Source organism: Variovorax sp. GW821-FHT09B01 (assembly GCF_059418345.1).
In genome coordinates this window covers 111174-152078 of the sequence record NZ_JBWKPQ010000020.1, presented here as the reverse complement: position 1 = coordinate 152078, position 40905 = coordinate 111174, and the positions used below count along the sequence as shown (strand labels likewise).

The 40905-nt window shown below is 70.3% G+C and carries 38 protein-coding genes and 1 tRNA gene; 17 read left to right on the top strand and 22 right to left on the bottom strand.

Annotation, left to right across the window (positions count from 1 at the left end):
- Window positions 1–233: 233 nt before the first annotated feature.
- From AC07RV_RS35625 to AC07RV_RS35610, 4 genes are read left to right on the top strand one after another with little or no spacing between them, the layout of a single operon-like run.
- Window positions 234–1415, top strand: a complete 1182-nt coding sequence (locus tag AC07RV_RS35625; RefSeq protein ID WP_208513193.1) for a porin — start codon at window positions 234–236, stop codon at window positions 1413–1415.
- Between the two features lie 14 nt (window positions 1416–1429).
- Window positions 1430–2863, top strand: a complete 1434-nt coding sequence (locus AC07RV_RS35620) for a D-arabinono-1,4-lactone oxidase (protein WP_296784164.1) — start codon at window positions 1430–1432, stop codon at window positions 2861–2863.
- Window positions 2860–4155 carry a DSD1 family PLP-dependent enzyme gene (locus tag AC07RV_RS35615; RefSeq protein WP_296784161.1) on the top strand — a complete coding sequence of 432 codons (1296 nt, stop codon included), beginning with the start codon at window positions 2860–2862 and terminating at the stop codon, window positions 4153–4155. Before AC07RV_RS35620 ends, AC07RV_RS35615 begins: the two co-directional genes overlap by 4 nt.
- A gap of 52 nt (window positions 4156–4207) precedes the next feature.
- Window positions 4208–5605, top strand: coding sequence for a coniferyl aldehyde dehydrogenase (locus AC07RV_RS35610; RefSeq protein WP_296784158.1), 1398 nt, complete (start codon window positions 4208–4210; stop codon window positions 5603–5605).
- On the opposite strand, the gene AC07RV_RS35605 is transcribed toward AC07RV_RS35610, so the two are convergent.
- The gene (locus AC07RV_RS35605; protein ID WP_093348459.1) at window positions 5606–6301 is read right to left on the bottom strand and encodes a TetR/AcrR family transcriptional regulator; all 696 of its coding nucleotides are present in this window, start codon (window positions 6299–6301) and stop codon (window positions 5606–5608) included.
- Between the two features lie 368 nt (window positions 6302–6669).
- On the opposite strand from AC07RV_RS35605, the gene AC07RV_RS35600 reads away from it, so the two are divergent.
- Window positions 6670–7452, top strand: a complete 783-nt coding sequence (locus AC07RV_RS35600) for an SDR family oxidoreductase (protein WP_093348456.1) — start codon at window positions 6670–6672, stop codon at window positions 7450–7452.
- A gap of 1 nt (window position 7453) precedes the next feature.
- Here AC07RV_RS35600 and cynS read toward each other — a convergent pair whose 3' ends face one another.
- Complete coding sequence (gene cynS, locus AC07RV_RS35595; protein ID WP_093348453.1) at window positions 7454–7897, bottom strand: cyanase; 444 nt, start codon at window positions 7895–7897, stop codon at window positions 7454–7456.
- Window positions 7898–7964: 67 nt separating this feature from the next.
- On the bottom strand, window positions 7965–8396 hold the full coding sequence (locus tag AC07RV_RS35590; RefSeq protein ID WP_057595284.1) for a nuclear transport factor 2 family protein: 432 nt from the start codon (window positions 8394–8396) through the stop codon (window positions 7965–7967).
- Between the two features lie 135 nt (window positions 8397–8531).
- Here AC07RV_RS35590 and AC07RV_RS35585 point away from each other — a divergent pair, with 135 nt between their 5' ends.
- A complete protein-coding gene (locus AC07RV_RS35585) occupies window positions 8532–9140 on the top strand; it encodes a TetR/AcrR family transcriptional regulator (protein WP_093349248.1) in 609 nt (202 codons plus the stop codon).
- Here AC07RV_RS35585 and AC07RV_RS35580 read toward each other — a convergent pair.
- Entirely contained in the window at window positions 9118–10779 is a 1662-nt protein-coding gene (locus AC07RV_RS35580; RefSeq protein WP_296784153.1) for an L-lactate permease, read from the bottom strand. The genes AC07RV_RS35585 and AC07RV_RS35580 overlap by 23 nt on opposite strands.
- 262 nt (window positions 10780–11041) lie before the next feature.
- Here AC07RV_RS35580 and AC07RV_RS35575 point away from each other — a divergent pair, with 262 nt between their 5' ends.
- The 3 genes from AC07RV_RS35575 (at window position 11042) to AC07RV_RS35565 (ending at window position 14776) form a co-directional block, all read left to right on the top strand.
- Window positions 11042–11926, top strand: a complete 885-nt coding sequence (locus AC07RV_RS35575) for a LysR substrate-binding domain-containing protein (protein WP_296784151.1) — start codon at window positions 11042–11044, stop codon at window positions 11924–11926.
- 190 nt (window positions 11927–12116) lie between these two features.
- The gene (locus AC07RV_RS35570; protein WP_208513188.1) at window positions 12117–13274 is read left to right on the top strand and encodes an alpha-hydroxy acid oxidase; all 1158 of its coding nucleotides are present in this window, start codon (window positions 12117–12119) and stop codon (window positions 13272–13274) included.
- A 161-nt stretch (window positions 13275–13435) separates the two neighbouring features.
- Entirely contained in the window at window positions 13436–14776 is a 1341-nt protein-coding gene (locus AC07RV_RS35565) for an MFS family transporter (protein WP_296784146.1), read from the top strand.
- 204 nt (window positions 14777–14980) lie between these two features.
- On the opposite strand, the gene AC07RV_RS35560 is transcribed toward AC07RV_RS35565, so the two are convergent.
- The 3 genes from AC07RV_RS35560 to AC07RV_RS35550 are packed head-to-tail and all read right to left on the bottom strand — an operon-like array spanning window position 14981 to window position 20068.
- The gene (locus tag AC07RV_RS35560) at window positions 14981–15973 is read right to left on the bottom strand and encodes a tripartite tricarboxylate transporter substrate-binding protein (protein ID WP_296784143.1); all 993 of its coding nucleotides are present in this window, start codon (window positions 15971–15973) and stop codon (window positions 14981–14983) included.
- Window positions 15974–16013: 40 nt separating this feature from the next.
- Complete coding sequence (locus tag AC07RV_RS35555) at window positions 16014–17384, bottom strand: alpha/beta hydrolase family protein (protein ID WP_296784199.1); 1371 nt, start codon at window positions 17382–17384, stop codon at window positions 16014–16016.
- A 2-nt stretch (window positions 17385–17386) separates the two neighbouring features.
- A complete protein-coding gene (locus AC07RV_RS35550) occupies window positions 17387–20068 on the bottom strand; it encodes a tannase/feruloyl esterase family alpha/beta hydrolase (RefSeq protein ID WP_296784196.1) in 2682 nt (893 codons plus the stop codon).
- Between the two features lie 176 nt (window positions 20069–20244).
- On the opposite strand from AC07RV_RS35550, the gene AC07RV_RS35545 reads away from it, so the two are divergent.
- Together AC07RV_RS35545 and AC07RV_RS35540 are read left to right on the top strand one after the other, a co-directional pair.
- On the top strand, window positions 20245–21177 hold the full coding sequence (locus AC07RV_RS35545) for a LysR substrate-binding domain-containing protein (protein WP_296784139.1): 933 nt from the start codon (window positions 20245–20247) through the stop codon (window positions 21175–21177).
- Complete coding sequence (locus AC07RV_RS35540) at window positions 21174–22169, top strand: Bug family tripartite tricarboxylate transporter substrate binding protein (protein WP_296784137.1); 996 nt, start codon at window positions 21174–21176, stop codon at window positions 22167–22169. Before AC07RV_RS35545 ends, AC07RV_RS35540 begins: the two co-directional genes overlap by 4 nt.
- Before the next feature lie 27 nt (window positions 22170–22196).
- Here the strand turns inward: AC07RV_RS35540 and AC07RV_RS35535 are convergent, their stop codons facing one another.
- Complete coding sequence (locus AC07RV_RS35535) at window positions 22197–22757, bottom strand: putative glycolipid-binding domain-containing protein (protein WP_093356120.1); 561 nt, start codon at window positions 22755–22757, stop codon at window positions 22197–22199.
- 93 nt (window positions 22758–22850) lie between these two features.
- Here AC07RV_RS35535 and AC07RV_RS35530 point away from each other — a divergent pair, with 93 nt between their 5' ends.
- Both AC07RV_RS35530 and AC07RV_RS35525 read left to right on the top strand, forming a co-directional pair.
- Window positions 22851–23345, top strand: coding sequence for a C4-dicarboxylate ABC transporter substrate-binding protein (locus AC07RV_RS35530; protein WP_093356123.1), 495 nt, complete (start codon window positions 22851–22853; stop codon window positions 23343–23345).
- The gene (locus AC07RV_RS35525; RefSeq protein WP_296784128.1) at window positions 23342–24844 is read left to right on the top strand and encodes a TRAP transporter large permease subunit; all 1503 of its coding nucleotides are present in this window, start codon (window positions 23342–23344) and stop codon (window positions 24842–24844) included. The genes AC07RV_RS35530 and AC07RV_RS35525 overlap by 4 nt, the downstream gene beginning before the upstream one ends.
- 15 nt (window positions 24845–24859) lie before the next feature.
- Here AC07RV_RS35525 and AC07RV_RS35520 read toward each other — a convergent pair whose 3' ends face one another.
- Both AC07RV_RS35520 and AC07RV_RS35515 read right to left on the bottom strand, forming a co-directional pair.
- Entirely contained in the window at window positions 24860–25138 is a 279-nt protein-coding gene (locus tag AC07RV_RS35520) for a contact-dependent growth inhibition system immunity protein (protein ID WP_093356126.1), read from the bottom strand.
- A 22-nt stretch (window positions 25139–25160) separates the two neighbouring features.
- Entirely contained in the window at window positions 25161–26009 is an 849-nt protein-coding gene (locus AC07RV_RS35515) for an RNase A-like domain-containing protein (RefSeq protein ID WP_296784124.1), read from the bottom strand.
- A 152-nt stretch (window positions 26010–26161) separates the two neighbouring features.
- On the opposite strand from AC07RV_RS35515, the gene dinB reads away from it, so the two are divergent.
- Together dinB and AC07RV_RS35505 are read left to right on the top strand one after the other, a co-directional pair.
- Window positions 26162–27352 carry a DNA polymerase IV gene (dinB, locus tag AC07RV_RS35510; protein ID WP_296784193.1) on the top strand — a complete coding sequence of 397 codons (1191 nt, stop codon included), beginning with the start codon at window positions 26162–26164 and terminating at the stop codon, window positions 27350–27352.
- Window positions 27353–27356: 4 nt separating this feature from the next.
- Window positions 27357–28043: a TIGR02117 family protein gene (locus tag AC07RV_RS35505; RefSeq protein ID WP_296784122.1), complete on the top strand. Its 687-nt coding sequence runs from the start codon at window positions 27357–27359 to the stop codon at window positions 28041–28043.
- Window positions 28044–28060: 17 nt separating this feature from the next.
- Here AC07RV_RS35505 and AC07RV_RS35500 read toward each other — a convergent pair whose 3' ends face one another.
- Window positions 28061–29113 (bottom strand): purine-nucleoside phosphorylase, encoded by a 1053-nt coding sequence (locus AC07RV_RS35500; RefSeq protein ID WP_296784119.1) that lies wholly within the window; start codon window positions 29111–29113, stop codon window positions 28061–28063.
- Window positions 29114–29247: 134 nt separating this feature from the next.
- Here AC07RV_RS35500 and AC07RV_RS35495 point away from each other — a divergent pair, with 134 nt between their 5' ends.
- A complete protein-coding gene (locus AC07RV_RS35495; RefSeq protein ID WP_296784115.1) occupies window positions 29248–30549 on the top strand; it encodes a DNA topoisomerase IB in 1302 nt (433 codons plus the stop codon).
- Here AC07RV_RS35495 and AC07RV_RS35490 read toward each other — a convergent pair.
- Together AC07RV_RS35490 and AC07RV_RS35485 are read right to left on the bottom strand one after the other, a co-directional pair.
- Window positions 30495–31172 (bottom strand): hypothetical protein, encoded by a 678-nt coding sequence (locus AC07RV_RS35490; protein WP_208507403.1) that lies wholly within the window; start codon window positions 31170–31172, stop codon window positions 30495–30497. The genes AC07RV_RS35495 and AC07RV_RS35490 overlap by 55 nt on opposite strands.
- A 189-nt stretch (window positions 31173–31361) precedes the next feature.
- Entirely contained in the window at window positions 31362–31541 is a 180-nt protein-coding gene (locus AC07RV_RS35485) for a DUF3606 domain-containing protein (RefSeq protein ID WP_057592921.1), read from the bottom strand.
- A 215-nt stretch (window positions 31542–31756) separates the two neighbouring features.
- Between AC07RV_RS35485 and AC07RV_RS35480 the strand changes: the two genes are divergently transcribed.
- Window positions 31757–32917, top strand: coding sequence for an acyl-CoA dehydrogenase family protein (locus AC07RV_RS35480; RefSeq protein WP_177239582.1), 1161 nt, complete (start codon window positions 31757–31759; stop codon window positions 32915–32917).
- Between the two features lie 23 nt (window positions 32918–32940).
- Here the strand turns inward: AC07RV_RS35480 and AC07RV_RS35475 are convergent, their stop codons facing one another.
- From AC07RV_RS35475 to yaaA, 9 genes are all read right to left on the bottom strand, one after another.
- Window positions 32941–33648, bottom strand: coding sequence for an arylmalonate decarboxylase (locus AC07RV_RS35475; protein ID WP_296784109.1), 708 nt, complete (start codon window positions 33646–33648; stop codon window positions 32941–32943).
- A gap of 298 nt (window positions 33649–33946) precedes the next feature.
- Window positions 33947–34951 carry a Bug family tripartite tricarboxylate transporter substrate binding protein gene (locus tag AC07RV_RS35470; protein ID WP_296784106.1) on the bottom strand — a complete coding sequence of 335 codons (1005 nt, stop codon included), beginning with the start codon at window positions 34949–34951 and terminating at the stop codon, window positions 33947–33949.
- 3 nt (window positions 34952–34954) lie between these two features.
- Entirely contained in the window at window positions 34955–36109 is a 1155-nt protein-coding gene (locus tag AC07RV_RS35465) for a mandelate racemase/muconate lactonizing enzyme family protein (RefSeq protein WP_296784103.1), read from the bottom strand.
- Window positions 36110–36210: 101 nt separating this feature from the next.
- The gene (locus AC07RV_RS35460) at window positions 36211–37098 is read right to left on the bottom strand and encodes a LysR family transcriptional regulator (protein ID WP_296784100.1); all 888 of its coding nucleotides are present in this window, start codon (window positions 37096–37098) and stop codon (window positions 36211–36213) included.
- A gap of 143 nt (window positions 37099–37241) precedes the next feature.
- Window positions 37242–37317 (bottom strand) — tRNA-Gly (locus AC07RV_RS35455).
- 86 nt (window positions 37318–37403) lie between these two features.
- On the bottom strand, window positions 37404–38282 hold the full coding sequence (gene queF, locus AC07RV_RS35450; protein WP_296784097.1) for an NADPH-dependent 7-cyano-7-deazaguanine reductase QueF: 879 nt from the start codon (window positions 38280–38282) through the stop codon (window positions 37404–37406).
- The gene (locus AC07RV_RS35445) at window positions 38279–39175 is read right to left on the bottom strand and encodes an alpha/beta fold hydrolase (protein WP_296784094.1); all 897 of its coding nucleotides are present in this window, start codon (window positions 39173–39175) and stop codon (window positions 38279–38281) included. Before AC07RV_RS35445 ends, queF begins: the two co-directional genes overlap by 4 nt.
- Window positions 39176–39197: 22 nt before the next feature.
- Complete coding sequence (locus AC07RV_RS35440; protein ID WP_203204757.1) at window positions 39198–40043, bottom strand: 2OG-Fe(II) oxygenase; 846 nt, start codon at window positions 40041–40043, stop codon at window positions 39198–39200.
- Between the two features lie 40 nt (window positions 40044–40083).
- Entirely contained in the window at window positions 40084–40869 is a 786-nt protein-coding gene (yaaA, locus tag AC07RV_RS35435; RefSeq protein ID WP_208507410.1) for a peroxide stress protein YaaA, read from the bottom strand.
- Window positions 40870–40905: the final 36 nt, after the last annotated feature.

Here is a 40905-nt window from a genome sequence, read left to right as displayed (position 1 = left end):
CTCCCCGCAGCGAAATAAAGGAGGAGCCGAAGGCGGGGGACATTCGCGGAGGGGAGTACCCCATCGGCGTGAGCCCGCTACGACCTCAACCGGATCAAAAACAACGCTCCAAAAAGAAACGTTGATTTATTAAAGAACATCGTTCTATCATGCGCCCGCGCCGCAAAGACGGCGCACTTCCAGCCCGCGGCCGACGCCCGGGCTCCAAGCCACCCGGCAGGAGGAGACACAACATGAGACAGCAGATCGCGATCGCATCGGCGGCATTGCTGGTGCTCGCGGGAACCGCGGCCCAGGCGCAGAGCACCGTCACCCTGTACGGCACCGTCGATGCCAGTCTGCGCTATGAGAGCCATGGCGCCGAGTACACGGCCGAGGGCGTTCCCTACCGCAGTCGTTCGCGGCTGCGCATGAGCCGCGGCGGCGGGCTCTCCGAGAGCTTCTGGGGCCTCAAGGGCAGCGAGGACCTCGGTGGGGGATTGCAGGCGCTGTTCCAGGTCGAGAGCCATTTCGACATCCGCAACGGCGAACGCGTGCCCGAGGGCGATCCGCAGCACTTCCAGATCGCCTCGGTCGGATTGCAGTCGGACCGCTGGGGCCAGCTGACCTTCGGGCGCCAGTACAACGTGGCGATGGAAGCGGCCTCGCTCGCCTATGGCTCCAACCTCTGGGGCGACTACTTCAACGCCTTCAAACCCGAGCACACCCTGCTGGCCGCGAGCAAGACCAACAACATGGTCCACTACGGCGCGCAGCTCGGCGACGTGGTGCTGCTCGCGCAGTACGCGATCGGCGAAGGCGAGGGCTCGGCGCGCCGCGGCAGCCAGGTCGGCGCGGGCCTGGCCTACATCCCCGAGAAGGGCCCGGTGAAGCTCGCGGCGGCCTTCATGCGCAGCACCGACGATGCCTCGCATGCGCGCTTCGACATCGCCACCGCCGGTGCCCAGTTCCTGATCGGCGAGAACCTCACGCTGCAGGCCGGCTACATCGGCAACCGGCGCGACAACGCCTTCACCTCCTTCGCCAACGGACCGTTCACGCCCGTGGATCTTGCCGGGCTCGGCATCATCTCGCCGGTCCAGGTGCTCGATGCCAACTTCCCAGGCGGCTTCGCCAAGCGCCGCATGGCCTTGGGTGGCCTCACCTGGAAGGCCACGCCCTGGCTCACGCTGGCTTTCAACGCCTGGTTCACGCGGCAGCGCGGCCACACCAGCGACTTCGACGGCTCGGCCAGCCAGTACCAGGTGGTAGCCGGCTATCTGCTGTCGAAGCGCACCATGCTCTATGCCGAGGTCGACCGCTCGATCTACCGCGGCGGACTGGTGGGCGCGCAGCTCGTGGGCCTCAATGCGCAGAGCCCCACGGTCGACCGCACGCAGACCGGCGTCACCTTCGGCGTGCGCCACAGCTTCTAGGAACCGTCGACGCGATGCCTCCCCGCCACTCCTCCATCGACGCGCGCGGACCGCGCCGCCGCGCCGTGCTGCAGGCCGGTGCCGGCGCGCTGCTCGCCGGCGGACTCGGCGCGCGCGCGGCCGATGCGCCCTCGACCCCGGTCGCACCTGCCTCCGCCTCCGCCGATGCCCCGCTGCCCTGGCGCAACTGGTCCGGCCTGCAGCACTGCCAGCCTCGCCTGCTCGCCACGCCGGCCGACGAAGCCGAGTTGCGCGCCGTGCTGCGCGCTTCGGGCGGCTCCGGCCTGCGCTGCGTCGGCGCGGGCCATTCGTTCACCGCGCTGGTGCCCACCGACGCCACGCTGCTCTCGCTCGACGCCATGTCGGCCTTCGTCGGCACCGATGCCGCCGCGCAGACCGCCACCCTGCAGGCCGGCATGCGCCTCGCCGTGCTGTCGCAGGAGCTCGACGCGCGCGGCCTCGCGCTGCGCAACCTGCCCGACATCGACGTGCAGTCCTTCGCGGGCGCGATCAGCACCGGCACCCACGGCACCGGCCTCGCGCTGCCCGCGATGCATGCCGAAGTGACCGCGCTGCGCCTCGTGACCGCCAACGCGGAAGCGATCGAATGCAGCGCCACGCGCGAGCCCGAGCTGTTCGCGGCGGCGCGCGTCTCGCTCGGTTGCCTCGGCGTGATCAGCGAGGCCACGGTGCGCACCGTGCCGGCCTTCAACCTGCACCGCCGCGTGTTCCTGCGCCCGCTCGCGGCCATGCTCGACGAGGCACCGGCGCTCGCGCGGCGGCATCGCAATTTCGAGTTCTACGTGCTGCCCTTCACGGGCTATGCCGCGGGCATCGCGAACGACCTCTACGAAGGCAGCGACACCGTGCAGCCGCCCTCGGCCGACGAGGACATGCTGCGCGACCTGCGCCGGTTGCGCGACTGGCTCGGCTGGTTCCCGGCGCTGCGCCGCCGCGTCGCCGCGGCGCTGATCGATGGCGACCAGACCGAGGAGGCGAAGAACCGCTCGTGGCGGCTGCTCTCGACCCAGCGGCCCACGCGCTTCAACGAGACCGAGTACCACGTGCCGCAGGCCCAGGGCATCGCCTGCCTGCGCGAGGTGATCGCGGCGCTCGAGCGGCGCAACGACGTGTTCTTTCCGCTCGAGTTCCGCTTCGTGCCGGCCGACGATGCCTGGCTCAGCCCCTTCCATGGCCGCGACAGCTGCTCGATCGCCGTCCATGCGGCAGTGGGCGAACCGCACGACTACCTGCTCTCGCAGATCGGCCCGATCTTCCGCAAGTACCAGGGCCGGCCGCACTGGGGCAAACTGCACGACCGCGGCCCGGTGGAGCTCGCCGCGCTCTATCCGCGCTGGAACGACTTTCTCGCGCTGCGCGCGCGGCTCGATCCGCAGGGCCGCCTGCTCAACCCCTACCTGCGGCAACTGTTCGGGATCGCATCATGAGTGGACGCCGGAGAAGAAAGCTGTTGCTGGGCACGCTCGGCACCGTCGGGCTGGGTGCGGCCGCCGCCTTCGCGCTGCGCCCCGGCGACGCGGGCGCGCCGCACGAACCCTACTTCCGCGCGCTCAACGACGAGCTGCGCCGCAACGGGCCGATGCGGCCCTGCATGGTGATCGACCTCGACCGGCTCGACGCCAACATCGAGCGCGTGGCCGGCGGCCTGCAGCGCGCGGGCAAGCACTACCGCATCGTCGAGAAGTCGCTGCCCTGCCAGTCGCTGATCGCCTACGTGGCCAGGCGCTCGGGCAGCCGCCGGCTGATGTCCTTCCACCAGCCCTTCCTCAACGTCGACGCGGCCGTGTTCCCCGACTTCGACCTGCTGCTGGGCAAGCCGCTGCCGGTGCAGTCGGCGGCGCTGTTCTACCGCCAGCTCAAGGGCCCGTTCGATGCCGCGCGCCAATTGCAGTGGCTGGTCGACACGCCCGAGCGGCTGCAGCAGTACCTCGCGCTGGCCGGCGGCTTGGGCACGCGGCTGCGCGTCAACATCGAGATCGACGTCGGCCTGCACCGCGGCGGCGTGGCCGACAACGCGACGCTCGCGCGCATGCTCGAGATGATCGATGCCAACCCGGCGGCGCTGGAGTTCGCGGGCTTCATGGGCTACGACGCGCACGTGGGCTTCGGCGTGCCCAAGGTGCTCGGCACGCCCGAGGAACTGCTGGCGCGCGCGATGGCGATCTACCAGGGCTTCGCCGACTTCGCGCGCACGCACCGGCCCGCGCTGTGGAACGAGCGGCTCACGCTCAACGCCGGCGGCAGCCCGAGCTACACGCTGCACGGTGCCGAGAAGCTCAGCACCGAGATCAGCGTGGGCACGGCGCTGCTCAAGCCCACGCACTACGACATCGAGACCCTGGCCGAGCACGAGCCCGCGGCCTTCATCGCCACGCCGGTGCTCAAGGCCACGGGGCCGGTGCAGATACCGGCGCTCGATGCGAAGTCGAGGATCTTCTCGTGGTGGGACGTGAACCAGCGCCAGACCTTCTACATCTACGGCGGCTGGTGGCTGGCCGACTACGCCTCGCCGCGCGGCCTTCAGTTCAACGGCATCCTGGGCCACAGCGCGAACCAAGAGAACGTCAACGCCTCGCCCTCGGTGGGCCTGTGGGTCGACGACCAGGTCTTCCTGCGGCCCGCGATCGCCGAGGGCGTGCTGCTGCAGTTCGGCGACCTGATCACCGTGCGCGGCGGCAAGATCCAGGACGCCTGGCCGGTCTATCACCAGACCGGCTGACACCCGGCCGGCATACTTGCCGCCGACCATTCCCCGACACGCCGAGGCCTCCATGACCCCAGAGCTGCGCCCCCTCTTCGACGCCCAGCGCGCCGCCAGCCTGCGCGACCAGGCCCCGCCCTGGAGCGTGCGCGCCGACCGCCTGCGCCGGCTGCGCGCGCTGGTGCGCGAGCACCGCGCCGCGATCGCGGCCGCGATCAGCGCCGACTTCTCGAACCGGCCGCGCCAGGAGACCGAGCTGGCCGAGGTCTTCCCTACGCTCGAGGGCATCGACCATGCGCTGCGCCACGGCAAGCGCTGGATGCGCGTGCGCCGCCGCAGCACCGGGCTGTGGTTCAAGCCCGCGTCCTCGCGGCTGATGCCGCAGCCGCTCGGCGTGGTCGGCATCGTCGTGCCCTGGAACTACCCGCTGTACCTCGCGGCCGGGCCGCTCACGGCGGCGCTGGCCGCGGGCAACCGCGCGATGCTCAAGCAGTCGGAGTACACGCCGCGCTTCGCCGAGCTGTTCGCGCGGCTGGTGGGCGCGGCCTTCGCGGCCGACGAGATCGCGGTGGTCAACGGCGATGCCGAGGTGGCGCGCGAATTCGCGCGCCTGCCCTTCGACCACCTGCTGTTCACCGGCTCGACCGAGGTCGGCCGCCACGTGATGCGCGCCGCGAGCGAGCACCTGACGCCGGTCACGCTCGAGCTCGGCGGCAAGTCGCCGGCCATCGTGGGCCGCGGCGCCGCCTTCGACAAGGCGGTGGAACGCATCCTCGTGGGCAAGACGCTCAATGCCGGCCAGACCTGCATCGCGCCCGACTACGTGCTGGTGCCGCGCGAGCAGCAGGCGCGCTTCGTCGAGGCCGCGCGGCGCGTGTTCGCCGCGCTCTACCCCGACCTGGCGCGCAATGCCGACTACACGAGCATCGTGAGCCCGCGCCATTTCGCGCGGCTCGAGGCGCTGGTGGCGGAAGCCCAGGCCCAGGGTGCCACGGTGGAGCGGCTGGGCGACGCGCCGTCCGATCTCGCGTCGCGGCGGCTGCCGCCAGTGCTGCTCACGGGCGTGGGCAACGGCATGCGCGTGATGCAGGAGGAGATCTTCGGCCCCGTGCTGCCGCTCGTGCCCTACGACACGCTCGAGGAAGCCATCGGCTACGTCAACGCCCGGCCGCGGCCGCTCGCGCTCTACCTGTTCGAGAAGCAGCGCGCCGACATCGACCGCGTGCTGGCCCAGACCGTGGCCGGCGGCGTGACCGTCAACGACACGCTGTTGCACATCGCGCAGGACGACCTGCCGTTTGGCGGCGTCGGCGCGAGCGGCATGGGCGCCTACCACGGCGAGTTCGGCTTCCAGACCTTCTCGAAGATGAAGCCGGTGTTCCACCAGTCAGGCCTCAACGGGCTCGGCCTGTTCAAGCCGCCCTACGGCAAGACCTTCGAGCGGATGCTGAAGCTGCTGGCGCGCTGATCAGCCCTTGGCGGCGGGCGCGAGCTGCGCCAGCGCCGCCTTCGCCTTCGGCCCCGCGAAGCGGTGCACGATGCCCAGCAGCAGCACGTCGACCAGCAGCTCGAGGTGCGCCATCGCGTCGATGCGCTCGATCCAGGGATCGTCGCCGCCCGACACGCGCAGCGAGGTCATGCCGTGGATGCCTTCCCACAGCAGCTGCGTGATCACGTGCAGCTGCGTGTCGTCGGCCGCCACGAAGCCCTCGCGCACCAGTTCCGCCGCGAGGCCGCGCACCAGTGCATAGGGGTCGCGCTCGGGATCGCCGAACACCAGCGTCGAGGTCTCGACCGGCGCCGCGGGCCGGCGCTCCATGAACACCAGGAAGTACTGGTCGGGATGGCGCAGGCCGTTCTCCACGTAGGCCCGGCAGGCCAGCCGCACGCGCGCCAAAGCGCCCTCGCCGCTCGCGATCGCCGCCTGCACCAGCTTGTGCATGCGGATGATGTCCTCGTCGATCGCGTTGGTGATCATGCTGGCCTTGTCGCCGAACAGCGTGTAGACCACCGTGTTCGAGAAGCCCGATTCCTCGGCCACCTTGCGCATCGTCACCTCGCGCGCGCCGTCGCGGATGATCAGCTTGCGCACCACCTTCAGGATGTCCTTGCGGCGCTGCTCGAGTTCGCGCTGCTTGCGCTCCTGGAGGTTGTTCTTGACCATGGGAGATGCGGTGCGGGTCGGGTGCGGGCGGTTCGGAATGCGGGCATCTTATAGTCAGCGCCCGCGCCCCCGAGCGATGCCCTGCGGCCCGCCGGGGCCACCGCCGCGGCGAAGGATCGGGCAAGAACCGGCGGACGCAGGGCCGGAAACGGCCAGCCCCGGAACGGCCATGCACCGAAGATGGGCTCTGCGAGAAGAAAGTTCGCGCGCGCCTCGGCGCTGTCGGCGCCGGCCCCCTTGTTTCGGAGAAAAAGGCAAGAACCGCGTTCGATCCGGATACCGCCTGGAGCGCGCCGGGCGCGAAACTTCTCACCATGCCGGGAGCCCCCATGGCGCCTGTGCATCCCCTTCAGCACGAGGAGTTTTCCATGACCGCAATCCAGGACAAAGTCGTTCTCATCACCGGCGCGAGCAGTGGCATCGGCGAAGCGACCGCGCGGCTGCTCGCGCGGCGCGGTGCCCACGTGGTGCTCGGTGCGCGCCGCACCGACCGGCTCGCGGCGCTCGCGGCCGAGATCCGGGCCATCGGCGGCTCGGCGAGCTTCCAGCGGCTCGACGTCACGCTGCGCCCCGAGATGGAGGCCTTCGCCGAACTCGCGCTCGAGCGCCACGACCGCATCGACGCGCTGGTCAACGCCGCGGGCGTGATGCCGCGCTCGCCGCTGTGGATGCGCAAGATCGAGGAGTGGGAACTCATGATCGACGTCAACCTGCGCGGCGTGCTGCTCGGCATCGCGGCCGTGCTGCCGACGATGCAGGAGCAGGGCTGGGGCCACATCGTGAACCTCGCGCCGGTGTCCGTCACGGGGGTGACGGCGGAGTCGGCCGTCTACCACGGCACGCAGTACGCGGTGGACGCGATCTCCGAGGGCCTGCGCCAGGAGCATGCGGGCCGCGTGCGCGTGAGCGTGCTCCATCCCGAGCTGGCACCGCCGGGCGACCCGCGCCTCGAGCGCATCGCCGCGGGCCTGGCCGGCGAGCGCATGTCGACGCGGCGGCGCCTGCTGGCACCGGCCGACGCGGTGGCGCGTTCGATCGTCGGCGCGATCGAGGGCGGCTACTACGCGGCGCACCCCGTGCCCGCGCTGCTGCGCTCGCCGGGCGGCCGCTCGGACAGCGCGCCCGAGGAGCCGGCCGACTACGCCTTCTGATTCAATAAGTCTTGTAGGGCAGGAACTTGCCCGAGAGCACCACGTTCACGCGGTCGCCCTTGGGATCGGGCTGGCGCTGGATGTCCATGCTGAAGTCGATGGCGCTCATGATGCCGTCGCCGAACTCCTCGTGGATCAGCTCCTTGATGGTGGTGCCGTAGACGCTGACGATCTCGTACCAGCGGTAGATCAGCGGATCGGTCGGCACCGCCGAGGGCAGCGAGCCCTTGTACGGCACCACCTGCAGCCACTTCTGCTCCTCGGCGCTGAGGCCGAAGATGCGCCCGACGATCTTGGCCTGCTTCTCGTCGAGCGTCATCTGGCCGAGGCAGGCGGCGGTGGTCCATTCCTTCGAGAGGCCGAGCTTCTTCGCGACATCGGCCCACTGCAGGCCCTTGGCTACCTTGGTGGCGATGATCTTCTCGGTGACGTCGTTGCGGTTCATGTTCAGGTGCTCCTTGAGTGCCGGGCACGGGCAAGCAACAGGCGTGCCGCCGCCCGGCCCGGCGCCATCAGGCGCGTTCCCAGCGGAACTTGCGCTCCGACTCCGCGATGGGCTGGTCGTTGATGCTTGCGTAGCGCCGCTGCATCAGGCCGTTGGGCGCGAACTCCCAGTTCTCGTTGCCGTGGCTGCGGAACCAGTGGCCCGAGTCGTCGTGCCATTCGTACTCGAAGCGCACCGCGATGCGGTTGTCCATGAAGGCCCAGAGCGTCTTCTTCAGGCGGTAGTCGAGCTCGCGCACCCACTTGCGCTGCAGGAACTGCACCACCTGCTCGCGGCCATTGACGAAGTCGGCCCGGTTGCGCCATTCGGTGTCGGGCGTGTAGGCCAGGCTCACGCGCACCGGGTCGCGCGTGTTCCAGGCGTCTTCGGCGGCCTGGACCTTCTTGAGCGCGGTCTCGAGCGTGAACGGGGGCAGCGGCGGGCGGGATTCGGATTCCATGGCGGTCTTTCGGTAAGGATGGAAAGTCGGAAGGGAAGGTTGGAAGGAAAAGGCGGTGTAGCCCGGCCGCAATGTGCCACATGTAGACAGACCTGTCTACATGGCGGCGAGAGTGCCTACAATCGCGCCATGGACCTGGACCTTTCCGCCCTGCCCGCGCGCGAGCGCATCCTGCTCACGGCGCACGACCTCTTCTATGCCGACGGCATCCGCGCCACCGGCATCGACCGCGTGATCGCGGCCTCGGCCGTGACCAAGGTCACCTTCTACCGCCACTTCCCCTCGAAGGACGACCTGGTGCGCGCCTTCCTCGACCACCGGCATGCGCGCTGGATGGCCTGGTTCGTCGATGCGCTGGGGCGGCGCGGCGCGCACGAGCGCAGCGGCGACGCGCAGGCCCTGCTGCTGCTGGCCGACGTGATGGCCGAATGGTTCACCGACCCGGTGTTCCGCGGCTGCGCCTTCATCAATGCCGTCGCCGAGGTGGGCGGCAGCGTCGAGGGCGCGGCCGAGCGCGCGCGCGATCACAAGCGCGAGATGGTCGAGGTGATCGCCGACCTGCTGCCCACCACGCTGCCGCAGCGCATGGCGCTCGCGCAGGCCGCCGCCATCGGCATCGACGGCGCGATCGTCAAGGCGCAGATGGGCGGCGCCGAGCTGGTGCGCGAGGCGGTCGAGGACCTGCGCCGGCTGCTGCGCGCGCTGGCCGACGCCGCGGCGCCTACTTCACCACCATCGCGGTGAACGGCCACACATAGGCCTGCAGGGTCACGAGGATGCCGACCAGGCAGGCCAGCGCGATCGAGTGGAAGAACACGTAGCGCAGGATCTCGCCCTCGTGGTTGAACCAGCGCGTGGCGGTCGAGGCCACCACGATCGACTGCGCATCGATCATCTTGCCCATCACGCCGCCCGAGCTGTTGGCTGCCCCCATGAGGTTGGGGCTCAGCCCGAGCTGGTCGGCCGCCACCTTCTGCATGCCGCCGAACAGCACGTTCGAGGCCGTGTCGGACCCCGTGAGCGCCACGCCCAGCCAGCCCATGAGGGTGCCGAAGAAGGGATAGAACACGCCGGTGTTGGCGAAGGCCAGGCCCAGCGTGGTGTCGAGCCCCGAGTAGCGCGTGAGCGTGCCCAGCGCAAGCATCAGCACGATGGTGAGCAGCGAGAACTTCACCAGCCACAGCGTGCGGCCGTAGGCGGCCACGAGCTGGACCGGGTTGTACTTCATGACCAGCCCGCCCACGAGCGCCGACACCAGGATGCCGGTGCCGGTGGCCGAGAGCAGCAGCAGCTGGTAGACCGCGCCTTCCTTGGTCGGCTTGGGCACCACCGGCGCCACCTTCTCGATCATGTTGTGCAGTCCCTCGATCGGGAAGTTGGGCGCGAAGATGCCGTTGAGCCAGGTCTTGACCGAGGGCAGGCCCCAGATGAACACGAACACCGTGAGGATCAGCCACGGGGTCCAGGCCCGCACCACCGCGGCGGTGGGATGCTTGGCGGGCGCACCCACCGGCTTGGCCTCGCCGCCGTCGGCCTCGTGGCCCTTGAGCGAGACCGAGGTCCACGTCCTGGCGGGCTTCCACACGCGCAGGAACAGCACCAGGCAGACCATCGAGACGATGGCCGCGATGATGTCCACCAGCTCGGGGCCGATGAAGTTCGACACCAGGTACTGCGGGATCGCGAACGAGACGCCGGTGACCAGGATCGCCGGCCAGACCTCCCACATGCCCTTGCGGCCCGCGAAGGCCCAGATCAGCCAGAACGGCACCAGCACCGAGAAGAACGGCAGCTGCCGGCCGATCATCGCGGTGACGGCCATCAGGTCGTAGCCGTGCACCTTGGCCAGCGTGAGCACCGGCGTGCCGAGCGCGCCGAAGGCCACCGGCGCGGTGTTGGCGATCAGCGAGAGACCCGAGGCCGCGAGCGGCGAGAAGCCCAGCCCGATCAGGATGGCGGCCGTGACCGCCACCGGCGTGCCGAAGCCGGCCGCGCCCTCGAAGAAGGCGCCGAAGGCGAAGGCGATCAAAAGCAGCTGCAGCCGCCGGTCCTCGGTGATGCCGGCGATGGAATCCTGCAGCACCTGGAAGCTGCCGTTCTGCTGCGTGAGCTGCTGCAGGAAGATGATGTTGAGCACGATCCAGCCGATCGGCAGCAGCCCGGTGATGCCGCCGAGGAAGGCGGCCTTGCCCGCCATGTCGGCCGGCATGCCGAAGGCGAAGACTGCGATCGCCAGCGCGCTGAGGAGGCCGAGCCCGGCCGCGAAGTGGGCCTTGACGTGCAGGAGGCCGAGGCACACCAGCATCACCACCACCGGTATCGCGGCGAGCGCCGTCGATACCACCATGCTCCCGAACGGGTTGTAAACCTGTTGCCAAACCATGTGTCTGTCTCCGTACTGTTGTATTCGATGTGACGGATGCGCTGCAACACACTGCGATCGCTCAGACCCCCTGTTCCTTTCCACCTGTCCCCTCTGCACTGCATTGCGGCGCGGCGAAACGAAGCGCCGGGGCGGTCGGGCCCGCGGCGCTTCGATACCATCGTACGCCCGCGGGCCCCGCGGCGCACCACCTGCGGACAACCGTGGGCCACCCCGCGCCCTCGGGTACAACCTCCTTCCACGCACTGCCCTCCACACCTTCATGGCTTCCACGCGCCTCCCGTCCACCCAGGGCCTGCTCGCCTTCGAGGCGGTCGCGCGCCTGCGCAGCGTGAACCTGGCGGCCGAGGAGCTCAGCGTGACGCCCAGCGCCGTGAGCCACCGCATCCGCCAGCTCGAGTCGCAGCTCGGCCTGCGCTTCTTCGCGGGCAGCGACTTCAGCCTCAGCGCCGACGGCATCGTCTACTTGGCGCGGGTGCGCGAGGCCATCTTCGCGCTCGAGCAGGTGCCGGGCCGCGAGGCCGCGCCCCACACGCGCCGGCTGCGCGTGGCCGTCACGCCCACCTTCTCGCGCCAGATCCTGATGCCGCAGCTCGCGCGCTTCTGCGAGGCCCATCCCGAGGTCGAGCTGGTGATGCAGGTGACGGCGCCGATGCGCGAGAACGCGCTCGACGAGGCCGACATCGAGTTGCGTTTCGGCGCCGGGCCGTTCCGCCAGCGCGAGTTCCTGCAGTTCCCGGCCGATGCGCTCACGCCCGTGTGCAGCCCGGCCTACCTGAAGCGCCACGGCCCGTTCGAGGGTTTCGCCACCCGGGCCGAGGTGGAACGCGCCCAGCTGCTGCGCACCCCGCTCGAGAATTGGCGCATCTGGTTCGCGGCCCACGGCATCGGCCTGCCCGAGCCCGCCAGCGGCGCCCAGTTCACCGACCTGGGCCTGCTGCTCGAGGCGGCCGCCGAGGGCCTGGGCGTGGCGCTGATGCGGCTGCACCTGGGCCGCGCCTGGATCGACGGCGGCCGGCTGGTGCGGCTGTCGCCGGTCAGCGTGCCCTCGCCCAACCACTACTTCCTGTGCTGGCGGCCGGGTGCGCTCGAGCGCCCCGAATGCGCGGCCTTCGTGGCCTGGGCCCGGCAGTCGCTCGAGGGCTGACGAGGCGTGAAGCGGCCGCCTGAATTTTTTTCAGATCGCCGAGCAGCGTTTTTCAGCCCCGCCGGGGCCCGCCGCGGCCACACTCACGGCGCCGCGCGTTGCGCTGCGGGAGGGGCTGCTGCCCAATAATGGCGGCGGCCCGGCCCCCAGGCCCGCCCACGACAACAACCCGTTCCACAGGAGACTCCCCGTGCCCGACCTTTCCAAGATCACCTGCATCGAAGACCTGCGGGTGGTCGCCAAGCGGCGCGTGCCGAAGATGTTCTACGACTACGCCGACTCCGGCGCGTGGACCGAGGGCACCTACCGCGCCAACGAGAGCGACTTCCAGAAGATCAAGCTGCGCCAGCGCGTGGCCGTCAACATGGAGGGCCGTTCCACCCGCACCACCATGATCGGGCAGGACGTGGCGATGCCGGTGGCGATCGCGCCCACGGGCCTCACGGGCATGCAGCACGCCGACGGCGAGATCCTGGGCGCGCTCGCGGCCAAGGCCTTCGGCATCCCGTTCACGCTCTCGACCATGAGCATCTGCTCGCTCGAGGACATCGCCGAGAACACCGACCGCCATCCGTTCTGGTTCCAGCTCTACGTGATGAAGGACCGCGACTTCATCGAACGCCTGATCGACCGCGCGCGCGCGGCCAACGTGTCGGCGCTGCAGCTCACGCTCGACCTGCAGATCCTCGGCCAGCGCCACAAGGACATCAAGAATGGCCTGACCACGCCGCCCAAGCCCACGATCAAGAACCTGCTGAACCTCGCGACCAAGCCGCACTGGTGCCTCGGCATGCTGGGCACCAAGCGCCGCACCTTCCGCAACATCGCGGGCCATGCCAAGGGCGTGAAGGACCTGTCCTCGCTGTCCTCGTGGACCGCCGAGCAGTTCGATCCGGCGCTGAACTGGGGCGACATCGAGTGGATCAAGAAGCGCTGGGGCGGCAAGCTGATCCTCAAGGGCATCCTCGACGCGGAAGACGCGCGGCTGGCCGCGAACAGCGGCGCCGACGCGCTGATCGTGTCGAACCACGGCGGGCGCCAGCTCGACGGCGCGCCCTCCTCGATCAGCGCGCTGCCGGCCATCGCCGATGCCGTGGGCCGCGACATCGAGGTCTGGATGGACGGCGGCATCCGCAGCGGCCAGGACGTGCTCAAGGCGCGCGCCCTCGGCGCCCGCGGCACGATGATCGGCCGCAGCTTCCTCTACGGCCTCGGCGCCTACGGCCAGGCCGGCGTGACGCGCGCGCTGCAGATCATCCACAAGGAACTCGACGTGACCATGGCCTTCTGCGGCCATACCGACATCAACACGGTGGATTCGGGCATCCTGCTGCCGGGCACGTTCTAGCCGGCTGCCACGGGTCCGTGCCGGGGGCGCGGGCCGCGCGCAAGGCCCCATCGGCGATAGGCCGATGCGGCACCGGCTGACACGACCCGGTCATCGTGCGGCGCAGAATGGTCCGGCAACAACAACACGGCCGCCGGTCCGTTCGGTGGCCCACAGGCACCATGAGCGCGACCACGCCCCTCCACGCGAGCCCGGGAAGCCCGGCAGCTTCCGCATCCCCACCCCACTACACCGCGGAAGAAAAACGCCACCGCGTGTTCGCGATCATGGCGGCCTCCTCGGGCAACCTGGTCGAGTGGTTCGACTTCTACGTCTACGCGTTCTCGGCGCTCTACTTCGCGCCGGCCTTCTTCCCCAAGTCCGATCCCACCGCGCAGCTGCTCAACACCGCGGGCGTGTTCGCGGCCGGCTTCCTGATGCGGCCGATCGGTGGCTGGCTGTTCGGCCGCATCGCCGACCGGCTCGGGCGCAAGACCTCGATGCTGATCTCGGTCACGATGATGTGCGGCGGCTCGCTGGTCATCGCCTGCCTGCCGACCTACGCGGCCATCGGCGCCTGGGCGCCGTTCCTGCTGTTGATGTGCCGGCTGTTCCAGGGCCTGTCGGTGGGCGGCGAATACGGCACCACCGCCACCTACATGAGCGAGGTCGCGCTGCGCGGCCAGCGCGGCTTCTTCTCCTCGTTCCAGTACGTCACGCTGATCGGCGGCCAGCTGCTCGCGGTGCTGGTGATCGTGGTGCTCGAACAGTTGCTCAGCGAGGCCGAGCTCAAGGCCTGGGGCTGGCGCATCCCGTTCGTGATCGGCGCCATCGCCGCGGTGGTCGCGCTGCTGCTGCGCCGCACGCTGCACGAGACGCAGAGCGACGAAGCGAAGAAGAACAAGGAGGCCGGCAGCATCGCCGGCCTGTTCAGGCACCACACGCCGGCCTTCCTCACCGTGCTGGGCTACACGGCCGGCGGCTCGCTGATCTTCTACACCTTCACCACCTACATGCAGAAGTACCTGGTGAACACGGTGCACCTGCCGATCAAGACCGCGAGCTACGTGATGACCGGCGCCCTGTTCGCCTACATGTGCATGCAGCCGCTGTTTGGCGCACTGTCGGACCGCATCGGCCGGCGCAACAACATGCTGCTGTTCGGCGGCCTGGGCGCGATCGCCACCGTGCCGATCCTCACCGCGCTGCAGCACACCACCAGCCCGGTGCTGGCCTTCGTGCTGATCATCGTGGCGCTGGCCATCGTGAGCTTCTACACCTCGATCAGCGGCATCGTGAAGGCCGAGATGTTCCCGCCCGAGGTGCGCGCGCTCGGCGTGGGCCTGGCCTACGCGGTGGCCAACGCGATCTTCGGCGGCTCGGCCGAGTACGTGGCGCTGGGGCTCAAGTCACTGGGCCACGAGTCGGCCTTCTTCTGGTACGTGAGCGCGATGATGGTGATCGCCTTCCTCGTGAGCCTGCGGCTGCCGCGGCAGGCCAGCTATCTGCACCACGACCATTGATCTGCGTGGCCGTGGCTATCCCCGGCATGAGGATTTCCAAACCCGCGCCGGGGTGAAGCGCGGCACCATGGAGCCTCAGCCAGGAGAACCACTATGACGCTCATCAAGAACCTCAGAAAACTCGTCGGCGGCGCGATCTCGCTCGCGGGCGCCGCGGTGCTGATCTCGCAGCACCTCTGACGCCCCGACTGCCCCCCGCGGCGCTCAGTCCGCGTACACCCCCGCGGCCTTGATGATCGGGCTCCACTTCGCGATCTCGGCCGCCACGAACTTCTTGTGGCCCTCGGGCTCGATGCGCCCGTCGGTCGCGACCACGGCGCCCAGCGCTTCCTCGCGCTTGATGAAGTCGGCGTCCTTGAGCGCGGCCTTCAGCGCCTCGTTGAGCTTCTTCTGGATGGCCGCCGGCGTGCCCTTGGGCGCGTAGAGGCCGTGCCAGATCGTGACCTGGAAGTCCTTGAGGCCGGCCTCCTGCAGGGTCGGCAGGTCCTTCAGCAGCGGCGTGGTCAGGCGCTTGGGCGAGGTCACGGCATAGGCCTTGACCTTCTTCGCCTCGATCTGCGGCGAGGTGTTGGTGGTCTGGTCGCAGAGCAGGTCGATCTGGCCGCCGATCAGGTCGGTGATGGCCGGCGCGGTGCCCTTGTAGGGCACGGGCGTCATCTCGGTCTTGGTGGCGCTCTGGTAGAGCAGGCCGCACAGGTGCGAGGCCGAACCCACGCCGGCATTGCCGATGTTGATCTTGCCCTTGTTGGCCGTCACCCACGAGGACAGCTCGGCGTAGTTGTTGGCCGGCAGGCTGGGCTTGGCGATCAGGGTCATCGGCACGTCGTTGACGATGCCCAGGTATTCGAAATCGGTCTCGACCTTGAACGGCACGTTGCGCACCAGCGTCGGCACGGTGGCCATGGCGATGTGGTTGAGCAGCAGCGTGTAGCCGTCGGGTGCCGCGCGCGCCACCTTGGCCGCGCCGATCGAGCTGCCGGCGCCGGGCACGTTGTCGATGATCACGCTGGCACCGCCCAGCGGCTTGCGCAGCGCCTCGGCGAGGTCGCGCGCGACGCGGTCGGTGGGGCCGCCGGCCGCGAAGGGCACGACGATGGTGACGGGCTTGCCCGCCGGGAAGTCCTGCGCCTGCACGGTGAAGGCGCAGGCGGCGGCCACCGTGGCGAGGGCGAAGGCGAAAGCGGAACGCTGGGTCATGGAGTCTCCGGGTATTGAAAGGTCGAATGCGAAAAGAGGGTCAGGGCGCGCGCGCCGGCACGCGCTGCTCGAGCGGCGGCGGCTGCCAGGCCGGCTGGATGTGGCAGCCGTTCTTGCCGTCGGTGTCGTAGCGCGGCATCAGCGCGGCGCAGCGTTGCGCGAGGCCCGCGGGCGTGGGCTTCTCGCCCTTGTCGATCCAGTCGAGCAGCGCGGCGAACAGCGCCGGGTATTCCGAATCGCTGAGGTAGCTGTGCTCGCGCTCGTCGCTGAAGCTCTGCACCAGCAGCTCGCCGGTGCCGGCCGCGTCGCGGATGCGGCGGTAGGCGTTCTCGAGTTCGACGAAGGCGGTTGGGTCGTCGATGGCATGCAGCCCCACGGTGGGCAGCGCGGTGCGGCCCGTGGGCTGGCTGTCGGCCGCGAGCGCGCCCTTGGCCTGCGGATCGGCCGCGTAGCGCAGCACGCCGGCATTGAGCGCGGCCGCCTCGGCCGGCGCCGCGGCGTAGCTCACGCCGACATTGCCGAAGGGATTGCGGCCCTGCAGCCGCAGCTGCGTCAGGTCCTGGAACAGCCAGGTGGCCCAGTTCAGGTGGCCGACCAGCGATCGCTCGGGGATCTTCACGGCCGTGAGAATGGTCTTGAGCCGCGCGGCCTGCTCGGGCGTGCGCTGCGCCGCGGGCAGGCCCACGCCGGTGCAGTCGCGCACGCGGTCGGCCAGTTCCTTGCGCGTGAGCTTCGCATCGAGCGGCAGGCCCTGCCACAGCGGGTACTGCGGCTCGTCGGGCTTCGGATGGTTGCGGCAGACGTACTGGTAGACCACGCGCAGGTCAAGCCGGAAGTCGTAGGCGCTGTTGCCGCCGCCGAGCACGCCGCTGGTCAGCAGCAGGCCGTCGTAGGGGCCCTTGGCACCGCCGGCCGGCGCATAGAGTTCGGCCGCCTTCGCCGCCACGCCCGCGCCATAGCTCTGGCCGTGCAGCAGGGTGCGGCGCGGCTCGCCGAAATGGCGCACGAAGAGCTGGCGCAGGCGCTCGGTGTCTTCGGCCGCCATGGTCACGCCATAGCCGCCGCGCCGGTAGGTGGAGCCGGCCCAGGCATAGCCGGCCTTCACGGTCACGGCCCAGCGCTTGAGGTCCTCCGCGCTGCGCTCGAGCTTGGGGGGGCCGGTTTCAGGGCCGCCGTGCGCGTGCATCACGAGCACGCCGCGGTTCCAGTCCTTCGGGATCGCGATCCAGTAGAGCGCGCCCGTGCCGTCGGCGCCGGTGTAGCAGCGGGCGCCCTCGGGGACCGGGGCCGGGCAGGTGGCGGCGCGCGGTCCTTCGACGCGCGCGGCCTGCGCCGGCAACGTGGCGAACAAGGCGGCGGCCGCGGCCAGCGCCGCCGCGAAGGCGGGACGCGCCCGCCGCTCGAGATGCATCGTCAATGGCGTACTCCGAGTTGCAGCGCCGCGCTCGTGCCCGCGCCGGACACGAAGCCGAGCACGCCGCTGTTGAAGAGGAAGTGGTCCGGCGCACCGAGGCTGGATTCCACCACGCCCGGCACCGGCTTGTCGTAGCTCAGCGTCGCGGTCGTGCCCGCGAGGTTGAAGCCGGTGCCGGTCACAGTGGCCGCGGCGTTCTCGCCCTTCACGCTGGCCATCACGTAGCTGCCGTCGGCCGCGCCCGCGGTCAGGCTCAGTTGGGTCGCGTGCAGGCGCAGGCCGAAGCTGGTGGCAGATTCGCGCACCAGGTGCATCGGCACCGCGGCGCCGTTCACCAGGCCGATCACCATCGAGCCGGTGAGCGTGCCGCCGGTGGTGGTGGCGCCGCCGGTCGGCGCGGTGGCGCGCAGGTCGAAGGCATTGCGCGTGCCGTTCCAGCTGATGTAGCCCTTTTCGGTCTCGGTGCAGTTGGCGTCGTAGACCATGAAGCTGCCGGCATTGCCCGCCGCGCTGCGGCAGTACTGGAAGGTGCCCGCGTTGCGCAGCCGCACCGCGCCGGCATAGGGCACGGCGCTGCCGCTGCCCTGCTGCACGCCGACCGTGTTGAAGATGTTCGCGACCGGGTTGAACACCGCGGGCGAGGCCGAGTTCTCGAAGGTGTTCTGGAACGCGAGCAGCGGTGCGAAGCCGCCGCCGCTCGGCGCGTTCACGCCGCCCAGCAGCACGCCGCCCGGCGCGAACGCGAACACCGCGCCGCTCTCGCCGCTGGTGTAGCTGCACTGGCCCTGCGACACCAGCGTGCCGCTGCGCGTGGTGCCGGCGGTGCGCTGCAGGCTGGCGTCGACGGTGACGGTGTAGGCCATGGTGGCCGGGTCGATCTGCACGCGCAGCTCTTCGCCGAAGCTGTCGCCGCCCTTGTAGGTGGCGACGGCCGCGGGCAGGTTCGGGCAGGCCAGCGGATCGCCGACCTCGGTCACGCAGCTGTAGTTGACGGCCGCGTCGAGGCTGCCGCTGCCGCGGTACTTGGGCCAGGCCGGGAACTGGCACAGCGGGCGGGTGCGGCCGTAGGTGCCGGCCACCGCGTCCACCGCCACGCCGGTGGCGGGCGCGAGGCCGCCCTCGACCCAGCCCTCGAGCGCCGCGAGCGAATCCCAGTTGGGGATGAACACGCCGGTGCCATGGCCCATGCCGGGCACGGTGTAGAAGCGCACGTTCTGGTCGACCGAGGCCTGGCCCACGGTGGCGATCAGCTGCTTGTAGTAGTCGATGGTCGAGTTCGGGCTGATCACCTCGTCGGCCAGGCCGTGCAGCATGATCAGCTTGCCGCCGTGCGCGAAGAAGGGCGCGAGGTCCGGGTTGGTGGCGTCGGTGAGGTTCGACACCTCGGTCACGCGCGCCGCGTAGGCGCCGGGGTTCAGCGGATCGAAGGTCAGCGTGTCGAAGCCCTCGATGCGCGTCACGAAGTACTTCACCCACTGGTCGCCGGTGACGTACATGTTGGCGTCGGCCGACGTCGCCGGGTTGGCCGGCACCTTGCGCGTGCCGAGGTCGCGCGTGGTGTACGGGCCCGCCACCAGCGCGCCTTCGAGCAGGTTGTAGCCGCCCGCGCGCTTCACGCCGTTGCCCAGCGCGTAGCTCGTGAACTCGAGCGGCGACTCGATGGTGCGCACGGTATCGAGCTGCGCGTCGGACAGGCAGCCGTCGCCGGTGTCGGTGCCGCCGGTGCAGCGCAGCGAGGCGAGGATCTGCGTGTTGAGCTGGCGGCAGCTCTCGACGTTGCTCACGATGCCGTCGGCCGCGCCGTCGAGCTTGTCGCAGGCCTGCAGCACGGTCCGCTGCACCAGCAGCGTCTTGGCCACGTTCATCCAGCCCGCGCCGCCGTTGTTGTAGAGCGCGCGGCCCACGGCCACGTTCGACAGCCGCGTGCCCGTGTAGTTGAGCGCGGGCTCGTTGGCGATCACGCCGTCGTAGTCGAGCGGCCAGCGCTGGATGTAGCTCAGCGCATCGCGCCCGCCGGTCGAGGTGCCGAGGAAGTAGGCCTTCTTCGGCTTGCTGCCGTAGCGCGCGAGCACCAGCGCCTGCGCCACGTCGCGCGTCTTCTTGAGCGACTGGCCGCCGTAGTTGGCGAGCTGCTCGTCGTTGGCGGCGAAGCGGCCGTCGGTGATGCTGCTGGCCTGGTGGCCCGAGTCGTCGCCGTAGGTGGCATAGCCGAGCGCGAGCGGCGCGGGCTTTTCGCGCGGGCCGAAGCGGATCACCTCGGTGCCGTCGATCAGCACGCCGTCGAAGCCGCCGCCGCCGAAGTGAATGGTCTTCTGGTTCCACTTCTCGGGCAGGTTCAGCGCGAAGTTGATCAGCTGCGAGTTCGGGTCCACCGGCTGGATGGTGCCGCGCACGCGGCAGTAATCGCCGTAGTTGTTGCCGGCATCGCCCGCAGCCACCGCGGTGGCGCTGGTCACGGTGGCGCCCTGCGTGGGCAGGCTGATCTGCGCGGCGGCCAGGGTCATGCCGGCGAGCTCGGCGCAGGCCTTCGCGGTCTGGGTCGGCGGCGGGTCGACGGGCGTGTCGCCGCCGTTGCCCGGTGGCACGATGGGCAGGAACGGCAGGCCGCCGCCTCCGCCACCCCCACCGCAGGCGGCCAGGATCAGCGAGAGGCCCAGTGCGGTGGCACCGGCGCGCAGCATGGAGGGAAGGCCGAGTCGGGTCGGCACGGATGTCGGCAAGGGGCGCGGTGGGCGCATGGTCTTTGTCTCCGGAACACGGCCTCGTGGGGCCGCTCATTGAATAGGCGGCCGGACGATAGAAGCAGCCTGACCTAGGGTCAAATAAAATAACAAGGCACTTTCAATATGAAAAAAGTATGGAGATAAGACCGCTGCGCTACTTCGTGGCCGTCGCCGAGACCGGCCACATGACGCGCGCCGCCGAGCGCCTGGGCATCCAGCAACCGCCGCTGAGCCTGACCATCAAGGCGCTGGAACGCGAGCTCGGGGTGCTGCTGTTCAAGCGCCATCCGCGCGGCGTGACGCTGACCGACGCCGGCCGCCAGTTCCAGGCCGAGGCGCTGCGCATGCTGCAGGACATGGACGCGATGCGGCAGCGCATGGCGCGCGTGGCCAGCGGCCAGGCCGGCAGCCTGGCCGTGGGCTTCACCAGTTCGGCCGCCGCGCACCGCTTCGTGCCCGAGGCGCTGCGCGCGTTCCGGCGCGAGTACCCCGACGTCGAGCTGCAGCTCAGCGAGAACAACGCCGCCGAGATCACCGAGGCGCTGGCCGCGGGCCGCGTGCATTGCGGCCTGCTGCGCGTGCCGGTCGACCGGCCCGCGGGCCTGGCGTTCGAGACTTTGCTGCGCGAGCCGGTGCTGGTGGCGATGCCCAGCGATCACCGCTTCGCCACCGCGCGCAGCCAGCGCACGGCTTCCCGCCCGCTGCCGCTGGCAAAGCTCTGCGAGGAAGACCTGATCCTGGTGCGCCGCCCCGGCGCGCCCGGCCTCTATGCCGAGCTGCTCGCGCTGTGCCATGCCAAGGGCCTGCGCCCGCGCGTGGTGGCCGAGGTCGAACGCATGATGACCAACCTCAACCTCGTGGCCGCGGGCGTCGGGCTGTCGGTGGTGCCGGCCTCGATGACCGGCGTGCATGCGCACGCGATCGCCTATGCGCCGCTGGCCGACGGCGGCGCGCTCGACGCGCCGCTCACGCTGGTGTCGCGCGCCGACGAGGACAACCTGCCCGCGCGCCGTTTCGCCGCACTGCTGCGCGGCCTCGTGGCCGGCGACGCGAAGGGCCGGCCATGACGCGGGCGCTGCATCGCCGCGTGCTGCTGGGCGCGGGCGCGTCCTTCGTCGGCCTCGCCACGCTCGGCGTGTCGCGCGCCAGCACCGCGCCGGCCTGGCCCAGCCGGCCGGTGCGGCTGATCGTGGTCTACCCGCCGGGCGGCGTCAGCGACGGCATGGCACGCGTGCTGGCCGAGCCGCTGGCGCAGTCGCTCGGCGTGCCAGTGCTGATCGAGAACCGGCCCGGCGCCGGCGGCAGCGTGGGCATGGATGCGCTCGCGCGCGCCGTGCCCGACGGCCACACGCTGGCCTTCTCGGCCATCAGCCCGCTCACCTTGCATCCGCTGCTCGCGCGCGTGGCCTACGACCCGCTGCGCGCCTTCGTGCCGGTGGCCAGCCTGATGCGCACGCCGGTGCTGGTGGTCGGCACCCAGGCCTTCAGCGGCCGCGGCTTCGGCGACCTGATCGCGCAGGCGCGCGCCCATCCGGGCGCGGTGCGCTGGGCCAGCTCGGGCGTGGCCACCATCGGCCACCTGGTGCTCGCGCAGGTGCGCGTGCAGAGCCGCACCGACATCACCCACATCCCCTACCAGGGCGGCGGCCCGCAGCTCAACGACGCGCTGAGCGGCCAGTTCGAGGTGCTGTCGACAAACGTCGCGGCGCAGCAGTTGCAGTACATCGAGAGCGGCCGCTTCCAGGCCCTCGCGGTCGGCGCGCCGCGCCGCATCGAGGCCCTGCCCGATGTGCCCACGCTCGCCGAGCTCGGCTACGAACGCGCCAACCGCGATTCGCTGTTCGGCCTGTTCGCGCCGGCGCGCACGCCGCAGCCCGTGGTGCAGCGGCTCAATGCCGAGATCCAGCGCCTGCTGCGCGGCGAGACGCTGCGGCTTCGGCTGCGCGAGGCCTACAACCTGCCGGCCGGCGGCAGCAGCGAGGATTTCGCGCGCGAGATCGCGCTCGATCGGCGACGCAACCGGGCGCTGGTGGCGGGGGATCGGTCGCAGTTCGATTGAGGCCGCATCGCGCGGCCGGGGCGCTGCTCAGGCTTCGGCGACCCAGAGCCCCGGATAGTCATGCACGAAGCCATCGGCCGTGACGCCCAGCACCGCCTCGTAATCGAAGCGCTTCGCCACGTAGCGGTAGGCGTTGTCGCCGCTGCGCTCGTAGCGCTGCATCAGCTCGCCGAGGCTGCCGCCATCGAGGTCGATCCAGGCCGCGGGCGCATCGGCGCCCTCGCCCTTCGAGAGATTGAGGCGACGCAGCTGCAGCAGGTTGGTCGCGGGCGTGAAGCCCAGGTCGAGGTCGACGCAGTGCGAGAGATCGGGCACCGGTTCGTCGTTGAGCTTCCAGCGGCCCTGCGCGTCGCGCGTGATCGAGAGGTCCACCGTGCTGTCGCCGAGCCAGCCGCGCACCGTGCCCCACTGCGCATGCCAGTGCAGGTCGCAGCGCACGCGGTAGTGCAGCTGCGCCACCCGGCCGTCCTCGGCGCGGAAGGCCGAGGCGCCGTCGAGCTGCCAGGCGCTGGCATTGCGTTCGAGACGGCAGGCATCGTGGCCCGGGACGTCGAGCCTGCGCCAGAGGATGGAAGCGACGGTTTGCATGGGGCGGATGATGGCGCGGGCCGTGGGGCGGCGCAAGCATTGCCCCGCCACGCCGCAGGTGCTGGTCAGGTTCGGGAACTAGCGTCGCTCGCCATGACGCCGCCCGACGCCTGCCTCGCCACCCGCCTGCTCGACCGCCTCGACCGGCTGGCGATGCCGCTGGCGCTCGCGATCGCGCTGCTGCTGTTCCTGCAGTGGCCGCTGCGCGGTCTCGCCGGGGCCGGCTTCGGACCGACGCAGGCCAACGACCTCGCGCAGTGGCTGTTCGCGCTCTACGTGGCGGTGGCGCTGCGGCACGCGGGCCGGCGCGGCGCGCATCTGGTGGCACGGCCCGACCTCGCTGCGGGCAGTCCCGCGCGCTGGCGCCGCGCCGGTGCGGCGCTGTGCGTGCTGCCGTGGGCGCTGTTCCTGGTGGCCGTGTCGGCACGTCCGGTGCTGGGCTCGGTGGCCGCGCTCGAGCGCTTTCCCGACACCTTCAACGCGGGCTACTTCATGGTCAAGATCGCGCTGCTGCTGCTCGCCGTGCTGCTCGCGCTGCAGGCGGCGCTCGAGCTCTGGCAGGCCTGGCCGTGGCGGCGCACGCGATGAGCGCCGGCACCGGCTGGCTCGGCCTGGCGCTGCTCGCAGTGGCGCTCGCGCTGATGATGAGCACGGGCTGGCCGACCTATGCGGTGCTGCTCGGCGTGTCCACGCTCGGCGCGGTGACGGGCCTGGCGCTCGGCGCCTTCGACATGGCGCTGCTGCAGAACCTGCCATGGCGCATCGTCGGCCTGCTCGAGCACGACCTGCTGCAGGCGCTCGCGCTCTATGCGCTGGTGGGTGCGCTGCTCAACCGGCTCGCGCTCGCGCAGCACCTGTACGAGGGCCTGCGCCGCCTGCTCGCGCGCATCGCGCCGCGCGCGGCCGCCGAGATCGCGGGCATGGTGCTCGGCCTGCTGCTGGCGCCGATGAACGGCTCGGTCGGCGCAAGCCTGCTCACGCTGGCGCGCACCGCGGGCGAGGGCTGGGCACGCGAAGGCCTGCCGGCCCCGCGCCGCACGGCGCTGGTGGCGGTGACCGGCACGCTCGGCGTGATCGTGCCGCCCTCGCTGGTCCTGCTGCTGCTTGCCGACGCGATGCTGCGTGCCCACACCGAGGGCGTGAACATGGCGCGCAGCCTGGGCCTGCCGGGCGCCGCGGCCGAACGCATCGTCAACACGCAGGACATCCTGCAGGCCGCGCTGCTGCCGGCCGCGGCGCTGTTCGTCGGCTGGCTCGCGATCGCGGCCTGGAGCGCGCGGCCCGTCCTGTCGGCCACGCCGGCCGCGCGCGAGCCACTCACGAGGCCGCAGCGCTGGACGCTTTCGATCGTGCCGCCCGTGATCGGCTCGCTGCTGGTGCTGATCGCGCTCGGCCGCGTGCGGCCGGTCGAAGGCGCCGCCACCGCCTGCATGCTGCTGCTCGGCTGGGGACTGGTCTCGGGCCAGCTGCTGCGCGCGGGGCTGCTGCGCCAGGTGCTCGACGACGCGATGGCGCTGACCGGTGCGCTCTATGCGCTGCTGGTCGCGGCCACCACCTTCTCGCTGCTGCTGCGCGGCTTCGGCACCGATGCGCTGGTCATGCGGCTGATGCTCGCGCTGCAAGGCCATCCGATGATCGGCCTGGGCGCCGTGCTCGCCATCCTGCTGGCCTGCGCCTTCGTGCTCGATGCCTTCGAGCTGATCTTCCTCGTGGTGCCGATCGTGATGCCGCCCGTGCTCGCGCAACTCCCCGACGCGGCCTGGATCGCGACGCTCGCGCTGCTGGTGCTGCAGGCCGGCTTCCTGCTGCCGCCCTTCGGCTATGCGCTGGTGCTCGCGCGCGGGCAGACCGTGCCGCGCCCGCCGCTGCGCGCGGTGGCGCTCGCGCTGGCCCCTTACCTCGTGCTGCTCGCGCTGGTGATGGCCGCGACGATGGCCTGGCCCGACAGCACGCGCTGGCTACGCGATGCGCCCGAGGCGGCGGCCGCGCAGGCACCGATGGACGCCGACACGGTCGACCGCCTGATGCGCGAGATGGCCCCGCCGCCCGATCCGGCCGACGGTGCGCCCGCCACCGAATCGCCCTGAACGAAGCCGCGGGTGCTACTGCACCGCCGCCAGCACGCGGTCGAAGAACTCCGCCGCCGTGCGGCCGAAATCCTCGGGCAGGTAGTCGCGCTCGAAGTCGCGCGCGAACGCGGCCTCGACGTCGTCGTGCGAACCCCGGTAGTCGGCGATCTCGGCACGCAGCGCGGCCAGTTCGGCCGGGGTGCTCGATTCGCGGTACGAGGCCATGATCTCGGCGCCGGTCTCGCCGAAGAGGATGTCGGCATCCTGGCCGAAATAGACCTTGGTCAAGTGGTCGATCAGTTCGAATCGCATCGTGGGATTTTTGTGCTGGCTGTCAGAACGGATGGGCGGTGAGGATGTAGAAGGGCTTGCCGTTGTAGGCCTTCATGTTGAGCGTCACGCGCACCTTGGTGAGCTGGCTCACGGCGGTGCTGCCGCGCTGCACGCCGATGCCGACCACGGTGCCGATGTCGTGCTCGAAGGCCATCGGCTTGGAGCCCACCTGCGCCGAGCGCGACCAGGCGCGGATCGCGCGCGCATTGGCGCGCACCGTCTGGCTGATGGCCGACTCGGCGGTGGCGAGGTCGAAGAAGGACGACGACTTCTGCAGGCTGGGCTTCTTCGCGAAGCGGTCGAACAGGTCCTGCGCCGATTTGCCGACGTGTTCGCGGATGGTGTGGCCGCCGGCCTTGGAGCCGGCCACGCCTTCGTGCTCGATGAGGCGCACGGGCTCGAGCTTGAAGCGGCTCGCGCGCACCGCGATGACGCGCGATGCGGCGAGGCCGCCGGCCACGAACAGCGGCACCGCGACGTCGACCGCGAGCCCCACCTGCGCGCCGGTCTCGGGCGAGGCACCCATGGCCTGCGCGGCGGCATCGGCCGTCATGGCGGTGGCGGTGCGCTGCGAGCGGCCGGTCCAGATCTGGCGCGCGGCGGTGGCGGTGACGTCGCTGCCGTGGGCGCCGAGCACCACGCAGCCGACCTTGCTCGCCATGGTGGGTTCGGGCGCGACGCACAGCACGCCCGCGCCGACCAGTTCGATGACGCCGCCGACCAGCGCCGCGGTGCCCCAGAGCCGGTTGCTGAGGCTCGCCGACTCGGGCACGTCCTCGCCACCGAGCACCGCCGCCAGCTGCACCGGCGTCAGCGCGACCGAGAGGCCGCCTTCCTCGTCGTCACCCATGGTGGATTCCTTTCCGTTGTCCTTGCGGGGGATTGAAATTCCGAAGCATTCTTGCACGGCCCGGGCGAACATCGGCGCAGCGCGAGACAATCGTTACCGTGAGTTCCAAGCCCGCCGCCACGCCCCCGATCCGCCGCATCGCCCACCTCGACATGGACGCCTTCTACGCGTCGGTCGAGCTGCTGCGCTATCCGCAGCTCAAGGGCCTGCCGGTGGTGATCGGCGGCGGCCGGCGCAGCGTCGACGAAGCGATCCGCCACCTGCCGCCCGGCGGCACGCTGGCCGACATTCCGGTCGATGCCTTCGCGCGGCTCAAGGACTACGTGGGCCGCGGCGTGATCACCACCGCGACCTACCCGGCGCGCAAGTTCGGCGTGGGCTCGGCCATGGGGCTCATGAAGGCCGCCAAGCTGTGCCCCGACGCGATCCTGCTGCCCGTGGACTTCGAGGAGATCCGCAAGTACTCGCGCGGCTTCAAGTCGATCATCACCGACATCGCGCCGCTGATGGAGGACCGCGGCGTGGACGAGGTCTACATCGACTTCACCGAGGTGCCCGGCGGCCAGCGCGAGGGCGGGCGCACGCTGGCGCGGCTGATCCAGAAGTCGATCTTCCAGGCCACCGGCCTGACCTGCTCGATCGGCGTGGCACCCAACAAGCTGATCGCCAAGATGGCGAGCGAATTCAACAAGCCCAACGGCATCTCGGTGGTCTACGAGGACGACGTGAAGACGCGCATCTGGCCGCTGCCCTGCCGCAAGGTCAACGGCATCGGGCCCAAGGCCGACGAGAAGCTCAAGCGCCTGGGCATCGAGACCATCGGCCAGCTCGCGGCCTGCGAGCGCGGCTGGCTGATCGACAACTTCGGCAAGTCCACCGGCGCCTGGATGCACGAGGTGGCATGGGGCCGCGACGATCGCCCGGTGGTGACCGAGAGCGAACCGGTCTCGATGAGCCGCGAGACCACCTTCGAGCGCGACCTGCATGCGGTGCGCGACCGCGCCGAGCTCGGCGAGATCTTCACGCGGCTGTGCGAGAAGCTCGCCGAGGACCTGCAGCGCAAGGGCTATGTGGGCAAGACCATCGGCATCAAGCTGCGCTACGACGACTTCAGGATCGCCACGCGCGACCAGACCATCGACCGTTTCACCGACGACGCGAAGACCATTCGCCGCACCGGCGGCCTGTGCCTGAAGCGCGTGCCGCTCGAACGCCCGCTGCGCCTCTTGGGCGTGCGCGTGGGCGCGCTGGCGCGCGCGGGCAGCCCCGAGGCGCTGGCACCGGCCGGCGGCACGCAGCGCCCGGCCGCCGCGCCCGAGTCGGCCACCGCCTCGCTGTTCTGACGCCATGGCCTTCATCGCACGCTGGCTGCGCCGCTTCTCGCTGCTGCTGCTCGGCCTCGTGGTGCTGATCGGGCTCTACGTGGGAACGGCCTTCGCGCTGGTGTTCTGGCCCAGCCATGCGAAGGCCACGGCGCCGGCCGCGCCCTATGTCGAAGCCTGGGTGCTGAGCAACGGCGTGCACACCGACTACGTGTTCCCGGTGCGCTCGGCGCTGATCGATTGGCAAAAGCTGTTCCCGCTCGCGGACTTCCCGGCCGTGCCGCCCGGTGCCGAGTACGTGGCGCTGGGCTGGGGCGACCGCGAGTTCTACCTGCACACGCCGACCTGGGCCGACCTCACGGCCGCGCGCGCGCTGGGCGCGTTGTCGGGCCGCAACCGCGCGCTGCTGCACGTGAGCTATCTGCGGCGCGACCAGTTCGGCGCCGGCGCGTTCCGGCTGCCGCTGTCGATGCCGCAGTACCTGCGCCTGATCGAGCATGTGCGCAGCACCCTGCCCGCGGGCCAGGCGACGGCCATCGCGGGCGCGCACTACAACGCGCAGGACGCCTTCTACGAGGCCAACGGCGCCTACCACCTGTTCGAGACCTGCAACACCTGGACCGGCCGCGGCCTGCGCCGCGCGGGCGTGAAGGTCAGCCGCTGGACGCCGTTCGACTTCACGGTGACCTGGCATCTGCAGCCGGCGCCCTGAGCGCGGCCGCTTATGTCTCAGGGCCGCGGCACGCCGCCCTGCCACTGCCCCCAGTTCGCCACGATGTGGTCGACCACGCGCGTGCCCACCAGCGCGATGTTCTCCACCGTCTCGGCGAAGCCGCCGGCCGTTTCGCCGGGCGCGGGGTCGAGATGCTGCAGGGTGGTCTCGTTGGGATTGCCCTGGTCGAAGTTGACCGCGCCGCGCAGGCTCATCACGCGGTCGGTGCCGTGGGTGCGCTGGATCACGAGCGTGATCGCGGCGGCCTCCATCTCGGTGATCACGTAGTCGTCGGCGCCATAGAGCTTCGCGATGTACTGCGCCTGGTTCGACATGCCGGGGCCGTGGAAGAAGGTGTCGCCCGTCATGTGGGTGCCGGTGCCGACGAAGGGCGCGCGCCGCGCCGCGGCATCGGGGTAGCGCAGCCGGTAGCTGCGCGCCGATTCGGAATCCTTGAGCGGCGTGTCGGCCGTGAGCTTCATGGCCCAGCCGACGAGCTCGGGGTTGAGCTTGAAGCGGCGGTACGACTCGTAGCCCTTGCGCGGCATGAAGGTGGGCTCGCCGGGCTTGTTCTCCTCGGGTGCCCAGCGGTGGCCGAGGTCGTAGTCGACCAGCCAGGTGGCCCAGCTCACCTCGCCGATGGTGCCGCGCGAGGGCGGCGTGCCGGCCACGCCCGAGATCACGTAGTAGGCCTGCGAGAAATCGAACTGCGGGTTCAAGAGGATCGCCTGCATCGAGGCCGAGGAATTGACCTTGCCCATGCCGAGCACCGCGCCACAGACGCCGTCGGCATTGCAGTAGACGGGCTGCAGCGCGCCGGGCACGGCCATCGGCTTCGCGCCCTTCCAGTAGCGCTCGTACCAGTGCTGGAACTCGCCCGCGCGGTCACCGCTGTTCTGGCCGATCTCGAACATGGCGGCGACGAACACCTTCACCTTCACGGGCAGTTCGGCGCGGGCCTCGGCGCCGGGCGCGGGCGGCATGGTGGCGGCACTGGCGGCACCGGCCAGCAGCGCGGCGGCGGCCAGCGCCGAGAGGCGGGCGAAGCACAGGGAGGAGGAAGACGGCATGGGGGACTCCGTGGGTTCGAGAATTGGGGGCAGGACACGCAAGCGCGGCCATCGCACCGGCGGCGCTCGCGGCGTCCTACAGCCGCGCATTGTCGGCGCTGGCACAACGGGCCTGTCTACACCACGCAACCACCATGCCGGACACTGCATCCTCCGCGCGACGGCCTCCGTCCAAGCCCACGCCGATCGCGAACGGGCTGGTCTACGTGAACCCCGACATGCCGGGCATCCGCCGGCTGCGGCACGGCGCGAAGTTCCGCTACCGCGACGCGCGCGGCCAGTGGGTGCGCGACGCCGACGAGCTCTCGCGCATCCGCATGCTGGCGATTCCGCCGGCCTACGACGAGGTGTGGATCTGCCCGCTGCCCAACGGCCACCTGCAGGCCACCGGCCTCGACGCGCGCGGCCGCAAGCAGTACCGCTACCACGCCGACTGGCGCGCGCTGAAGGACGAGACCAAGTTCGACCGGCTCGAGGCCTTCGCGCGCGCGCTGCCGCGCATCCGCGCGCGGGTGCAGCGCGACCTGCAGGCCGGCAAGGGCACGGGCGCGCCGGCGCGACCCCAGGTGCTGGCCGCGCTGGTGCGGCTGCTCGACACCACGCTGATGCGCGTGGGCAACGAGGAGTACGCGAGCAGCAACGGTTCCTACGGCCTCACCACGCTGCGCAACCGGCATGCGGCGGTGAAGGGCGCGGCGCTGCGGCTGCGCTTTCGCGGCAAGAGCGGCGTGATGCACGAGGCCACGCTCGAGGACCCGCGCGTGGCGAAGATCGTGCGCGGCTGCCAGCAACTGCCGGGGCAGGCGCTGTTCCAGTACGTGGGCGAGGACGGCGAGCCGCACAGCGTCTCGTCGACCGACGTCAACGACTACCTCAGCGAGGTGGTCGAGGGCCAGAAGGGCCTGGACGGCGAGCGCTTCACCGCGAAGGACTTCCGCACCTGGCATGGCACGGTGCAGGCGCTGGAGCTCACGCGGCTGGCCTGCGAGCCGGGCCGGGTCGCCTCGGACGGCAACCGCTACACCGCGAAGGACATCCTCGCGACCGTGGCGCGCCAGCTCGGCAACACGCCCGCGGTCTGCAAGAAGGCCTATGTGCATCCTGCCGTGCTGTCGCTGGGCAGCGCGCTCGCGAGCACCGAGGCCGATGCGGCGTCGGCCCTGCTCGAACGCATCGCGGGGCGCCGCAGTGCGCGGCCGTCGCGCGGGCTGCACGCGGCGGAACGGCGGCTATTGGGTTTTCTGCAGGCGCATCGGCGCGAAGCCCAGGCCGCGACGCGGCAGCGCAAGAGCGCCAAGCCCGCCTCGAGCTCGACGGCCTCGAAGGAAGCGAAGCACGCACCGCTGCCGGTGCGCCAGGCCGCGCCGGCGCGGCCGCGTGCTCAGCCCGCGCCGAGCGAGAAGCGCACGCTGTCGCGCTCGAGCGCGATGCGGTAGCCGAGGTCCTCGGCCAGGCTCTGCAGCGCGACCGCGTCGATGGCCAGCGCGCGCGGCGCGCGGTGCGCATCGAGCACGGGATTGACGGCACTGGCCTCGCGCGGCAGTGCCGCGAAGCGCAGGCCTTCGGGGCCATCGGCCTCGATCCGGATCGCGCCGGCCTCGGGCGCGCCGTCGTGCAGGTAGCCGAGCGCGCCGAGGAACAAGTAGCGCAGCGCGGCCGCCGCGGGCCAGCGCTTCTCGTCCTCGCCGGCGGCGAGCGCATCGTCCACCTCGAGCGACACGCCATGCAGGTCGAAGGCGGCGCGCATCAGCGCGACGCAGCGCGCCACCAGCGCGGCGCGCGTGATGCCGTCGTCGGTGGTGGCCAGTTCCCAGTCGCGCAGCGAGCGGATGCCCTCGACCAGTTCGGACACCTGGCCGTCGACCAGGCCCATGCGTTCCTCGCTGACGGCGCGGTCGATGGTCTCGGCGCCGAGTTGGCGCTTGAGCATCAGCAGCGCCATGCGGATCACCGACACCGGCGCCGCCATGTCGTGGCGCAGCGCGGGCAAGGCGCGGGTCAGCAGTTCGTGGCGCACGCCGGCGGCGATCCAGCTGCGGGCTCCGGGAGAGCTCTTCATCGCGCCACGGCTCCGGCCGCGGGGGCGGCTTGCAAGGGACGATGCCCGAGCGTCGGGCCAGGGAGGGAAGCGAGGAAGGGGGGGAGGTTCAAGGGAAATGTCCCGGTGCGAGGCAAGCGACAGAGTATCGGCCGCGCCTCGTCGCCCGGGTGTAGGAACCTGCCTACGCAGGTTCCCGTTCACCGGCGCTCAGGGCTTGCCGAGGTAGGTCCGCACGTCCTTGACCTCGACGCCGGCGGCCGCGACCGCCGAGCGCAGTTGCGCCTCGGTCACGCCCAGGGTCTGGGTCCAGTAGCGCATCTCGTGCGCCTCGTTCACGTTGATGCGCGAGCGGTCGGGCTGTCCGCGCTTGCTCAGGTCGTCTGCCATGGTGCTGTCCTCCAGGATGGTTCAGGGAATGGGCAGCAGATTGCGTCCGTTCGATGAAGGCGCCGGAAAGACCGCAGCGCGTCCCGTTGCAGGACATGTCCGAAGCGAGGCGAGTCGCGCGCAATCGACGGCCCGCGACCGGGCATCCGCCTTGGCCGAAGGGAGGCTTCCGAAATCCGAGAGACGCGCGCCGCGCACGCGGATAGATTCAGGCGATGCACAGCAACGACACCCGCTTCCCCGACATCCGCGACGCCGTGCGCGACCTCTGCGCGCAGTTTCCCGACGAATACTTCCGCAAGATCGACGAGGCGCGCGGCTATCCCGCCGAGTTCGTGGACGCGCTCACCCAGGCCGGCTGGATGGCCGCGCTGATCCCGCAGGCGTACGGCGGCTCGGGCCTGGGCCTGACCGAGGCCTCGGTGATCATGGAAGAGATCAACCGCTGCGGCGGCAACTCGGGCGCCTGCCATGGCCAGATGTACAACATGGGCACGCTGCTGCGCCATGGCAGCGAGGCGCAGAAGCAGCGGTACCTGCCGAAGATCGCGAGCGGCGAACTGCGGCTGCAGTCGATGGGCGTGACCGAGCCCACCACGGGCACCGACACCACGAAGATCAAGACGACGGCGGTGAAGAAGGGCGACCGCTATGTCGTCAACGGCCAGAAGGTGTGGATCTCGCGCATCCAGCATTCCGACCTGATGATCCTGCTGGCGCGCACCACGCCGCTGGCCGAGGTGAAGAAGAAATCCGAGGGCATGTCGATCTTCATCGTCGACCTGCGCGAGGCCATCGGCCAGGGCATGACGGTGCGGCCGATCCTCAACATGGTGAACCACGAGACCAACGAGCTGTTCTTCGAGAACCTCGAGATCCCGGCCGAAAACCTGATCGGCGAGGAAGGCCAGGGCTTCAAGTACATCCTCGACGGGCTCAATGCCGAGCGCACGCTGATCGCGGCCGAATGCATCGGCGACGGCTACTGGTTCATCGACAAGGTGACGGCCTATGCCAAGGAGCGCGTGGTGTTCGGCCGCCCGATCGGCCAGAACCAGGGCGTGCAGTTCCCGATCGCCGAGGCCTTCATCGAGGTCGAGGCCGCGAACCTGATGCGCTACGAGGCCTGCCGCCTGTTCGACGCACGCGAGCCCTGCGGCGCGCAGGCCAACATGGCGAAATACCTCGCGGCCAAGGCGAGCTGGGAAGCGGCGAACGCCTGCCTGCAGTTCCACGGCGGCTTCGGCTTCGCCTGCGAATACGACATCGAACGCAAGTTCCGCGAGACGCGGCTCTACCAGGTGGCGCCGATCTCGACCAACCTGATCCTCAGCTATGTGGCCGAGCACATGCTCGGCCTGCCGCGTTCGTTCTGAGCGACGGGTCCGCCGCCGTCTTCTCAATCGAACAGCCGGCCATTGCCGGGCGAGCGCGCATCGAGCCCGGCCTTGCGCACCAGGTCGCGAAAGCCCGCGGGCGAACTCGAGACCACGGGCACCTGCAGCATCGACTCGAGTTCGCGCACGGCGTCGAGCGTGACGAGTCCGCCGCAGGAGATGAGGATGCCGTCCGCCCCCGGCCGTGCCTCGAACACCCGACGGCCCAGGTCCACCAGCACCTGCGTGCCGACCTGGCCGACCTGCTGCACATCGGAGATCGACAGGCCTTCGATGGCCAGCGGTTCGAAGTCGCTCTGTTCGAGATAGCGCCGCAGCTGCACGTTGACCTCGTCGATGTAGGCGGTGGCCACGGCGACGCGCTTCACGCCGAGGCCGCGCAGTCCTTCGACGATGGCGTTGCTCATGGTGGTGCAGGGCAGCTCTGTGGCGCGTGACATCTCGACTTCGAGCTGCCGGTTGAAGGCGGCGCCGCGGAAGAAGCTCAGCGAGGTGCCCATGAGGGAGATGGCGCCGACGCCCTCCTCCTTGAGTTCCAACGCCTTGTCGATCACCGAGTCGATGACTTCGGTGTAGCCGCGGGTGGAGATTTCTCCGAGGCCCAGGCCGCGTGCGCTGAAACGGATGCGATCGCCGTAGAGAAGCTGGCCGTCGATGGGGACTTCGCCTGCTTTCGGGGGGACTATGAGGCCCAGGTGTGGTTGGTTCATCTCTTCTGTTTCATTCAGTTTGGGGTCTGGGGCGCGTGCACAGGGCATCGGGTACTTCCCTCCGCGAATGTCCCCCGCCCTTCGGGCTCCTCCTTTATTTCGCTGCGGGAAGCACCCGACACCCTGTGCACGGGAGGCGCTGCGGTGGTGCCGGCGAGTCAACAACGATTGCGCCCCGACTCACGCCGATGGGGTACTCCCCGCAGCGAAATCAAGGAGGAGCCGAAGGCGGGGGACATTCGCGGAGGGGAGTACCCCATCGGCGTGAGCCCGCCCCGGACAACAAACGCCCAAAAAATCACCCCCCATCCGCCACGATCCGCTGCTCCGTGATGATGCGTTTCCACCGCACCGTCTCCTCGGCCATGTCCTTGCCGAGCTGCGCCGGCGTGGCATAGGCCCGCAAGGTCCCCTGCGCCGCCGCGGCAGCTCCAGCATCAGGCGCATCGAGCACCGTCTTCACGGCGGCTGAGAACCGGTCGACGATCTCGTTGGGCGTTCCAGCAGGCGCGAGCACGAAGATGCGCGGCGCCACATCGAACCCCGGCAGCGCATCGGCCAGCGGCGCAATGCTCTCGGCCCCTTCGAGCTTCGCGCTGTTCATCAGCGCCACCGCGCGCAACTTGCCGGCCTTGGACTGCGCCATCGCCGCCGTCGCGCTGACCACGCCGATCGGCACCTGGCCGCCGATCACGTCGGGCACGATCTGCGCGGCGCCGCGGTACGGCACATGCACCACGAAGCTGCCGGTGGACTGCTTGAGCATCTCGAAGCCCAGGTGCTGCACCGTGCCCACGCCCGAGGTCGCGAAGGAGAAACGGCCCGGGTTCGCCTTGAGCTGGGCGACGAATTCCGCCGGTGTCTTCGCGGGGAAGTCGTTGCCCGTGACGATCATCAGCGGCGAGACGAAGGCACCGGCCACCGGCTTGAAGCTGGTGAGCGGATCGATCGCGATCTTCGGCTGCAGCAGCTTGGCGATCAGCAAGGCGCTGTCGCCCATCATCAGCGTGTAGCCATCGGGCGGCGCCTTGGCGACGAAGTCGGCCGCGATGAGTCCGGTGGCGCCGGTGCGGTTCTCCACCAGCACCTGCTGGCCCAGCACCGCGGGCAGGCGCGCGCTCAACAGGCGCGCCACGGCATCGACGCCACCGCCGGCCGAATAGCCGACGATGAGGCGGATCGGCTTGTCGGGGTACTTCTGGGCCCAGGCCACGGGCGCCGCGAGCAGGCCCGCGAGGCCGAGGGCCGTTGCCGCGCGCAATGCCTGCCGGCGCCGGCGAAGGATCGTGGGTGTTGTTCTCATCGTTCAGGCCTTGCCCTTGCCGCGCGAGGTCGGCAGCTTTGCGAGTTCGCGCACGCGCTCGGCATTGGGCGCGAAACCCAGGCCCGGCGTCTCGGGCAGCGTGAGCCAGCCCTGCTCGGGGACGGGCAGGCCATCGAAGATCTGCTGCAGCATCTTCACCGCCACGTAGTGGTACTCGACCAGCCCGCCGTTCGACACGCCCGCATGCAGGTGCATGTTGTGGAAGGGCCAGGCGCCGCCGTTGTCGATCGGCACGTTGAAGGCCTGCGCCATGCCCGCGATCTTCAGGCACTGCGAGTAGCCGCCCGAGATCGTCACGTTGGGCTGCAGCACATCGGCCGCCTGGTTCACCAGCAGGTCGCGGAAGCGGAAGGCCAGGCCCTCGTTCTGCCCGCAGGCCAGCGGGATGCTCGTGCGCGCGCGCAGCTGGGCCATCTGGCGCACGTCGTTCTGGGTCAGCGGCTCCTCGAAGAAGCTGATGCCGTAGGGTTCGATGCGGCGCGCGAGTTCGCTCGCATGGAACAGGTCGAGGCCGCAGTTGGCGTCGACATAGAGCTTCACCTCGGGGCCGACCGCCTCGCGCACCGCGGCGACGCGGCGCACGTCCTCGGCGATCACCTCGTCGATCGGCCGCGGTTCGTCGCGGCGCGCGAGCGCATGGCCGCCGACGGTCATCTTCAGGCGGCGAAAGCCCTGCTCCACCCACAGCTTGGCGGCGGCCGCGAGCTGGTCGCGCTCGAAGAAGCCGAAGCCGAAGGTCGCATACACCGGCACCCTGGCGCGCGCACCGCCGAGCAGGCGCCACAGCGGCTGGCCCAGCGCCCTCGCCTTCAGGTCCCACAGCGCGATGTCGAGCGCGGCGATGGCATGGCTCGCGTAGCCGGTCTGGCCGCGCGGCGAGAGCAGCCAGTAGAGCTTGTCCCACAGGCGCTCGGTGGCCATCGGGTCCTCGCCGATCAGCGCCGGGCCCGCCACCTCGCGCACCGCGGCGGCGATGATCTCCTCCTCGGTGATGGCGGTCATGCCGTGGCCGACGAGGCCGGTGTCGGTCTCGATCTCGGTCAGGCACAGCGACAGCGAGGTCTTCATGTCGAGCCCCAGCACGTCGATGGCGACGGGAATGTTCAGCGGCGTGGCGCTGACGCGAACGATCTTCAAAATTGTCTCCTTCGTTGTGCGCGCATCTTTGCGCGCGCCCCGGTGGAGAACAATTCGTTTTTGGCGGGAGCGAGGCTTCGCGCGGCGCGAAGCCTCGTGCTTCAGTCGGGCCGGCTCAGGTGTTCCAGCACCGAGCGCGCGGCCACCGTCAGGTCCTGCTGCCGGCGCACGCACAACAGGTGGCGGCGCACGGCCCAGGGCGCATCGAGCTTGAGGCAGCGCAGCTTGAGGATCTGCAGCTGCGGCAGGATGGCCGCATAGGGCAGCACGCCGATGCCCGCGCCCTGCTCCACCATGCGGCACACCATGTCGAAGCTGCCGACCTGCATGCGCACCTTGAGCGGCAGCTGCGCCTCGAGCGCGGCATTCAGCAGCACGCGATGCAGCGCCGTGCCTTCGCGCACCACGATGTGCTCGTGGCGCAGCACCTCGTCCGCGCCGATGCGCTTGCGCCGGCCCAACGGATGGTCGCGCGCCACCACCACGGCCAGTTCGTCGCTGCGGTAGGGCAGGCATTCGAGCGGATCGGCCGGCGTGTTGCCCTCGATCACGCCGATGTCGGCCAGGCCGGCCTGCACCGCCTTCACCACCTCGGTGCTCGCGCGCTCCTGCAGGTCGATCTTGAGCACCGGATGCAGCCGCAGGAAGGAGCCGATCTGCGCCGGCAGGAACTGCGCGATGGTCGAGGCATTGGCCGTGATGCTGACCACGCCCGCCACGCCCTGCTGGAAGTCGTCGAGCTCGGCGCCGAGCCGGTCCATGGCCGAGAGCACGGCGCGCGCATGCAGCAGCAGCCCATGGCCGGCCGACGTGAGCGTGACGCCGCGCGCATGGCGCACGAACAGCGGCAGCCGCGCGCGCGCCTCGAGGTCGGAGATGCGCTTGCTCGCGGCCGCGAGCGCGAGGTGGCAGCGCTTGGCGCCCTCGCTGATGCTGCCGTGGTCGGCCACCGCCACGAACAGGCGCAGCGAACGGGTGTCGGGGGTCATGCGGGCAGGATGCCACACGGGCCGGGCGCCCCTCGCGAGCGGCCGCGGAAAAAGAAAAAGGCCGCTGGGGACAGCGGCCTTTTTTTCGTCTTCGCTTGCGTTCTGCGGCGGGTCTTGCGGACCCTTCGAAGAAGCAAAAAATTTGGAGCGGGAAAAGAGTCTCGAACTCTCGACCTCAACCTTGGCAAGGTTGCGCTCTACCAACTGAGCTATTCCCGCGAAGCCTCAGATTATATGCCCAAAAAAACGCCATTTTCGAATCCGGGCAAAAAAATCTTCAAAAAACTTCGGCGACACCGGTCCGCCTACTGGCGCGCCGTGCGCACGTTGGCCGGCAGCGCCTGCGGCCAGCTGGTGCGGAACGGGTTGATGTCGAGCCCGCCGCGCCGCGTATAGCGCGCATACACCGTGAGCTTGGTCGGGTGGCAGTGCTTCCAGATGTCGGTGAACATGCGCTCCACGCAGGGCTCGTGGAATTCGTTGTGGTTGCGAAAGCTCACGATGTAGGCGAGCAGCCCGGCCTGGTCGATCGGCGGGCCGCTGTAGCGGACCTGCACGCTGCCCCAGTCGGGCTGGCCCGTGACCAGGCAGTTGCTCTTGAGCAGCCGGCTGGTCAGCGTCTCGGTCACCGGCACCTGCGTGGCGTCACTCGAGAGCAGCTCGGGCGCGGGCTGGTACTTCGTGCATTCGATGTCGAGCCGGTCGAGGTCCAGGCCGTCGAGCTCGTGCACCGGCTCGCGGTCGAATAGCTCGGGCGCGACCAGCTTCACGCCGATGCCCGCCGCGCGGTCGCTGCCGCGCCACAGCGCCTCGGCCAGGTCGGTGCGCAGGCGTTCGCGCACGGCCTCGGCGTCGGCGAAGGCGGTGTTGTTGAAGCTGTTGAGGTAGAGCTTGAAGCTCTTGCTCTCGATGATGTTGGGCGTCTCGCAGGGCACGGTGAAGTGCGCGATCGCGAGCTGCGGCTTGCCGCGCGGGTTGAGCCAGCTCAGTTCGAAGGCGGTCCAGAGGTCGGCGCCGAAGAAGGGCAAGGCGCCGGCCGCGATGCCCATGGCCTCGCGCTGGGTGGCGCGTGCGATCGGGAACAGCAGCGTGGGGTCGTAGCGGTCGGCGTAGGCCGAGGCGCGGCCGAGCTGGGACTGCTCGGGCGTGTTGGGGTTGGGGGTGTGGGAGGCGTCGTGGCTCATGGATGGCGGGATGGCGTCGCGTTCAGGAACGGGACGATGTGTCTGGCAAGGATGGCGCAGACCTCGGGCGGGAGATCGTGGCCCATGCCGGGAATGGGCACGAACTGCGCGCCGGGGATGCGGCGCGCCGTGTCCTGGCCGCAGGCGATCGGCACCAGCGCGTCGGGCTCGCCGTGCAGCACCAGGGTCGGGCACTGGATGCGGCCCAGCAGCTCGGGGCGCTCGGTGTCGGCGCCGATGGCGAGCATCTGGCGGAACATGCCGGCCGGATGGTAGGCGCGGCGCATGGCGAAGCGCAGGCGCTCGGCCAGCGCCTCGTCGGTCTGCGGATAGGCCGGGCTCTGGATCAGGCGCAGCAGGCGGATGCTGTGCGCGATCAGCTCGTCCTCGCCGCGGCCCAGCGGGCGCCGCAACAGCATCGCGGCCACCTCGCGGCGCGGACCGGGCAGGCCGCGCGCGCCGCTCGAACTCATGATGCTCACGAGGCTCTGCACGCGCGTGGGCGCGGTCGCCGCCATGCGCTGCGCGATCATGCCGCCCATCGAGGCGCCGACCACGTGCGCCTGCGCGATGCCCAGCGCGTCGAGCACGCCGAGCGAATCGGCCGCCATGTCCTGCAGCGTGTAGGCCGAGCGCACCGGCAGGCCCAGGCGCAGCCGGATGCTTTCCCAGACGATGTTGCCCACGCCCTTGTGGTCGAAGCCTTCGCTCAGGCCGATGTCGCGGTTGTCGTGGCGCAGCACGCGAAAGCCGGCGTCGACCAGCAACTGCACGAAATCGCGCGGCCAGGCCACGAGCTGCATGCCCAGGCCCATGATCAGCAGGATCACCGGGCGGCCCTCGCCGCCGGTGTCGTCGACTTCGATCTGCAATCCGTTGGCCTGGACCTTCATCGCGGCTTTCTTGTGTTGCGGGCTAGCGGAACTCGCGTTCGCGCAGCCACTTGGTGGCGACCCACTTCTCGCCCGCGACCACGGGCGCGCCGCCGTGCAGCGTGCGGGTGGCGGGATCGGGATGGTCGTAGCTGAAGAACACGCCGGTGCCGCGCACCGGCGCGACCTCGAGGCCGACGTCGGGGAAGGTGGTGGCGCCGCCCTTCTCGGGCTCCTGCAGGTACATCACCAGCGTGGCGACGCGCTGGCCGCCGCGCTTGAGGATGGTGGGCGTGCCGGGCTCGCCGGGGTCGAAGTAGTCGTAGTGCGGCCGGTACTGCGCGCCGGGCGCGTAGCGCAGGATCTGCAGTCCCTCGCCGAACTCGAGCGGCCAGCGCAGCAGCAGCGCCAGGCGCTGCTCGAGTTGCCGCACGGTCTCGTTCTCGCCGCGCTCGAAGAACATGCCTTCGCTGGTGCGGTCGACGTTGAGCACCTCGCCGCCGGTCTTGGTCTCGACGGTGAGCGAGCGCGCGAGCCGCACGCGCGCGGCCGCGATCAGCGCCTCGCACTCCTCGGCCGACAGCAGGTTGCCGAACACGATCACGCGCGGATGCTTCATGGTCTGCAGCACCTGCACGCGGCGGTCGCCCACGTCGATGTACAGCGGCGAACCCTCGAGGTCGGGGCCCGGCATCGAGGTGCGCGGCGGCAGCGCCGACGCGGCCCTGGACTCGGGAAAGCCGGCCTCGAGCTGGGCCAGCGCGATGTCGGTGGCGGCATCGTGCCAGCCGGCCGCGCGCATCGAGGCGCGCAGCGCGGGCACCGAATGGCCGGCCGCGAGCTGGCTCACCAGCCAGTCGCGCAGTTCGGGACTCACGGCCTGCGTCATGCGCGCGCTCCGGTTGCCTCGCCTGCTTCCCTCACATCATTCATACGAGTTTTCTCCTGAAGACCAGCCGTTCGGCCGTGGACACCTGGGCGTCGAAACCATAACCCTCGAGATCGAATTTTTCCAGCGCCTTGGGCGTGGCCACGCGGTGCAGCACGGCCCAGCGCGCCAGCAGGCCGCGCGCGCGCTTGGCGAAGAAACTGATGACCTTGTAGCGGTCGCCCTTCCACTCCTCGAACACGCATTCGACCACACGCGCCTTCAGTGCCTTGGTGTCGACCGCGCGGAAGTACTCCTGCGAGGCGGCATTGATCACCACCGGCGTGCGGTCGGCCGCCAGCCGCTCGTTGAGGTGCTCGGCGATGCGCGCGCCCCAGAAGGCATAGAGGTCCTTGCCGTGCCGGTTGGCCAGCGCGGTGCCCATCTCGAGCCGGTAGGGCTGCAGCCGGTCGAGCGGGCGCAGCACGCCGTACAGGCCGCTGAGGATGCAGACGTGGTCCTGCGCCCAGTCCAGCTGCGCGGGCGTGAGCGAGCGCGCGTCGAGGCCGCCGTAGACGTCGCCGTCGAAGGCGAAGGCGGCCTGGCGGGCGTTCAGCTCGGTGCTCTTGGGACGCCAGGCGGCATAGCGCGCCACGTTGAGGGCCGAGAGCTTGTCCGACAGGCGCATCAGCTCGGAGATCTGCTGCGGCGACTTCTCGCGCAGCAGCTTGATCAGTTCGACCGAGGGGCCCTTCGGGCTCTCGAAATGGGGTTGGGTGGCGGGGACTTCGGCGGGGACCGGGGTGTCGTAGTCGAGCGACTTGGCGGGAGAGAGCAGGAACAGCATCGCGGAATTATCTGTTGGCACGACCGCCCCTCGCCG

Coding starts and splice junctions, on each gene's coding strand:
- AC07RV_RS35545 (WP_296784139.1), top strand. CDS start 20,245: ATGGAGATAAGACCGCTGCGCTACTTCGTGGCCGTCGCCGAGACCGGC.
- AC07RV_RS35530 (WP_093356123.1), top strand. CDS start 22,851: ATGACGCCGCCCGACGCCTGCCTCGCCACCCGCCTGCTCGACCGCCTC.
- AC07RV_RS35495 (WP_296784115.1), top strand. CDS start 29,248: ATGCCGGACACTGCATCCTCCGCGCGACGGCCTCCGTCCAAGCCCACG.
- AC07RV_RS35440 (WP_203204757.1), bottom strand. CDS start 40,043: ATGACGCAGGCCGTGAGTCCCGAACTGCGCGACTGGCTGGTGAGCCAG.
- AC07RV_RS35505 (WP_296784122.1), top strand. CDS start 27,357: ATGGCCTTCATCGCACGCTGGCTGCGCCGCTTCTCGCTGCTGCTGCTC.
- AC07RV_RS35535 (WP_093356120.1), bottom strand. CDS start 22,757: ATGCAAACCGTCGCTTCCATCCTCTGGCGCAGGCTCGACGTCCCGGGC.
- AC07RV_RS35470 (WP_296784106.1), bottom strand. CDS start 34,951: ATGAGAACAACACCCACGATCCTTCGCCGGCGCCGGCAGGCATTGCGC.
- AC07RV_RS35615 (WP_296784161.1), top strand. CDS start 2,860: ATGAGTGGACGCCGGAGAAGAAAGCTGTTGCTGGGCACGCTCGGCACC.
- AC07RV_RS35620 (WP_296784164.1), top strand. CDS start 1,430: ATGCCTCCCCGCCACTCCTCCATCGACGCGCGCGGACCGCGCCGCCGC.
- dinB (WP_296784193.1), top strand. CDS start 26,162: ATGGACGCCTTCTACGCGTCGGTCGAGCTGCTGCGCTATCCGCAGCTC.
- AC07RV_RS35600 (WP_093348456.1), top strand. CDS start 6,670: ATGACCGCAATCCAGGACAAAGTCGTTCTCATCACCGGCGCGAGCAGT.
- AC07RV_RS35485 (WP_057592921.1), bottom strand. CDS start 31,541: ATGGCAGACGACCTGAGCAAGCGCGGACAGCCCGACCGCTCGCGCATC.
- AC07RV_RS35525 (WP_296784128.1), top strand. CDS start 23,342: ATGAGCGCCGGCACCGGCTGGCTCGGCCTGGCGCTGCTCGCAGTGGCG.
- AC07RV_RS35555 (WP_296784199.1), bottom strand. CDS start 17,384: ATGCATCTCGAGCGGCGGGCGCGTCCCGCCTTCGCGGCGGCGCTGGCC.
- AC07RV_RS35500 (WP_296784119.1), bottom strand. CDS start 29,113: ATGCCGTCTTCCTCCTCCCTGTGCTTCGCCCGCCTCTCGGCGCTGGCC.
- AC07RV_RS35460 (WP_296784100.1), bottom strand. CDS start 37,098: ATGACCCCCGACACCCGTTCGCTGCGCCTGTTCGTGGCGGTGGCCGAC.
- queF (WP_296784097.1), bottom strand. CDS start 38,282: ATGAGCCACGACGCCTCCCACACCCCCAACCCCAACACGCCCGAGCAG.
- AC07RV_RS35540 (WP_296784137.1), top strand. CDS start 21,174: ATGACGCGGGCGCTGCATCGCCGCGTGCTGCTGGGCGCGGGCGCGTCC.
- AC07RV_RS35520 (WP_093356126.1), bottom strand. CDS start 25,138: ATGCGATTCGAACTGATCGACCACTTGACCAAGGTCTATTTCGGCCAG.
- AC07RV_RS35480 (WP_177239582.1), top strand. CDS start 31,757: ATGCACAGCAACGACACCCGCTTCCCCGACATCCGCGACGCCGTGCGC.
- AC07RV_RS35560 (WP_296784143.1), bottom strand. CDS start 15,973: ATGACCCAGCGTTCCGCTTTCGCCTTCGCCCTCGCCACGGTGGCCGCC.
- AC07RV_RS35565 (WP_296784146.1), top strand. CDS start 13,436: ATGAGCGCGACCACGCCCCTCCACGCGAGCCCGGGAAGCCCGGCAGCT.
- AC07RV_RS35625 (WP_208513193.1), top strand. CDS start 234: ATGAGACAGCAGATCGCGATCGCATCGGCGGCATTGCTGGTGCTCGCG.
- AC07RV_RS35550 (WP_296784196.1), bottom strand. CDS start 20,068: ATGCTGCGCGCCGGTGCCACCGCACTGGGCCTCTCGCTGATCCTGGCC.
- AC07RV_RS35580 (WP_296784153.1), bottom strand. CDS start 10,779: ATGGTTTGGCAACAGGTTTACAACCCGTTCGGGAGCATGGTGGTATCG.
- AC07RV_RS35590 (WP_057595284.1), bottom strand. CDS start 8,396: ATGGAATCCGAATCCCGCCCGCCGCTGCCCCCGTTCACGCTCGAGACC.
- AC07RV_RS35445 (WP_296784094.1), bottom strand. CDS start 39,175: ATGAAGGTCCAGGCCAACGGATTGCAGATCGAAGTCGACGACACCGGC.
- AC07RV_RS35515 (WP_296784124.1), bottom strand. CDS start 26,009: ATGGGTGACGACGAGGAAGGCGGCCTCTCGGTCGCGCTGACGCCGGTG.
- yaaA (WP_208507410.1), bottom strand. CDS start 40,869: ATGCTGTTCCTGCTCTCTCCCGCCAAGTCGCTCGACTACGACACCCCG.
- AC07RV_RS35575 (WP_296784151.1), top strand. CDS start 11,042: ATGGCTTCCACGCGCCTCCCGTCCACCCAGGGCCTGCTCGCCTTCGAG.
- cynS (WP_093348453.1), bottom strand. CDS start 7,897: ATGAACCGCAACGACGTCACCGAGAAGATCATCGCCACCAAGGTAGCC.
- AC07RV_RS35610 (WP_296784158.1), top strand. CDS start 4,208: ATGACCCCAGAGCTGCGCCCCCTCTTCGACGCCCAGCGCGCCGCCAGC.
- AC07RV_RS35475 (WP_296784109.1), bottom strand. CDS start 33,648: ATGAACCAACCACACCTGGGCCTCATAGTCCCCCCGAAAGCAGGCGAA.
- AC07RV_RS35605 (WP_093348459.1), bottom strand. CDS start 6,301: ATGGTCAAGAACAACCTCCAGGAGCGCAAGCAGCGCGAACTCGAGCAG.
- AC07RV_RS35490 (WP_208507403.1), bottom strand. CDS start 31,172: ATGAAGAGCTCTCCCGGAGCCCGCAGCTGGATCGCCGCCGGCGTGCGC.